General features: G+C 60.4%; 49 protein-coding genes (2 of these 49 cut by a window edge). 23 read left to right on the top strand and 26 right to left on the bottom strand.

Annotation, left to right across the window (positions count from 1 at the left end):
• A protein-coding gene (locus E4021_RS06450; RefSeq protein ID WP_136457568.1) for an ABC transporter ATP-binding protein crosses the window boundary here: on the top strand, positions 1 to 1,810 show its 3' portion. Its footprint begins 23 nt before the window's first position; 1,810 of the gene's 1,833 nt are visible here — the last part of the coding sequence; its start codon lies off the left edge, out of view; the stop codon is at positions 1,808 to 1,810.
• Positions 1,811 to 1,868: 58 nt separating this feature from the next.
• Here E4021_RS06450 and E4021_RS06445 read toward each other — a convergent pair whose 3' ends face one another.
• Positions 1,869 to 3,668, bottom strand: coding sequence for a glycoside hydrolase family 15 protein (locus tag E4021_RS06445; RefSeq protein ID WP_136457566.1), 1,800 nt, complete (start codon positions 3,666 to 3,668; stop codon positions 1,869 to 1,871).
• Positions 3,669 to 4,001: 333 nt separating this feature from the next.
• Here E4021_RS06445 and E4021_RS06440 point away from each other — a divergent pair, with 333 nt between their 5' ends.
• From E4021_RS06440 to E4021_RS06430, 3 genes are all read left to right on the top strand, one after another.
• Entirely contained in the window at positions 4,002 to 7,130 is a 3,129-nt protein-coding gene (locus E4021_RS06440) for a PD40 domain-containing protein (protein ID WP_136457564.1), read from the top strand.
• A 166-nt stretch (positions 7,131 to 7,296) separates the two neighbouring features.
• Complete coding sequence (locus E4021_RS06435) at positions 7,297 to 8,334, top strand: glycoside hydrolase family 43 protein (RefSeq protein WP_211096981.1); 1,038 nt, start codon at positions 7,297 to 7,299, stop codon at positions 8,332 to 8,334.
• Between the two features lie 97 nt (positions 8,335 to 8,431).
• Positions 8,432 to 9,472 (top strand): FAD:protein FMN transferase, encoded by a 1,041-nt coding sequence (locus E4021_RS06430; RefSeq protein WP_136457562.1) that lies wholly within the window; start codon positions 8,432 to 8,434, stop codon positions 9,470 to 9,472.
• A gap of 96 nt (positions 9,473 to 9,568) precedes the next feature.
• Here E4021_RS06430 and E4021_RS06425 read toward each other — a convergent pair whose 3' ends face one another.
• Complete coding sequence (locus E4021_RS06425) at positions 9,569 to 10,636, bottom strand: branched-chain amino acid aminotransferase (protein WP_136457560.1); 1,068 nt, start codon at positions 10,634 to 10,636, stop codon at positions 9,569 to 9,571.
• Positions 10,637 to 10,695: 59 nt separating this feature from the next.
• Here E4021_RS06425 and E4021_RS06420 point away from each other — a divergent pair, with 59 nt between their 5' ends.
• Together E4021_RS06420 and E4021_RS06415 are read left to right on the top strand one after the other, a co-directional pair.
• Positions 10,696 to 11,142, top strand: coding sequence for a hypothetical protein (locus E4021_RS06420; RefSeq protein ID WP_136457558.1), 447 nt, complete (start codon positions 10,696 to 10,698; stop codon positions 11,140 to 11,142).
• A 99-nt stretch (positions 11,143 to 11,241) separates the two neighbouring features.
• Positions 11,242 to 11,646 carry a DoxX family protein gene (locus E4021_RS06415; protein ID WP_136457556.1) on the top strand — a complete coding sequence of 135 codons (405 nt, stop codon included), beginning with the start codon at positions 11,242 to 11,244 and terminating at the stop codon, positions 11,644 to 11,646.
• Between the two features lie 71 nt (positions 11,647 to 11,717).
• Here the strand turns inward: E4021_RS06415 and E4021_RS06410 are convergent, their stop codons facing one another.
• The 3 genes from E4021_RS06410 to E4021_RS06400 all read right to left on the bottom strand — a co-directional run bounded on the left by E4021_RS06410 (position 11,718) and on the right by E4021_RS06400 (position 16,328).
• Positions 11,718 to 12,680 (bottom strand): ATP-grasp domain-containing protein, encoded by a 963-nt coding sequence (locus E4021_RS06410; RefSeq protein ID WP_136457554.1) that lies wholly within the window; start codon positions 12,678 to 12,680, stop codon positions 11,718 to 11,720.
• A gap of 204 nt (positions 12,681 to 12,884) precedes the next feature.
• Complete coding sequence (locus E4021_RS06405; protein WP_136457552.1) at positions 12,885 to 13,874, bottom strand: Gmad2 immunoglobulin-like domain-containing protein; 990 nt, start codon at positions 13,872 to 13,874, stop codon at positions 12,885 to 12,887.
• A 3-nt stretch (positions 13,875 to 13,877) separates the two neighbouring features.
• Complete coding sequence (locus tag E4021_RS06400) at positions 13,878 to 16,328, bottom strand: TonB-dependent receptor domain-containing protein (RefSeq protein WP_136457550.1); 2,451 nt, start codon at positions 16,326 to 16,328, stop codon at positions 13,878 to 13,880.
• Positions 16,329 to 16,550: 222 nt separating this feature from the next.
• Between E4021_RS06400 and E4021_RS06395 the strand changes: the two genes are divergently transcribed.
• The 5 genes from E4021_RS06395 to E4021_RS06375 all read left to right on the top strand — a co-directional run bounded on the left by E4021_RS06395 (position 16,551) and on the right by E4021_RS06375 (position 20,314).
• Positions 16,551 to 17,078: a hypothetical protein gene (locus E4021_RS06395; protein ID WP_136457548.1), complete on the top strand. Its 528-nt coding sequence runs from the start codon at positions 16,551 to 16,553 to the stop codon at positions 17,076 to 17,078.
• Positions 17,079 to 17,082: 4 nt separating this feature from the next.
• Positions 17,083 to 17,388, top strand: coding sequence for a hypothetical protein (locus tag E4021_RS06390; protein WP_136457546.1), 306 nt, complete (start codon positions 17,083 to 17,085; stop codon positions 17,386 to 17,388).
• Between the two features lie 41 nt (positions 17,389 to 17,429).
• On the top strand, positions 17,430 to 17,618 hold the full coding sequence (rpsU, locus tag E4021_RS06385) for a 30S ribosomal protein S21 (protein WP_099105555.1): 189 nt from the start codon (positions 17,430 to 17,432) through the stop codon (positions 17,616 to 17,618).
• 120 nt (positions 17,619 to 17,738) lie between these two features.
• Positions 17,739 to 19,301, top strand: a complete 1,563-nt coding sequence (locus E4021_RS06380) for an AAA family ATPase (protein WP_136457544.1) — start codon at positions 17,739 to 17,741, stop codon at positions 19,299 to 19,301.
• Positions 19,302 to 19,567: 266 nt separating this feature from the next.
• On the top strand, positions 19,568 to 20,314 hold the full coding sequence (locus tag E4021_RS06375; protein WP_136457542.1) for a (Fe-S)-binding protein: 747 nt from the start codon (positions 19,568 to 19,570) through the stop codon (positions 20,312 to 20,314).
• Positions 20,315 to 20,363: 49 nt separating this feature from the next.
• Here E4021_RS06375 and E4021_RS06370 read toward each other — a convergent pair whose 3' ends face one another.
• Positions 20,364 to 21,104 (bottom strand): transporter, encoded by a 741-nt coding sequence (locus E4021_RS06370; RefSeq protein WP_136457540.1) that lies wholly within the window; start codon positions 21,102 to 21,104, stop codon positions 20,364 to 20,366.
• 188 nt (positions 21,105 to 21,292) lie between these two features.
• Between E4021_RS06370 and E4021_RS06365 the strand changes: the two genes are divergently transcribed.
• Positions 21,293 to 22,006, top strand: coding sequence for a polyprenol monophosphomannose synthase (locus tag E4021_RS06365; RefSeq protein ID WP_136457538.1), 714 nt, complete (start codon positions 21,293 to 21,295; stop codon positions 22,004 to 22,006).
• Here the strand turns inward: E4021_RS06365 and E4021_RS06360 are convergent.
• The 6 genes from E4021_RS06360 to E4021_RS06335 all read right to left on the bottom strand — a co-directional run bounded on the left by E4021_RS06360 (position 22,003) and on the right by E4021_RS06335 (position 29,186).
• Entirely contained in the window at positions 22,003 to 23,799 is a 1,797-nt protein-coding gene (locus tag E4021_RS06360) for a DUF5060 domain-containing protein (RefSeq protein WP_136457536.1), read from the bottom strand. The genes E4021_RS06365 and E4021_RS06360 overlap by 4 nt on opposite strands.
• Before the next feature lie 52 nt (positions 23,800 to 23,851).
• Positions 23,852 to 26,245 (bottom strand): S9 family peptidase, encoded by a 2,394-nt coding sequence (locus E4021_RS06355; RefSeq protein ID WP_136457534.1) that lies wholly within the window; start codon positions 26,243 to 26,245, stop codon positions 23,852 to 23,854.
• Positions 26,246 to 26,403: 158 nt separating this feature from the next.
• Positions 26,404 to 26,754, bottom strand: coding sequence for a hypothetical protein (locus E4021_RS06350; protein WP_136457532.1), 351 nt, complete (start codon positions 26,752 to 26,754; stop codon positions 26,404 to 26,406).
• 122 nt (positions 26,755 to 26,876) lie between these two features.
• The gene (locus E4021_RS06345) at positions 26,877 to 27,701 is read right to left on the bottom strand and encodes a M15 family metallopeptidase (protein WP_136457530.1); all 825 of its coding nucleotides are present in this window, start codon (positions 27,699 to 27,701) and stop codon (positions 26,877 to 26,879) included.
• Positions 27,702 to 28,195: 494 nt separating this feature from the next.
• Positions 28,196 to 28,582, bottom strand: coding sequence for a hypothetical protein (locus E4021_RS06340; protein ID WP_136457528.1), 387 nt, complete (start codon positions 28,580 to 28,582; stop codon positions 28,196 to 28,198).
• Between the two features lie 25 nt (positions 28,583 to 28,607).
• The gene (locus tag E4021_RS06335; RefSeq protein ID WP_136457526.1) at positions 28,608 to 29,186 is read right to left on the bottom strand and encodes a DUF3575 domain-containing protein; all 579 of its coding nucleotides are present in this window, start codon (positions 29,184 to 29,186) and stop codon (positions 28,608 to 28,610) included.
• A 191-nt stretch (positions 29,187 to 29,377) separates the two neighbouring features.
• Between E4021_RS06335 and E4021_RS06330 the strand changes: the two genes are divergently transcribed.
• Positions 29,378 to 30,670 (top strand): ATP-dependent DNA helicase, encoded by a 1,293-nt coding sequence (locus E4021_RS06330; protein ID WP_136457524.1) that lies wholly within the window; start codon positions 29,378 to 29,380, stop codon positions 30,668 to 30,670.
• 8 nt (positions 30,671 to 30,678) lie between these two features.
• Here E4021_RS06330 and E4021_RS06325 read toward each other — a convergent pair whose 3' ends face one another.
• Positions 30,679 to 31,452 carry a class I SAM-dependent methyltransferase gene (locus E4021_RS06325; protein WP_136457522.1) on the bottom strand — a complete coding sequence of 258 codons (774 nt, stop codon included), beginning with the start codon at positions 31,450 to 31,452 and terminating at the stop codon, positions 30,679 to 30,681.
• Positions 31,453 to 31,528: 76 nt separating this feature from the next.
• Positions 31,529 to 32,053, bottom strand: coding sequence for a cupin domain-containing protein (locus tag E4021_RS06320; RefSeq protein WP_168797487.1), 525 nt, complete (start codon positions 32,051 to 32,053; stop codon positions 31,529 to 31,531).
• 148 nt (positions 32,054 to 32,201) lie between these two features.
• Between E4021_RS06320 and E4021_RS06315 the strand changes: the two genes are divergently transcribed.
• Positions 32,202 to 32,867 carry a hypothetical protein gene (locus E4021_RS06315; protein ID WP_168797486.1) on the top strand — a complete coding sequence of 222 codons (666 nt, stop codon included), beginning with the start codon at positions 32,202 to 32,204 and terminating at the stop codon, positions 32,865 to 32,867.
• Positions 32,868 to 33,110: 243 nt separating this feature from the next.
• Here E4021_RS06315 and icd read toward each other — a convergent pair whose 3' ends face one another.
• Positions 33,111 to 34,340, bottom strand: a complete 1,230-nt coding sequence (gene icd / locus E4021_RS06310; RefSeq protein ID WP_136457516.1) for an NADP-dependent isocitrate dehydrogenase — start codon at positions 34,338 to 34,340, stop codon at positions 33,111 to 33,113.
• 159 nt (positions 34,341 to 34,499) lie between these two features.
• Between icd and E4021_RS06305 the strand changes: the two genes are divergently transcribed.
• Complete coding sequence (locus E4021_RS06305; RefSeq protein ID WP_168797485.1) at positions 34,500 to 35,606, top strand: AI-2E family transporter; 1,107 nt, start codon at positions 34,500 to 34,502, stop codon at positions 35,604 to 35,606.
• A gap of 1 nt (position 35,607) precedes the next feature.
• On the opposite strand, the gene E4021_RS06300 is transcribed toward E4021_RS06305, so the two are convergent.
• Complete coding sequence (locus tag E4021_RS06300; protein WP_136457512.1) at positions 35,608 to 38,127, bottom strand: AsmA family protein; 2,520 nt, start codon at positions 38,125 to 38,127, stop codon at positions 35,608 to 35,610.
• A gap of 195 nt (positions 38,128 to 38,322) precedes the next feature.
• On the opposite strand from E4021_RS06300, the gene E4021_RS06295 reads away from it, so the two are divergent.
• A complete protein-coding gene (locus E4021_RS06295; protein WP_136457510.1) occupies positions 38,323 to 40,191 on the top strand; it encodes a DNA topoisomerase IV subunit B in 1,869 nt (622 codons plus the stop codon).
• Positions 40,192 to 40,321: 130 nt separating this feature from the next.
• Here E4021_RS06295 and E4021_RS06290 read toward each other — a convergent pair whose 3' ends face one another.
• Positions 40,322 to 41,140, bottom strand: a complete 819-nt coding sequence (locus E4021_RS06290) for a universal stress protein (protein ID WP_136457508.1) — start codon at positions 41,138 to 41,140, stop codon at positions 40,322 to 40,324.
• A 105-nt stretch (positions 41,141 to 41,245) separates the two neighbouring features.
• On the opposite strand from E4021_RS06290, the gene E4021_RS06285 reads away from it, so the two are divergent.
• From E4021_RS06285 to E4021_RS06275, 3 genes are all read left to right on the top strand, one after another.
• Positions 41,246 to 42,454, top strand: a complete 1,209-nt coding sequence (locus E4021_RS06285) for a GNAT family N-acetyltransferase (RefSeq protein ID WP_136457506.1) — start codon at positions 41,246 to 41,248, stop codon at positions 42,452 to 42,454.
• 177 nt (positions 42,455 to 42,631) lie between these two features.
• Entirely contained in the window at positions 42,632 to 42,862 is a 231-nt protein-coding gene (locus E4021_RS06280; RefSeq protein ID WP_136457504.1) for a hypothetical protein, read from the top strand.
• 103 nt (positions 42,863 to 42,965) lie between these two features.
• Positions 42,966 to 43,400, top strand: a complete 435-nt coding sequence (locus tag E4021_RS06275) for a hypothetical protein (protein WP_136457502.1) — start codon at positions 42,966 to 42,968, stop codon at positions 43,398 to 43,400.
• Here the strand turns inward: E4021_RS06275 and E4021_RS06270 are convergent.
• Positions 43,397 to 44,278: a hypothetical protein gene (locus E4021_RS06270; protein ID WP_136457500.1), complete on the bottom strand. Its 882-nt coding sequence runs from the start codon at positions 44,276 to 44,278 to the stop codon at positions 43,397 to 43,399. The two genes, E4021_RS06275 and E4021_RS06270, sit on opposite strands and share 4 nt — an antisense overlap.
• 85 nt (positions 44,279 to 44,363) lie before the next feature.
• Here E4021_RS06270 and trpS point away from each other — a divergent pair, with 85 nt between their 5' ends.
• A complete protein-coding gene (gene trpS / locus E4021_RS06265) occupies positions 44,364 to 45,371 on the top strand; it encodes a tryptophan--tRNA ligase (protein ID WP_136457498.1) in 1,008 nt (335 codons plus the stop codon).
• 248 nt (positions 45,372 to 45,619) lie between these two features.
• Here trpS and E4021_RS06260 read toward each other — a convergent pair whose 3' ends face one another.
• From E4021_RS06260 to E4021_RS06230, 7 genes are all read right to left on the bottom strand, one after another.
• Positions 45,620 to 46,936 (bottom strand): gluconate:H+ symporter, encoded by a 1,317-nt coding sequence (locus tag E4021_RS06260; RefSeq protein ID WP_136457497.1) that lies wholly within the window; start codon positions 46,934 to 46,936, stop codon positions 45,620 to 45,622.
• Between the two features lie 40 nt (positions 46,937 to 46,976).
• On the bottom strand, positions 46,977 to 47,213 hold the full coding sequence (locus E4021_RS06255; RefSeq protein WP_136457495.1) for a dodecin family protein: 237 nt from the start codon (positions 47,211 to 47,213) through the stop codon (positions 46,977 to 46,979).
• A gap of 37 nt (positions 47,214 to 47,250) precedes the next feature.
• Entirely contained in the window at positions 47,251 to 49,296 is a 2,046-nt protein-coding gene (locus tag E4021_RS06250; RefSeq protein ID WP_136457493.1) for a 3-deoxy-D-manno-octulosonic acid transferase, read from the bottom strand.
• Between the two features lies 1 nt (position 49,297).
• On the bottom strand, positions 49,298 to 50,056 hold the full coding sequence (locus E4021_RS06245; RefSeq protein ID WP_136457491.1) for a hypothetical protein: 759 nt from the start codon (positions 50,054 to 50,056) through the stop codon (positions 49,298 to 49,300).
• Positions 50,056 to 50,868, bottom strand: coding sequence for a tetratricopeptide repeat protein (locus tag E4021_RS06240; RefSeq protein ID WP_136457489.1), 813 nt, complete (start codon positions 50,866 to 50,868; stop codon positions 50,056 to 50,058). The genes E4021_RS06245 and E4021_RS06240 overlap by 1 nt, the downstream gene beginning before the upstream one ends.
• Positions 50,869 to 50,983: 115 nt before the next feature.
• Positions 50,984 to 51,565, bottom strand: a complete 582-nt coding sequence (locus E4021_RS06235) for a hypothetical protein (protein ID WP_136457487.1) — start codon at positions 51,563 to 51,565, stop codon at positions 50,984 to 50,986.
• Between the two features lie 73 nt (positions 51,566 to 51,638).
• Positions 51,639 to 52,157 carry a TlpA family protein disulfide reductase gene (locus E4021_RS06230; RefSeq protein ID WP_168797484.1) on the bottom strand — a complete coding sequence of 173 codons (519 nt, stop codon included), beginning with the start codon at positions 52,155 to 52,157 and terminating at the stop codon, positions 51,639 to 51,641.
• A gap of 265 nt (positions 52,158 to 52,422) precedes the next feature.
• Here E4021_RS06230 and E4021_RS06225 point away from each other — a divergent pair, with 265 nt between their 5' ends.
• Entirely contained in the window at positions 52,423 to 53,076 is a 654-nt protein-coding gene (locus E4021_RS06225; protein WP_136457483.1) for a DedA family protein, read from the top strand.
• 61 nt (positions 53,077 to 53,137) lie between these two features.
• Here the strand turns inward: E4021_RS06225 and E4021_RS06220 are convergent, their stop codons facing one another.
• Positions 53,138 to 53,812 (bottom strand): RluA family pseudouridine synthase, encoded by a 675-nt coding sequence (locus tag E4021_RS06220; RefSeq protein WP_136457481.1) that lies wholly within the window; start codon positions 53,810 to 53,812, stop codon positions 53,138 to 53,140.
• Between the two features lie 188 nt (positions 53,813 to 54,000).
• Here E4021_RS06220 and E4021_RS06215 point away from each other — a divergent pair, with 188 nt between their 5' ends.
• Both E4021_RS06215 and E4021_RS06210 read left to right on the top strand, forming a co-directional pair.
• Positions 54,001 to 56,997 carry a SusC/RagA family TonB-linked outer membrane protein gene (locus E4021_RS06215; protein WP_211096980.1) on the top strand — a complete coding sequence of 999 codons (2,997 nt, stop codon included), beginning with the start codon at positions 54,001 to 54,003 and terminating at the stop codon, positions 56,995 to 56,997.
• Positions 56,998 to 57,008: 11 nt separating this feature from the next.
• Positions 57,009 to 57,671 carry the 5' portion of a RagB/SusD family nutrient uptake outer membrane protein gene (locus E4021_RS06210; RefSeq protein ID WP_211096979.1) on the top strand. 1,026 nt of this gene lie beyond the right edge of the window, so the window shows 663 of its 1,689 coding nt (coding positions 1-663); its start codon is at positions 57,009 to 57,011; its stop codon lies off the right edge, out of view.

Raw genomic sequence — 57,671 nt, 5'->3', positions numbered from 1 at the left:
CAGAACCCCTGAAGAAAGAACCTGGCGCGACCAACTCACCGCACTACGGAACATTCCCCCGTTCTTCCGGCTGATCTGGAAAACGAGCCCCTCCCTTACGGTAACCAACATCGTGCTGCGGGTGCTGCAGGCCGCCCTGCCCACCGCCATCCTCTACGTCGGTAAGCTGATCATCGACGAAGTGCTGTTCATCATCGAAGGCACCGGCGATACCACCTTTCTCTGGAAGATGATCGCCCTGGAATTGGTGCTGGCACTGGCCTCTGACCTGCTTAGTCGCGGCATCAACCTGGTCGACAGCCTGCTCGGCGACCTCTATACCAACCAGGCCAGCGTCGACCTCATGCGGCACGCCGCGATCCTCGATCTCTACCATTTCGAGGATTCCGAATTTTACGACAAAATGGAACGCGCCCGCCGGCAGACTACCGGACGCTCGACCCTGATCTCACAACTTCTGGCGCAGTTTCAGAGCACGGTAACCCTGGTGGTGCTGGGCGTCAGCGTAGCCGCCTTCAATCCCTGGCTCATCTTGCTGCTGGTGGTGGCCGTGATCCCCAGTTTCGTGCAGGAGAATTACTTCAATCAGCAAGCCTACAGCCTGACCCGCAGCTGGACGCCCGAGCGTCGGGAGCTGGATTACCTGCGCTACATCGGGGCCAGCGACATTACCGCCAAGGAGGTGAAGATCTTCGGACTGGCCGACTTCATCACGGAGCGCTTCCGGGAACTGTCCATGAAGTACTACCACGTCAACCGCAAGCTGGCCATCCGGCGAGCGGGGTGGGGGGCTTTCTTCAGCGCGATCAGTTCGATCACCTACTACGGCGCCTACGTGCTCATCATCTTTCAGACCATCAACGGAGTGATCACGGTGGGTTCGCTTACCTTCCTTGCGGGGGCTTTTCGGCGTATGCAGACCGGCCTGCAAACCATCCTCTCGCGCTTTTCCACGATCGGGGAGAACGCCCTTTATCTCCAGGACCTCTTCGATTTCTTCGCCATCCGCCCCAACATCGCCGACCGGGAAGGTGCCATTCCCTTCCCCGAGGTAGTCAAGGAGGGGTGGGAATTTCAGAATGTTAGCTTCAAATACCCCAACAGCGAGAAATACGCCATCCGCAACCTGTCGTTCCGCTTACCGGCGGGGGAGAAGGTGGCCCTGGTGGGGGAGAACGGCGCCGGCAAAACCACCCTGGTGAAGCTGCTGGCCCGTCTCTACGAGCCGTCCGAAGGGCGCATCCTGCTCGACGGTCGCGACCTGCGGGAGTATGAGATCACTTCCCTGCGCGACAACGTGGGCGTGATTTTTCAGGACTTCTTCCGTTACCAGATGACGGCCCGCGAGAACATCGTAGTAGGTCGGGTGGAGGAAAGCGAAAACGAGGCCCGCATAACCGACAGTGCCCGCAAATCCCTCGCCGAGGAGGTAGTGGATTCGCTGCCCGACGGCTACGACCAGTTGCTCGGCCGGCGCTTCGCCAACTCCGTCGACCTAAGCGGCGGACAGTGGCAAAAGATCGCCCTCGCCCGGGCCTACATGCGCGACGCCCAGCTGCTTATCCTAGACGAGCCCACCAGTGCCCTGGATGCCCGTGCGGAATACGAGGTCTTCCAGCGTTTCACCGCCCTGATCGAAGGCAAAACCGCCGTCCTGATCAGCCACCGCTTCAGCACCGTCCGCATGGCCGATCACATCCTTTTCCTCGAGTATGGCGGACTGGTCGAAGAAGGCAGCCACGAAGAACTTATCGCCCTCGGAGGCCGCTACGCCGAACTTTTCGACCTGCAGGCCGCCGGCTACCGATGATGCGCCCCCCCTAAAGAACTAATAGCCTAATAGCCTAAAGAACTAATAGCCTAAACAACTACTTCCTCTTCTTGTCAATCTGAAAAGCCGCGGAGATCAGGCTCAGGTGTGAGAATGCTTGCGGGAAATTGCCGAGTTGCTCCCCGTGCAGTCCGATCTCTTCGCTGAGCAGCCCGAGGTGATTGGCGTAGCCCAGCATTTTTTCGAAAACCACCGTAGCCTTGTCCAGCTGTCCGATCCGAGCCAGGCATTCCACGTACCAGAAGGAGCAGATGGCGAATGCCCCCTCGTCCCCTTCCAGGCCGTCCGAAGCCCCGTGCTCGAGCTTGTAGCGGAAGATGAGCACGTCGGCCGACAGGTTCTTCTCGATCGCGTCGAAGGTCTTCAGCCACCTGGGTTCCTGACTGCTCACGAACCGCAGCAGGGGCATCAGCAACGCGCTGGCGTCGAGTACGTCGCTGCCTTTGTATTGCACGTACGACTGCAGCTCCTCGTTCCAGAAATCGTTGAATATCTCTGCGTAGATCTCGTTCCTCACCTTGCGCCATTCGTCCATGGGGCAGGGCAGGCTGCGGTCGTCGGCGATCTTCATGGCCCGGTCGATGGCTACCCAGCAGCAGACCGCGGAGTGCAGGAAGCGTTGTTTGCCGCTGCGTACCTCCCAAATGCCGTGGTCGGCGTCGCGCCAGTGCTCCACAACGTACTCCACCAGTACGACGATCGACTGCCAGAACTGGTGCGTGATGCTGCCCCCGGCCTTATTGTAGAGGTAGATGGTGTCGATGAGCTCGCCGTAGATGTCGAGTTGCTTCTGGTCAAAGGCGCCGTTCCCGATGCGCACCGGCGTGCTGCCGCGGTAGCCTTCGAGATGTTCCAGCGCTTCCTCCGTCAGGTTGGTTTCTCCATCGACGGCGTACATGAGCTGAAGGTGGTTCATGCATTTCTCGCGGATCCAGTCCATAAATTGCTCAGCTTCGCGGGTGTAACCCAACCGAAGGAATGCATACATGGTAAAGGCCGCGTCGCGTATCCAGGTGTAGCGGTAGTCCCAGTTGCGCGACCCGCCCATCTTTTCCGGCAATCCGAAAGTAGCGGCGGCTATGGTGCTGCCGTATCGGGCGGAGGTGAGCAATTTCAGGGCCAGGGCCGACCGCAGCACGGCCTCCCTCCAGAAGCCATCATATTGGCATTTTGCTGACCACTCCGTCCAGAATTTACGGCATCCCGTAAAGCAGTGCATCCAGTCGAGATCGAAGTCAACACCTTCGTTGAGGGTGAGGATGAAGTCGATGTTGTCGCCCTGGTGCAGGTCAATCACGGCGGTAAGGCCCTCCTCCGTAATTTCCATCTCTACGTCGCACAAGAGCAGCATGGTGGGTTGCACGCCTTCCGGGTCGCGGAGGAGGTAGCCGCGGCCGTCGGGGTTTTTCTCCGCCAGTACGCCCGACCTACCGTAGTTGTAGCGGGGTGCCACCTTCACCCGTACGCTGTGGTGGCCATAGACGCCCTTGAGGCGGCGGAAAACGGCAAAGTCCCGCTCCTCGTCCACGATGGGCATGAAGTCAGTCAGTTCCGCGATCCCGTCCTCACTCAAGAAGCGCGTGAGGAGGATATTGGTGCCCGGCAGGTAGAGTTGCTTGTTTTTGGTATCGGAAGCCACGCACTCGAACGCGAAGAAGCCCCCCAGGTCGGCATCGAGCAAGCGCCCGAAAACGGTGGGGGAGTCGAAGCGCGGCAGGCACATGAAATCGATGCTTCCGGTCACACTCACCAAGGCCGTCGTGTGTAGGTTGCCGATAATGCCGTGCTCGGCGATAGGGAGGTAGCGGTCCGGGTAATCGAAAGAGGTCTGGCTCATTGCATGGTTCAACCGCGGATTGTCTGCCTGGTTTAGAAAAGGTGGCGCGCGGGCGGGGGCGGCGGAGCGCGGGTGCCCGCCAACCGGACAAGCCGCCGGGTCGGTGGATCCGTCGGCTAAATCCGCGAAATGGGGTAAACCGAAGCGGCCTCGGGTAAACTGCCGGAAAACCACAGCCGCCGGCATCAGCTACCAGCTCCGGCACCCGCGCGCCGCCGCCGAACCCCTGAAAATAACGTTTTGTTAAGTCTATACGACAAGCGTGGCTTGGGGGGAGATGCGTCTAGCGGGTGTCATTACAGTGAAAGTATTCCCATAAGACCAGTGCATCCGATGAAATCCATATACCTCAGCCTGATGGCCGCGCTCATGGCGCTGCCGCTCGCCCTGCCCGGCCAGGGATTCAATTCCTTTGGGCAAAATAAACCGAATTACGAGAACTTCGAATTCGACGTTTATCAGTCGCCCCACTTCGAATTGTACACCTACATCGACAACGAAGAGTGGCTGAAGAACTTCCTCAACGACAGTGAGGAATGGTACCGCATACACCAGCTGGTCCTGCGGGATACCATCGACTTCAAAAACCCGATGATTATCTACGCGAACCACGCGGACTTCCAGCAGACCAACGCCATCAGCGGCCCCATTGGCTCCGGCACCGGCGGGGTCACCGAAGCCTTCAAGAACCGCGTGGTGCTGCCCGTAGCCCACACCAATGCCCAGACCCACCACGTACTGGGCCACGAACTCGTGCACGCCTTCCAGTACGACATGGTGATCCGCGGCGACAGCACCAGTCTGCGCGACCTGCAAAAACTGCCCCTGTGGATGGTCGAGGGACTGGCGGAGTACCTCAGCATCGGCTCCGTGGATCCCTTTACTGCCATGTGGATGCGCGACGCGGTGCTCAACGACGACGTGCCCAGTCTGAAGGATCTGAGCCGCGGACGATACTTTCCCTACCGCTACGGACAGGCCTTCTGGTCGTTCGTGACCGGCCTGCAGGGCGACGAGGTAATCAACCCCTACTTCCGGGCCACCGCCAAGTGGGGACTGGAGCGCGCCACGGAAATGGTACTTGGTTACAAGTTTGAAGAGTTCAGTGACCTTTGGGAAGACGCCCTGCGCAAGACCTACGGCGAGCAGATCGGCGACGCCAAGACCGACCGCTTCGTGGGCAAGGAACTGGTAGGCCCCGACAACAACGGCGGCCGCATCAACGTATCGCCCGAGATCAGCCCGAACGGCAAGTACATGATCTACCTCTCGGAGCAGGACCTCTTCAGCATCGACCTCTTCCTGGCCGACGCCCGCACCGGGGAAAAGATCCGCAAGATCCGCACCGCCTCGCTGAAGTCGCACGTCGACGAGATCAGCTACATCGAGAACAGTGGTACGTGGAGCCCCGACAGCAAGCAATTTGCCTACGTAGGGGTGAGCAAGGGCCAGAATATCCTCATCATTGCCGATGTGGAGAGCGGTAAGGCCAAGCGGGAGATTCGCGTCGAAGGCCTGCCCGCCTTTACCTTCCCGAGCTGGTCGCCCGACGGGCAGTCCATCGTGGTGTCCGGACTGGTGCAGGGGCAGCCCGACCTGTACTCCATCGACGTGCGCAGCGGCCGGGCCACTCAGCTGACGAACGACATCTACAGCGAGATCCACCCCAGCTGGTCGGCCGACGGCCAAACGATCTACTTCAGCACCGACGCCCGGGGCATGCAACTGCAGGAGCGCCCCCACGGGGCCCTGCGCTTCAACCTGGCCGCCCTGGACGTGGCCACCCGCGAGAGCCGGGAGATCAAGGTGTTCCCCGGTGCCGATAACCTCAACCCCATTGAGGGTGCCGACGGCAAGCTGTACTTCCTGAGCAACCGCGACGGCTTCCGCAACATCTACCGCTACGATCCGGCCACCGACGTCGTGGAGCAGATGACCGACCTCCTCACCGGCGTATCCGGCATCACCCACTACGCCCCGGCGATGAGCATCGACCGGAGCAATAACCGGCTGATCTACACCTACTTCAACCAGAACGGCTACAAGCTGTACGGCACCCTGGTCAAGAACATGGAGGCCCTGCCCGTGGACAAGGATTCCGTGGACCTGACGCCGGCCACCCTGCCGCGCCTCAACCGCCGGGCCACGCTGGTGGTCGACCAACTGCTCACGAACATGGATAAGCAGGACGTGATCACTTCCGACGAGATTACGCGTCAGGAGTACCGTCCGAAGTTCAAGCTCGACTACGCCAGCGGCGGAGCCGGGGCCGGTGTCGGGACCAACCAGGTATTCGGTACCACTACCGGACTGGCCGGCGGCGTACAGCTGCTGTTCAGCGACATCCTGGGCAACAACCAGCTGTTCACCGCGCTGAGCATGAACGGCGAGATCACGGACTTCGGCGGCAGCGTCGCCTGGGTCAACCGCAAGACACGCCTGAACTACGGCTTTAGTCTCAGCCGGATCCCTTACCGCAACTTCGGCACCATCGCGCCCTTCATGGATTCAATCCAGGTAGGCGAAGACCAGTACGTCAACCTGATCAATGCGCCCTACATCATCAGCCGGCTGTACCAGAACCAGGTGGGTGCCTTTGCCTCCCTGCCGTTCAACACCAACCTGCGCCTTGAGGGCAGCGTGAGCGCCAGCCACTACAACAACCGGGTTGACGAGTACGCCCGCTTCTTCAATCCGGTCACCGGATTCCCCATCCAGACGAGCGTACAGCCCGAGCGGCGCAAGGACCTGGAGCGCGAAAGCTTCAGTTTGCTGAACGGTGGCGTAGCCCTGGTGGGCGACAACGCCGACTTCGGGCTCACCGCGCCGATCCGTGGTCATCGGTTCCGCCTGGGGGCCGACCAGTACGTCGGTGAGTTCAACTTCACCGCCGTGAATGCCGACTACCGACGCTACCTCTGGTTCGGCAAGGGGGCCCTGGCCTTCCGCGCCCTCCACTACGGAAGGTACGGCAGTGAGGGCAACGACCTGTTCCCGCTCTACGTGGGCAGCCCCTGGTACATGCGTGGACTGAACGCCAACGATGCCGTCAATGCCCTGGACGGTGCCGGCCGCAACATCAACGAGTTGATCGGCAGCAAACTGCTGATCTCGAACCTCGAACTTCGGATTCCCTTCACCGGCCCCGAGCAGCTGGCGCTGATCAAGTCCAAATTCCTGTTCAGCGATCTTAACCTGTTCATCGATGGGGGTATGGCCTTCACCGACTTCAACCAGTTCAGCGGACCGCAGTACACCCTCGACAAGGACGGGGAGATCATCATCAACCCCGCTACCGGCGAGCCCTTCGTGGTGCGACCCGGGGTGCAGCCGATCTTTACGGCCGGCGTGAGCGCCCGCGTGAACGTCTTCGGACAGATCGTGGTGGAGCCCTACCTGGCCCGTCCCCTCATCCAGGGCGGTTCCTGGAACTTCGGGGTGAACTTGTTGCCGGGCTGGTAAGCAACCGGGACTACGGACAAGGGTATTACCCCTGATCAACAATGCCCCATAAGCCGCCGGCTCCTTCGGGAGACCGGCGGCTTGTTGTTTCCGGAGCGCGGCGGTGATGGCCGGAATGCCGAGTAGTGTATCTTGGTGTCGACACCAAATTCGTTTCACCTTGGTCGTGCGTATCTCGCTGTTCTCCCTCAGCTTACTGTTTATCCTTTTCGGCTGTCAGACGGCCGCCCCCACCACCAATGGTGACGAGCCGGCCACCTCCGGTAATCCCATCTTTCCCGGGTGGTACGCCGACCCGGAGGCGGTAGTCTTTGACGATGAGTACTGGATCTTTCCGACCTACTCGGCGGACTACACCGACCAGTTGCACCTCGATGCCTTTTCTTCCCCCGATCTGGTGACCTGGACGAAGCACGAACGCATTCTGGACACCACTATCGTACCCTGGGTACGGCAGGCCCTGTGGGCGCCGGCGGCCATTGAGAAGGACGGTCAATACTACCTCTTCTTCGCGGGCAACGACGTACAGCGGCCCAGTAGGCCCGGCTGGGATCCGGACAACGACATCAATCACCACGGCGGCATCGGGGTGGCGGTAGCGGATCACCCCGCCGGTCCCTACCGCGACCACGTCGGGGGTCCGCTGCTCGACACCTTTTACCACGACGCGCAGCCCATCGACCAGTTCGTCTACCGCGACGAAGACGGCACGCACTACTTCTACTACGGCGGCTGGGGGCACTGCAACATTGGTCGGCTTAATGCGGACTTCACCGGCTTCCTACCCTGGGACGACGGACAGCTCTTCCACGAGATCACGCCGGAGAACTACGTGGAGGGCCCCTTCCTTTTTCGCCGCAAGGGCATCTACTACCTGATGTGGTCGGAAGGCGGCTGGACCAACGCCACCTACAAGGTTGCCTACGGGATGGCGGATTCGCCGCTGGGCCCCTTTCCCCGCCAGGGCACCATTCTGGAGGCGGACTCCACCATCGCCACCGGAGCAGGTCACAACAGCGCCATCCGGGTGCCGGACACCGACGACTGGTACATGGTTTACCACCGTCGGCCGATCCCGAACGAAGACCGCGACCACCGTGTCACCTGTATCGATCGCATATACTTTAATGAGGACGGCACCATCCGGCCGGTGAAAATGACCTTCACGGGGGTGGAGGCCCGCCCGCTGGCGAACGACCGCTAGTTCTGCGATTCCAACGCAGCGCAAAAACGGGTGGCGGAGTCGGGAACTAAGCTCCGGCGGCACTGGTTGCATATGCCTAATTAGCCTGCTGGATTATATGAGACATTGCACCTGCGTCCCCGCCCTGATCCTGTTCCTCCTGACCCTGGTCACCACCGCCTGTGACAACACCGACCCGAACGACTACCTCCCGGCCAACCGGATCAGCGGCGAAGCGATGGGCAGCTATTACCGCATCATCTACCTCGGTGAACGGGTGGACGGCCTGCAAGAAAGCGTCGACAGCCTGTTGGAAGCCTATAACCAGGAATTGTCGCCCTGGGTGGAGGGGAGTACCATCTCACGCTTCAACCGCAGCGACACCGGTATCAGTCTGGCGGGTACCCTGCACTTCCTGCCCAATTTGGAACTGGCCGCGGAAGTGGTGCGTGCCACCAATGGCGCTTACGACCCAACCGTGGCTCCCTTGGTGGAATTCTGGGGCTTCGGTACCGGGGAAAAGCGCAGCACTTCGGCCATCGACACCGCTGCCCTTAACGCCGTGCGGGAACTCGTTGGCTTTGAAAGGATCTCGTACGACAGCGGCTTTCTGCGCAAGGATTTGCCCGGCGTGGCCCTGGACCTCAACGCCAGCGCCAAGGGGTATGGCGTGGATCTGATCAGTCGGCTGCTCGTGGATCGCGGTAGGCCCAATCACCTGGTCGATATCGGCGGAGAGATGCGCGGCGGGGGCACCAAGAACGGCCGCCCCTGGACCGTAGCCATCCGGCTGCCGGAAGAGGGCGCGCAGGAAGTTGCGGCCGCCGGCACCCTCCCGCTGTCAGACGGTCGGGCCATCGCTACCAGCGGCAACTATTTGAATTTCTACGAGGTAGACGGCGAAACCTACAGCCATACCATCAACCCGCGTACCGGCTACGTCGAGCGCAACCGGCTGCTCAGCGCCAGTATTCTGGCGGACGATTGCGCCACGGCCGACGCCTACGCCACGGCCTGTATGGTCCTGGGGCCGGATGAGGCGGTGCGGCTGATCGAGGGGCACTCGGAACTGGACGGGTATTTTCTCGTGCGGGGCGCGAATGATTCGCTGGAAGTACGGGCCACCGCAGGGCTGCGAAAAAAGCTGGAAGAGGGGTAGGAGAGCGACGGCCCTGCCGCATGGCTGGTAAGAGAGAAAAGGCACGCCTCCGAAACCGGAGGCGTGCCTTTATTTGAGCGGTGCCCGGAGGCGGCTCTATACTCTGACGGACCAGCCGTGGGGGTCTTCCACCTTGCCGGCGCGCAGGCCGTCGATGTGGCGCTTGAGCATGGGCCCGATCTTGCGGCCCTCAACGGGGGGCAGGGTCATGAGCTTGTCCTTGTACTGCAGTTCCGACACGTGGCTGACCACGGCGGCCGTGCCGGCGCCGAAGATCTCTTGCAGTGTGCCGGCCTCGGAGGCGGCGACGACCTCATCGATCTCGATCACGCGCTCGGTAACGGGGATGCCCCGGTCTTTCAGGATCTGGATAAACATCTTGCGGGTGATGCCTTTTAGGATCGCGCCGTCGGTGGCGGGCGTGATGACCTCGCCGTCGATCACGAAGAAAATGTTCATGGTGCCTACCTCCTGGATCTGGGTGCGGTCGGGGCCGCCCATCCACACTACCTGGTCGAAACCGCGCTCCTGGGCCAGGTGGGCGGGCAGCAGGGAGCCGGCGTAGTTGCCGGCCGCCTTGGCTTCCCCGGTACCGCCGGGAACGGCGCGGACGTACTGCTGCTCCACCACGAGGCGCACCGGCTTGGCGTAGTACGGGCCCACGGGGGCGGTGAAGATGCAGAAGCGGTAGGATTCGCTGGGGCGCACGCCGATGAACTCATCGGTGGCGTACATGTAGGGCCGCAGGTAAAGGGCGCTGCCCTCGGTGGGTGGGATCCAGTCTTTGTCCAGGGCGACCAGTTGACTGATGGCCTCCACGAAGCGGTCTTCGGGGAACTCGGCCATCATCATCCGGCGGGCGCTGGCGTTGAGGCGCCGCGCGTGCTCGTCGGGGCGCAGCAGCAGGGGGGTGCCGTCTTCGTGCAGGCTCGCTTTCATGCCCTCAAAGACCGCCTGACCGTAGTGCAGGACCATGCTCGCCGGGTGCATCGTGAAGTGACCGAAGGGGATGATGCGGTCGTCGGTCCACTCGCCGTCGCGGTAGTCGCTGACGAACATGTGGTCGCTGAAGATCTTGCCAAAGGGCAGGTTATTAAAATCGACGGTATCGAGGCGCGACTGTTGTACGCGCTCTACCCGGATGGTACTGGTTGTGGTGGTCATTGGGGCAAAATTTGCTGTAAAGGTAAGACAAGCAGAAATGTACGCCCTACTTTTGGCCCATGCTACCCTTCACCCTGGTTTCGCAGCCCGACCACGCCGAAGCGCTCGCCAAATTGGGCCCCGGGCGCGACCTTTCCCTCCTCGTACTCTACTTCGGTGAACTTTCCCTGCGGGCCTTTCTGCAGCGTATCCTGGCTGCGGCCGGCTACGAAAATCCCGGCACCGAACTGCACCTGCTGGAATGGCCCGCCGACCGCCCCCTCGACCTGGCCGGATTGTGCCGCAACCTGGGCGTCTCGAAGGTGCTGCTCTTTGGTTACGACCCGGCGCGGCTGGGATTGCACTTTGAGGTGGCTAATTACTATTCCGTTACCGTGGGCGGCGTGACTTACCTGCAGGCCGACAGCCTGGAATTTATCGAGCAGACGAAAGCGGCGGGCGACAACCGGGCGGCGGCGGCACTCTGGACGGCGGTCAAGGATGGCTTCGCCCGCACGAACGATTAGATCAGTCCGCCGAGCCGTAGATCAAACGGGGGGAACGGTAGAAAGGTCCGGGAAAAACAATCGCCGGCCAGTATTTTCCCCGGCAAATCCACGGTAGTTATGACAAAAGGAAATATCGACGTCGCTTTACTTATCCTCCGCCTCTGGTTCGGACTCGAGATGGCTTTCGGCCACGGACTCGGCAAGATGATGAAGATCATCAACGGTGACTTTCAGTTCCTCGACCCACTTGGACTGGGACCGAGCCTCAGTCTGGTGCTGGCCGGCAGCGCGGAATTTATCGGCGGCATCCTCATTGCCATCGGCTTCTTTACCCGACTGGCCACCATTCCCTACATCATTACCATGCTCGTAGCGGCCTTCCTGGTACACTACGCCGGCGGAGACCCCTGGGGGCGGGTCGCCAACCCCCTCAATTACGCTGTTGCCGCCACCGCGATCCTGATTGCGGGGCCGGGCCGGTATTCGCTGGACCATAAATTGTTCGTCGACAAGATCCGGTAAGCGCCGCTTACCGGAATAATCAGTCATGAGCCGGACGACGCGAGATAGCTTTGTCCGGCTCAAGGCTGTACCTACCGTCCGAAGGCGTAGGTTCCGTCCACGGCGGTGCGGATGTACTTCCCCCAGGTCAGGTTGTCGCGCCCTTCCTGCTGCTGCTGGGCGCGCTCGATGGCGTAGCTCGCCGCGGTCTCGATGACCCATTCGAAGTTCTCCTCGCCCACGCTGAACTTGTCGGCGTCGGGGGCCGGATTGCAGAAGTCGATGGCGTAGGGGATGCCGTCGCGCACGGCGAACTCGACCGTGTTGAAGTCGTAGCCCAGCCAGTCGTTGAGTTTGAGGACGTAGTCGTGAATCGTGTTCAGCAGTTCCTGGCTAACGTCGTGCTTGACCTTGTAGCGGTCGAGAAATTCGTTGCGGGGCTCGTAGTGCATGATCTTCACGTGCTTGCGACCAATGCAGTAGCAGCGGAAATAGCTGGTGAAGTCGATGGCCTCCTGCAGCATCATCACGAGTTGACCGGTTTCTTTGTGGGCCTTCCAAAGTTGCTCGGCGTTGTCCAGTTTGTAGACGCTCTTCCAGCCACCTCCGGCGTGGGGTTTCATGAAGGCTGGCCAGCCGATGTAATTGAAGATGCTTTGCCAGTCCAGGGGGTAAGCCATGTTGGTGAAGCTTTCGTCGGTGGTATCGTCCGGGTGATCGTTGCTGGGCAGCAGTACGGTCTTCGGTACGGGTACGCCGGCGGGTCCCACGGCCACGACGTTGTTGAAAAACTTCTCATCGGCACTCCACCAAAAGGGGTTGTTGATCACGGCGGTGCCGGTGGCGGCGGCATTCTTGAGCATGGCGCGGTAGAAGGGGACGTCCTGGCTGATGCGGTCGATGATCACGGCGTAGCCGGGGTTAAGGCCCTGTCCTACCTTGTCGATCTTCACCGGCTCGGCGGTGATGCCGTCCACGTTCTTGTCGTTGATCCGCTGGATGACCGCGGGGGGAAAGGAGCGTTCGCGCCCGTAAAGAATACCGATCTTTTTCATAGAGTGTTTTGATTGTGTTAAGCCATAAACCGGCGCTACCGCAAATGTTTACCAGGTCGGGGCCGCGGGTGCCAGGCTTTTGCCCGGGGCCGGGCGGTGTGGCAGGCGATCACGCGGAACCTTCGTGCCGGGTGTGTACACCATACAATTTCGAGAGCAAGGAAGTCCGATCGCCCGGCAACGGATCGTCGTTCAGCGGAGCAATTAACGCGGTCGGAAAATTACCGGGAAGCGGTAACTGTGGGCGTGTTCTTCCAGGCCGGAGGGATTGGCCCGCTCGAAGACCAGGTAGCCCCGCTCATCGTCGGGAGCTTCGAATTCGAGGCTCCCGGTAAAGGGCACCCAGTCGGTCGTCATCCAGTCGCTTTGGGCGGTGGCGAGGCCAGTCGCCAGGAGCCTCCCATCCGCCCCTTCCAGGTGTACCGGAAAATCGGCCTCAAAGTAGTACGATCCGCGGGCCTCGCCGCTGAATTGCAAGGGAGAACGCACCTCAATATTCGGATCGGGGGCCGTTACCCGGATCATAGCCTCAACGGGTTCCCGGGCAGCCTCGGTGAGCGAGAGCGAGGCCAGCAGGGCGTTGATTGTATTGCGGGAAGCGGCGTTGACGGTACCCGTGCGGCTCACTACGTCGCCGCCCAGCGGGTCACAACCGCGCGTGGATTTGGTGGCACCGTCGGCACCCCGGCAGTTCACGGTAAGGCCGTCGGTCCGGTACTGGGCAAACACGAAGCCGCCTTCACCCCAGCCGGCGGGCCGGGCAGCCGGGAAAAGCAAGTACCCCCAAGGAGAGCCGTCGGCCAGTTGGAATACCGTGGACCGCTCTTCGTTGACCGCAAATCCGGTTTCCGGCAGCGCCCCTTCGGCCTCGCCCCAAGTGATTGATCGCCCCGCCGGCGGTTCCGTTCCGAGGCCACCGGGCCAGACGGTGAGGTAGGGCAGGTCGCCCGCACCGTGAATGTCCAGGGGGAGATTGAGTCCGCCGGAGCGGTCCAGGGGAAATACGCTCACGACCACCCCCGAGGGGGCCCGGGTATTTTCGACGGCGGTCCAGTCTTCGGGAAGTTGAAGTGAAAGTCCGTAATCCGGGTTAGCGTACCCCTTGCGGGCGGTTTCGGAATCGGGGTTCGCGTTATCAGTGCAGCCGGCGGCCAGGAATACCGCGGACCAGAAAAACAGGAGTCGTAGCGTCATGGATTAAAAATCATCGTCCCCGCCGCCGCCACCGCCACCGCGGCGTCCGCCTTCCCGCTGCTGTCCGAGCTGGTTGAGGCTGTACTGGAAGCCGATGTAAACGATCCGGCTTTCGCGCTGGAACTCACTTTCGGTAATCAGCCCCCCGGTTTCCGTGATGAAGCGGTAGCGGCGGGTATTGAACACGTCGGTCGCCCGCAGCGTGACGGCCCCTTTGCCGTCGAGGATGTCCTTGCGAAAGCCGACGTCAAGGCTTTGGATGGCCTGGATGCGGCCCTGCGGACGGACGCCCGGGCTGCGGTAAAAATAGGTAAACTGCCCCTTCACGTCCCAGGGAAGCTCGTAACTGCCCTGTACGTTGCCACTGAAGAGGTAGCCGTTCTGGTCGATGCTCTCGTCCTGGTTGTTGCCGATGATCTCCGAGCGGTATCCGGTGGCGCTGAACGTGAGATCCAGTTTCTCGGTCGGGCGGTAGGTGGTGATCACCTCCACGCCGTAATCGCGGCCCCGGTCAAGGTTGTCGCGGGTACTCAGGCTCACACCACCCGGCAGTACACGGGTGATGCGGCTGATGATGTCGCTGCGCTGCCGGAAGTACACGCCGCCGGTGAAGGTGCCCTTGCCGTACTGCTGCTGCAGGTTCAACTCAAAGCTGTTGATGCGCTCCGGCAGGAGAAAAGGATTACCCGCGCGGAGGTTGAAGGGATCGCCCCGGTCCACGAAGGGGTTGAGGGCCCAGGCCCGCGGCCGTTCCACCCGCCGGCTGTAGCTGGCCTGCAGGGTGGTGGATTCCGTAAAGGCGTAGCCGGCGAAAATGCTGGGGTAGACGCTGAAGTAGTCGTTCTCGAAGGTCTCGGCATTCGGCTCCAGCAGGCGGCTGGTCGTGTAGGCCTGTTCGGCGCGCAGTCCGAGGTTGAAGGTGATGTTGTCCACCTTGCCTCCAAAACTGGCATAGAGCGCGTGAATGTCCTCTTCGTAGCGGAAAAGGTTGCTGAGGCTGTCCACCTTCTCAAAGTCACCCAAGCCGAAGGTCTGGAACTCAGCATCCTCCTCCAGCCGCTCCAGGGTAGAGCGCCACCCGATGGTGAACTTGAAGTCGCCCATGGTCTGCTCGTAGTCGAGCTGTCCCAGCCAGCGGCTGCGGCCCTCCAGGGTGGGGGAGCGTTGCCGGTTGGTGCCCAGGGGGGCTTCGAAGGCATCGACGATAATCTCGTCGTAGTTCTCGATCTCGCTTTCGTCGTTGTTGCTGTACTGCAACTGGCCGGTCAGCTGGCGGCCTTCCTGCTTGAAGGTCTGGCTGTAGGAGGCCTGGATCTCGTAATCGCTCTCGTCGTTCGGCTCCGTTTCGGTGCGGATGCTGGTGCGTTCGAGTTCGCCTTCGCTGTTGAAGAACTGCGTGGTGCGCAGGTTACTATTGTCGCCCTGCTCCAGCTGGTAGTTGCCCTGGATGCCGAGGAGTCCGCGCTGACCGACACTGTACTCGGTGCCGAGCTTGAACATCTGGGACTCCCGCAGGCGGTCGCCCTCGAAGGTGAAGTAGCGGCTGAAGAGGCTGTCGCCCAGGGTGCCCGACTGGTCGCGGTACCCCCGGAAGAAGCGTTCGTCGTAGCGGCCGCTGATGCCGGCGAAGGAGTTGAACTTGCCCTTGCGCCAGTTGAGGTCGAGGTTGCCGTCGAATTTGTTGCCGGTGCCGGCGTTGAGGTTGACCGTGGCGTTGAAGCCGTCGTCCTGCTTTTTCTTCAGCACGATGTTGATGATGCCGGCCGTTCCCTCGGGATCGAAGGCGGCGCCCGGATTGGTGATCACCTCCACCCGCTCGATGCTGGAGGAGCTGAGCGACTTGAGGTAGGTGGCCGGGTCGGTGCCGACCAGTCCGCTCGGCTTGCCGTTTATCAGGAAGCGCACGCCGCCACTGCCGCGCAGGCTCACGTTGCCCTCGAGGTCGACCGTGATGCCGGGGATCTGCCGCAGCAGGTCTTCGGCCGAGCCGCCGCTGGAGGCCACGCTCTTTTCTACATTAAAGGACTTGCGGTCGAGGCCCAGCTCCATAATGGCGCGTTCGGCGGTCACGACCACCTCGTCGAGGTCGGTGGCCCCGCCGACGCTCAGGTCGATCTGACCTACCTCGATGAAGCGCTCGGAATTGTTGAGCTCAAGCATCATCTCTTCTTCCTCGTAGCCGATGAAGGTTACCTCAAGGCGATAGTCGCCGTAGGGCAGGTTTTTCAGGGTGAACTTTCCGTCGATGTCGCTCGTGGTTCCGGAAACCATCTCTCCGCTTTCGACGCGGTATACGGCAATGTTGGCGAAGCCCACGGGTTCATCGCTTTCCGCGTCGTAGAGCATGCCCCCCACGCCGCCCGTATTAGGGGCCAGGGGCGGGGCGGCACCGTCGGTTTGGGCGCGGACGCAGGTGCAAAGTAAAAGCAGTAAAAAGGTATAAAGCGGTTTCATGGGGTTGGGGTCAGGGGGGATTCGTTTGTTCTAACGGGATCCCGGAAATACCGTTCAGGAAAAGGGTAGAGGCAGCCGCCTGGATCGTCGAGTAAAGCACCCGGATTATAGATTGTGGCCGATTATATCCTTGAATTGACGGGGATTGGTCCCATTTTCCCCGGGAAATGGTCTATCCCCGCCCCGCCGCGAACCCGGCAGATGGGCGGCGGTTATGCCACTATGCCATCTCCCGCCTCACCCGTTATTACCTCACTGCTAAGGGAGCCATCGGCCGCCCTGGCCGGAACGGACGTGCGCCTCACGCTGCCGCTCACCCGCTCCCTGCTGAACGAAATCCTGGCCGCTCGGCCTCCCGACACGCCGGTCAAGCAACTGCTCATCGACCCCGAGAGCGGCAACCGATTCCGGGTCCACCTCACGGCCCACGCGCCACTGGTGGGGTCGGTGACCCGGCGCATCACCTTTGCCACCTGTGGCCCGGTAGCCTTTCCGGACCAACCCTGGTTGCGGTTTGACATCGTGGACGGACTCGGATTTCTGGACCGCTCGCTCATCAGCCTGCTGCAGGGTCAAATTGAATCGCGGCTACCGCGCGGCGTCGAACTGACCAGCCACTATCTCCGACTGCACGTCCCGGCCCTACTGAACCACCTGGGCTACCAACAACTGGCGCCGCTGCTGCATAACCTCGAGGTGCACAGCGAAGCGAACCGACTGATCCTGCACCTCCACCTCAAAACCGACTAACCCAATGCACCCCGTACTTCAACACCTCATCGACAACGACTTCAGCGACCTCACCGGAACCCGGGTAGAGGGGCAAATCGCCCTTTCGGATGACCTCATCAATCTCGGCCTGCACGAATTGCTGTCACAGTTTATAGCACCCGCGCCCGCGCCCCAGGAAGCCACATCGGTGCCCACGACCGGCACCGGGGCTACGCCTTCCACGCCCGATCCCAGGGCGTTGCTGCGCAAGCTGGACGTCGAAAAACTGCATTATCGCACGGAAGCCGGGCGAACCATAGTGGAAATAGCTTGCGCGGTCCAGAAGTAGTCCTTACCTTTGCGCTCCAATTCAAAAAATAGTAACGCTTAATGCTAATTATCAATGTACGTGAGGGCGAAAACATCGACCGCGCCCTGAAGCGCTACAAGCGCAAATCTATCAACACCCGCGTGATCCGTGAGCTGCGCAACCGTCGTGAGTTCACCAAGCCTAGCGTTAAGCGCCGGAAGGAAAAACTGAAGGCGGAGTACCGCCTCGAGAAGTACGGCGACCAGTAAGGTCCCGCGCCAGTAGGAAGCCCGTCTTCCTGACCTGCGAACGGCTTTCGGAGAACCTGCTCCGGAAGCCGTTTGTCTGTTTGTACCCAAACCATCTTTCTCCGCCGCCGTTACCCCCGCATGACCGCCAACCGCCAACAAGACCTGCGCCTGCGCACCGAAAGCCTGCTGGATGCCCTCACGGCCGGCCTCTACGAACGGGACCGCGCCATGGGCCTTTCCCTGCTGACCGCCGTGGCCGGCGAAAGCATCTTTCTGCTCGGCCCTCCGGGGGTCGGGAAGAGCCTCATCGCCCGGCGCCTAAAGTACGCCTTCCGCGACGGGGTGAGTTTCGAGTACCTGATGTCGAAGTTTTCTACGCCGGATGAGGTGTTCGGACCGATTTCCATCAAGAAGCTGCGCGACGAGGACAAGTACGAACGGCTCACCGATCGCTACTTGCCGGGGGCGAATATTGTCTTCCTCGACGAGATATGGAAGGCGGGGCCGGCCATCCAGAACGCCCTGCTGACCATCCTGAACGAGAAGATCTACCGCAACGGCGACGAGGACATGAAGGTCAATATCCGCGGGATCATCACGGCCAGCAATGAACTGCCGCCGCGGAACGCCAACCTGGCGCCGATCTGGGACCGCTTCCTGGTCCGGTTGGAGCTGGGCAAGATCAGCGAGTACCGCAACTTCGTCAAGATGGTGGTGGATACCCAGGACGTGTACGAGGACAACGTGCCCGCCGAAACCAAGCTCTCCGAAGAGGAACTCGACGACTGGTCGGTGCGCATCGACGCCGTGGAGGTACCCGCCGAAGTGCTCAATACCCTCCAACTCCTCCTATACAAGATCGAGCAATACAATGCCCGGCCCAACCACGCCGCCAACCCGATCATGATCTACGACCGGCGCTGGAAGAAGGCCGTGCGGCTGTTGCGCACCTCCGCATTCCTGCACGGCCGCACGCGGGTGAACCTGATGGACTGCTTCCTGCTGGAGCACTGCCTGTGGAACGGCCCCGAGCAGCGAGAGACGATCCGGGAGATGATCGTCGACGCCGTGCGCAAGCACGGTTACTCTGTGGCCGTCAACCTGGGTAACCTGAAAAAGGAGATCCGCGAATTCGAAACGGACGTCCGCGAAGAAACTCGCATCACCCTCACAAAGGAGGAGGAGCAGCTGCTGCCGGTGCAGGAGAGCTACTACGAGCTGGAGAAGGACTTGAGTCAGTTCCGCGGCGTGCTGGTGGCTATCGACCAGTTCCGCGGACTCAGCGATACGGAATTCCGCAGCGTCAACTTCTACGACGAGGACCTCAACCTGGTCAACCGCATCCGCGGCCGCAAGGGGCCCCGGGAGAACACGGTGGAGGTCAACTTCAACGGGACGGACACCGTGTTCCGCCTCAAAACGCGTCTGGCGGAGCGGCAGGAGGTGATCCGAAAAAAGCCCCACCGCATCCTGCGCGAATTCTGGGACGAGCGTGCTGATCGGCTGCGCACCTATATGGAACAACAGCAGGTGGCAGTCGCGGAGCAGGGGCCAGAGGAATTGGAGGGCATTGCGGACCACCTTTTTGTGGACTCTGCCTTCGCAGAAGTGGTGACCGCCAACCTGGAAGAAGTGCGCGAGGCCTTGTCCGGACTCCAGTTACGGCTGGAGAAGTTGCAGTTTGAGTACGGGGGGGAGTAGATTTATGGGGTGGCAGACGTCGGACGTATGACAGGATGTCATACGTCCGACGTCTGCCAGTTAGGCGTAGAATTTGCCCATTTTGGTCCGTTTTCCTTAGCCGCCCTTACTCGCCAACTCAGGAATTTTTCCGACTTACATGCAAATGCTGCGTGATTGCTGGCTTTGTCGTTTTGGCAGACGTCCGACGTCTGCCAAAATGACAAAGCCCAAAACAGGACATCACCGGACACCACAAAGGCTGATCCGCCTTACCTTCCCCACCCATGACCGTCGGCCTCTTCATTCCCTGCTATATCGACCAATTTTATCCCCGGGCGGGCGTGGCCACCCTGCAACTGCTGGAAAAGGTTGGGTGCACGGTGATCTATCCCAGACAACAAACCTGCTGCGGACAACCCCTGGCCAACAGCGGGATGGAGCAGGAAGCCCGGCCCATTTACGAGCACTTCATAGATACTTTTCAGTCGTTCGATTACATCGTCTGTCCTTCCGGCAGCTGTGTATACCATGTCAATCACCACTACGACGTGCTGGCGGATTCCGAGGCCGTAACCTCCGTGCGCGAACGTACCTTCGAATTAGCGGACTTCCTGGTGAACGTGATCGGATTGCAGGAACTACCCGGCGCCCGGTTTGCTGCGCGGGTGGGCATCCACAACAGCTGCCACGGCCTGAGGGGTCTACGACTGGGGGAGAGCTCCGAGCGCGTGGGACCGGCCTTCAGCTACTACCGCTACTTGCTGAATATGGTCCAGGGGGTAGAACTTATTCCCCTGGACCGGATCGATGAATGCTGCGGCTTCGGCGGCACCTTCAGCGTCAACCAACCCGAACTGTCCGCCAAAATGGGCAAGGACCGAATTGCCGACCACCTCCGACACGGGGCGGAGGTCATCACAAGCGGCGACATGTCCTGTCTCATGCATTTGGAAGGGCTCATGCGGCGCGAAAAGGTACCCATGCGCGTCATGCACGTTGCGGAGATCCTGAACAGCACGCAGCCGGCTTAAGATTCGGACAGGCTGCTCGGGAAGCACCGCCGTGGCCAAAAGGACCTGGTTAAGTTTCCGTCCGCGCGGGTGGTACCATCTTTATGACGACCCCCAGATTGTACCGGGTGCTCTGCCCGATGAATTCTCCCCCCGTCACGTATGCGCCACCGGCCACCAGGCCCGCCCAACTGACCACTGGCACGTATACGGTACCGCCCAGGCGACGCCAGCTGCTGCCGGAACCGGCCGTAGCGGTCTGCACCGCCGTCCCGGGTTCGAGCGCCGTGACAAACTCCATCCACCCCTCCAGATAGAAGTAACGGGCCCCGTAGCCGGTCCGCAACAACACCGGCCAGGTCGACCGGCTCTCAGGAGCGAATTGAAAATCTACTCCCGACTGGGCGTGCAGGAAAAAGCCACTGTCGAATTGATACTGATACACCAGCCGACCGTGAAAAACACTCGCCCGCTGCCCCAGGGCGGCCACGCCCGTCGTCTCGTAATTGCCCACCGGAAAACTGAGGCCTACGGCCGTAAAGAAACGGTGCGCGCCCTTCGTACTTCGCTGGTCAAGGTTCATGTACTTGATGTACACGGAGGCGTCTTGCAGACTGCCCGCCCGATCGTTGGTCTTCAGGTAGGGTAGGGTAGCTACCAGGGCCGTCTGCTCGTTCAGGCCGGCCTCCAGGAACAGACTGTACCCGGTAGTGGTTACCTGCCGGGCCTCGGGTGTGCCGCCCGCTCCGAAGTAGGTATCGTATCGCTCGACGCTGTAGGCGGGGGCAATCGCCACTTCGCCGCGCGCCACGGGAAATCCACCAATCGGGCCCTGGGCCCTCAGGTCACTACCCAGTAGTAAAAGGAGTAATATTGCAGCCGCGCAGGCCCATTTTCCTGGGGTACGCGGGAAACCGACCGGGTCCGGGCCACCACTTAACACCCGTATCCCTTCTATCATATGGCTGTCCTATCTTTGGCCGCTTAATTATTTCTTCCTTGAGCGACAGTCTGGTAATTATCCCCACCTATAACGAACGCGAAAACATAACGCGCATGGTGGAGACGGTATTGGGGCTGTCACAACCCTTTCACCTGCTCATCGTGGACGACGGTTCTCCCGACGGTACCGCGGCGGTGGTCAAGGAGCTGCAGGAGCGTTACCCCACCCAGTTGCACCTACTCGAACGGGCCGGCAAGCTTGGACTGGGTACCGCTTACCTTGACGGCTTCCGCTGGGGACTGGCGCGGCCGGAAAACTACCGCTACTTTTTTGAGATGGACGCGGATTTCAGCCATACGCCCGCCGACCTCATTCGCCTGCGCGCCGCCTGTCATGAGGGCCCGGCGGACGTAGCCGTAGGCAGCCGCTACACCCGCGGCGGGAAGGTGAAGAACTGGCCCCTCGACCGCATCGTGTTGTCCTACGGCGCCAGCCTGTTTACCCGCGTGGTGACCGGGATGCCCGTGAAAGACCCTACCGCCGGTTTCATGTGCTACTCACGCCCCGTGCTGGAAAAGATGAACCTAGACGAGATCCGCTTCATCGGCTACGCCTTCCAGATCGAAATGAAGTACACGGCCCGGGAACTGGGCTTTCGCATTGTTGAAGTACCGATCGTTTTCACCGACCGTATCGCCGGCAACAGCAAAATGCACAAGTCCATCATCAAAGAAGCCGTCTTCGGCGTCCTTAGCCTGCGCTGGCGCTAGAGCGTCCGTCGTTTCAGCAGACATACCCAGTGTCCTTCTCCGGGGGGGACTAATTCGACCTCACCGTCACTGGCCTGCACCAGTTCACCGTAGTCTTCCAGGTCTCCTCCCTCGCGGGGGTTGTACCACTGCACGGTGTATTCCCCTTCCGTGTCGCTCAGATCCAGAGTGGCGGGCTCGCCAAAGGGTAGGTTCACCACGTAGACGCTCCCGGCCTGCGCGAAGCAAAACTCGTTGTCTTCGCGGGTCAGTTCATTGCGCGCTTCCATGTCCCAGAAGGGGAGGTGCCTTTCAAAAAATTGCCGGGCGTCGGCCGACCAGCGGTAGGCGCGGTCCCGACTGCGCCAGTCTTCCAGGTTGAGGTCGTTGTGCGGACTGCGCGCACCGAAGTACCATTCTACCCCGCCGCCGCCGGCCAGGAGGTTGCCCCAGAGCGTCAGGGCGCGCAGGCTGTCCTGGTTGTTCGGTACGGTATCGTCGGGGTCCAGTCCCCGCCACCACGGCCCCACCTCGTCCAAAGTCATGATCCAGGGTGCCCCGGCTTCGGCCGAAAGGCGCAGCCACTTACGGGTTACTTCGTTTGCGGAGTATGGGTCGCCGAGCTGCAGGGAAAGGCCGTCGAGGTGGTCGTTGCCCAGCAGGGGCTGGTAGATCTTTGCGAATGCTTCCTCACCCGGGTGGGTATGGAGCACTACGTAATGACGGAAGGGATCGTTCTCGGCGAACCAGGCCAGTACGTCGCGCTGCTGACGGGTATCCTGCCAGCTTTCCGACCAGTCGTTGGGGCCGTTTTCCTCGCCCAGGTTCCAGGTGACGGCCCGGTGGTGGCCGAAGCGGGCTACCAGCTCCCGGAAGTACAGCTGCCGCTCCGGACCCGTATCGCCACCGTCAAGCAGGGTTTCATTCTCGGTCTCGTTCAGCACGAAGTGGAGCATCATTCCCAGGCTGTCGGCGTGGTCAAACACGATTTCCCACTGGTCCAATTTGCTCACGTCAAAGCGGTAGCGCGCCTCGTGGTCGGTATAGGGCCACACGTCCTTGCCGTCCCCGTTTAAGTTGAGCGTGAGAAAGTACAGGCTGTTCACGCCCGCTGAGGCCAGGTAACTGATGCCGCCGATGATCCCTTTCCCCATTCCATTTTTCCAGGCGGGGTCGCGGGTGCCGTGGTCGTCAAGGTGGGCCGAGAAGCGGTGGAGCCCCTCCGTTTTGCTTTCCCCCTCGCGAAAGGTATTGCTGTGGCGGTAGGTGCCGTCGAAGTCCTCGTACCCAAGGAGGTTTTCCGGACTGTCGACGCCGGTTTTGATGAAGTAGTCGCCCGTCTCAGCCCACCGCAGGTAGCGGGGGTGGTCGCGGATCAGGCGACCGGTTTCTCCGGGTGGTGCCTCTCCCACGAAGAAGGCCCCCTCGTAACGCTCGACAATTTTTCCCTCCCCGACCGGCTGCAGGTAGATGCTGTCGCCGCTCACCAGTTGGCCTTCGTACGTCCATTCGCCGCTCCGGTCGGGCCGGAACCGCACCTGCCAGATGTTGCCGCGCTCGGCACTGGTTTCGGCGGCCTTGCCGTCGGCCGCGTAAAAGCCCGGTACCGTGATGCTGTAGTCGTCGTTGGTGAAGGTGACGTCGAGCCGGTAATGGACGAAGGGATTGACCGCAGCCGATTCTTCGCTTTCCGGTCCCGGAAATGACAGCGTAAGCTTTTCCCACTTGTCCAGGTCGGGATGGGTGTAGGTGAGGGCACTGCGACAGCCGGCAAACAAGACGGGCAGCAGCAAGAGCAAATAGGGTCGTGGCACGGCGGCGGTTTACGGTAAACTTACTTATTCGCGCCCATTCGTCGCGTCAAAATTACCGGCGCCCGTGGTTACGCCGGTCGGCGGACTCCGCCACGGGAGAAAGCTCGGGCCGCTGGTGGATATCCATCCAGCGGTGCATCTCCCACAGCATATGCAGGATGCTTTCCTCGGCTGCGTAGCCGTGGTCTTCGTAGGGCAGCAGACAGAGACGGGCGGTTTTGCCCAGGTTGTCCAGGGCGGTGAACATACGCTTGGATTGGACGGGGTAGGTGCCGCTGTTGCTGTCCTCCTCGCCGTGGATAAGCAGCAGCGGACTGTCGATCTTATCGGCGTGTACAAAGGGTGAAAGGCGGACGTAGGTCTCGGGCACCTGCCAGAACGTGCGCTCCTCCGCCTGGAATCCGAAGGGCGTGAGGGTACGGTTGAATGCGCCACTGCGGGCGATTCCTCCGGCGAAGAGATCGGTATGCGCGAGTAAGTGGGCGGTCATAAAGGCCCCGTAGCTGTGTCCGCCCACGTAGATGCGCCGGGGATCGGCCACCCCCGATTCAACTAACCTGCGCACCGCCGCCTCGGCATTCATCCTGACCTGCTCGATGAAGGTTTCGTTGGGCTCTTCTTCGCCCTCCCCGACGATGGGCATGGCGAAGTCGTCGAACACGGCGTAGCCCGCGGCCAGAAAGGGTAGGGGGGAGAGCGGACTGATACGCCGGAACTGGTGGGCACTGGTAAGCACCTGCCCGGCCTTGTCGGCGTCCTTATACTCCTGGGGGTAGGCCCACATCAGCACGGGCAGCGGAGCATCCCGGCCCGCCACGAAACCCTCTGGCGTGTGGAGCTCCCCACTCAATTGCACGCCATCGGCTCGCTCGTAGGTGAGCAGCTCGTAGTTGGTGTGCCGCAACTGGGGATAGGGGTGAGGAAAATCGGTGATGCGGACCTCCTCGTTACTTACCAGGTGGTGCAGGAAGAAGTTGGGTCGTTCGTTGGCCTGCTCCCGCGCCAGGAGGAAGAACTCCGGATCCTGGTCCAGGAAGAACAGGGGGCGCTCGAAATTGGGCGGGGTAGACTCCCAGAGGCGGGTCTTTTCGTGAGTGGTGAGGTTGAAAGCATCGATGAACGGCTGCGGCCCTTCGGGGCGGTGGCCGTTGCCGACCATTACCAGGGTATCACCGTTGTCGCGGGTCAACAGCACGCTGTGGTCACTGGGCAGCGAGATGGTCACTACGCTACCCGGGTCGTTGTAGTTGTCCTCCCAATTGTGGTCGAAGAGCACGTCCGGCGTGCGCGAGGGGTCGTCCGGGTACCAACGCCGCGTCACCTGCCGGCGGGATGCCCATTCCCAGTCGACCACGATGGCGAGGTCGCCGCGACACCACCGCAGGGCCCCAAAACGGAGGGGAAGTTTGATGCTTTTTTGCGGCGTCCCCGTGAACGGAGCCTCCAGAAAGTACAACTGCTCGCGGAACGGGGCCGCGCGCCGGGGATCACCGCCGTCGATGGCCTCCGTCCAGTACAATTGGGCGGGGTGGTCGCTGCGCCAGTTGAAGCGGCGCGGCTGGGTGATCACGGCACCGAAGGCCGGGGGGAGGTGCTCCACTACCGGGCGGCGGGTAAGCTCGCGTATGACGTTGCCTTCCCGGTCGAGCAACAGCACCCGGTCGGCAAACTTGTCGTAGGGAACGTTGAAACTGAAAGGCTCCACCACGTAGGTGATCAGGAAGTACTTGCCGTTGGGCGAATCGCCCAGGCCGGCGATGATCCCCGGCTCGGCCCAGGGGGTCTCGTGGCCGGTGTCGAGGCGGTGCAGGTACAGTTGGCTGCTGGCGTAGTAGCGGAACAGGGCCACGTCGTAGTCACTCTGCAGCAGATTGGTGTAGGTGCGGTTCGATCCTTCCTTGCCGGAGGAATCCTGGACGATAGGGCCAGTGACGTTTTCGGACATCGACGGCTTCTTCGCGCCCGGGATCCGCCGCTTGATGAGGAAGCGTTCGTTGCCGATGAAGTCGTAGGGTACCCCGCCCAGACTATTATTGATGTTGTTTTCCCCCACCGGATGACAGTGCAGTGATTGCCGGTCGCAGGTCCAGAGTTGCAGGCCGTCCTCGGTAGCCAGGCAAAACGCGATGCGGTTGCCGTCGGGCGACCAGGAAAAGTAGCGGAACATCCCTCCCTTGGGCAGGCCCTGGAAGGAACGTTCCTCGCCCGTGGATATGCGATGCAGGCGGGGGTGGTAGAAGCCCCGACTGCCGTGGGGCGAAAAGGTATTCGGATTGATCTGTCGCCCGGCCAGTTTTACCTTTGGCTCTTTCAATTCCTCCACGCTGGGGTACATCGGCCGGTCCGCAATGATGATGTAATCGCGGTCGGGCCCGAACAGCATAAGGGGATCCGGCTTTAGGTTGACCAGATCGGCGATGGCTTCGGGAGGGCGTTGGTAATTCATGGAGAAAAGGCTGAGCGCGTGGTGCAGGGCCACGAAATTCGGACTGGGGCAAGGAATTGAGCCGGTGTACGGGTTGCTTCGCGGAGGCGAAGTGAGGTACACACGCCTCGCCTCCGGTTACCCCGGATCAGCGGCGTCTGCCGGAGGGGGGCAGGACATCAATCTTCCTCATCGTAGCTGGCGTCCTGGGTGTCGATGACCATATTGGTGATCGTATAGTCGCTGAACTTTTCGAAGTGGTTGAGCGCCAGGTTGTCGGGCCAGTTGGAATCGTCCTCTACCCACTCGCTGAGCAGGTTTTCCAGGATGGGCATGAAGTTGTTCTCCAGCCATTCTTCGGCTTCCTCCATTTCGTCGAAATCCGGCAGGAGATAAACGGTGGTAAGGTCGGAGGTATCTTCAAAATCAATTTCCTCTTCGATGGTGGGGTCTTCACGGATGGCCCAGCGCAGAAGGGCCTCACTAGGCGTAACGATGAGGGCGTAGCGATTGATGTCGTAAAGTTCCATAGGCAGTTCTTATGTGTTAGGGTAAACGCGGGGTACCCCGGCATAAGTTTACCCCGATTTCAAGCGAGCCGAGGAAAGGAGGCGGGTACGGAAGCAACTTGTTGGTAGTCAGTAGGTCCGGGCTACTCCTTGCATTCGGGATTCACGCCCAGCACGTAGTTTTTCACCACGCCGATCCGTGGAGCGGCCTCGGCACCCGCGAATCCGCCGATGTCTTCGTCCCGCAATTTGGTGGCCGCGTAGTCCGTCAGTCGGGTCGCCAGGGGCAGATAACTCCAGTGCCAACGCTCCTCCTCATAACCGTTGGGTCGCTCGGCACCCTTGGCCGTGTAGGGCTGACAAAAGCCGAATTCCGCGCCGTGGGCCCTGAGCCAGTCGTAAACCTTTTTGCCCTCACCGGTCTGGAAGTATTCGTTGTTCAGGGCGTTCAGGTCGATATCCGTTCCCCAGTGGTGGCGACTCGTGCCCGGCATGCTGGAGTAGCGCAGGATGGCCTTGGCCCGATCGGCCGGGTCCGGGTACACTTCGTCCGCCTTCTCTTTTCCCTCCAGTAAGCGCTGGCCGTTCCATTTGGCCTCCCAGATTTGTTTCTGGCGTGCAAAATTCCGGGTAGCCGAGACGATCTTCAGGTTGACTCCGTGTTGACGGGCCGCAGCGTGCATGCGTTCGAAGGCGTCGTAGGTATCGCGGTGCAGCAGGTAGGGGTCACCGTCGGTATAGCGGTCGGCGACCTTGACGAAATCCGGGTGCTTTGCTGGATCGAATTGCCCGGTCAGGTAGGTATAGATGGGTATGCCCCCGATGCTGTCACTTTCCATGGGCGCGGTCGCGGGTGCCGGGTCCGGCACGTCGGTTGCCGGCGGGGCCGGTTCCGCGGCGCTGGCCGGTTGGGCCGGACTGCAACTCAGCAGGGAAATGGTAGCGAGGGTCAGCAAGAGATACTTCATCCCGCGAAAATACTCGTACTCACCCCGACCGGACAATATTTCAGACGTCGGACGTGTGCCATTTTGGCACACGTCCGACGTCTGACAGGATGGCGGGAATTCCCCCCCAGCTCCGGATGATAGTCGGCGAATATGGTGATGTAAATGACACTGGTAGGGAGAATGCGCACCTTTAACCCAAAATAATGGCCAAAAACTATGATCTGCAGCATGACACGTCCGACGTCTGTCAAAATGGCGTAGACCTCGCGTCAGTTTGTGTAATATTGTATTTCCCGGAGTATTACTGTCCCTCAGGTCTTGTTTTGGTTCCCCTTTGTCGAACAGTCAATGAGCTACATTGCCTGAGGGCCGGCTAAATAGACGTACTAATCAAGCCGAAAAGTAATTGATGGGAGATAGGCAGCAATCGTATCCGAAAGGCCAGCTCCCTCCACGTCGGACGTCTGTCAAATTGACAGACGTCCGACGTCTGCCAAAAATGCCAGGAAGCCCTACCGCGCCACAATCGCCGACAACTTCATGAGGAAGTAGACCTCAAATCCAGTATAAACCAGATAAAGCCAGAAAAAAGGAACGATGAACAGTTTACTTTCCGGCTCACCAAGCACCACGTAGCCCACCACCAACGCACCGCAGATGAACATTTTCATGACGGTGGAGGCCAGGAACACATTGCTGAACAGGAGCCTGTTCTCGGCACCCGCGCTCCGCCGCCCCAAAAAGAAGATGGCCAGGCAGAGCAGGATGAACACCACCAGGGTCGTGATCGTAAACGGCAGTGCGTACCCGATGGGCAGCAGCAAGTGACTCAACGCCACCCCGGCTACGGCCAATAGGGTGACGCCGGTCAGCAGGGTGAGGAAACGGGAGGTTAGCATGCCACAAAGGTACGACGCGGGCCAACTAGCGCGAAGGCTCCGGGCGAACGTGGCCCCGATCCGCAAATCGCCAACCCAGCAGAATACCGAGGCGCAGATCAAGCGACGAAAGATCGCCGATCACGTCCGTGTACACGGCATCATCAGGGTTGCCGCCGAAGGTGACGGCCCGGCCCAATCCGGCATTGAGTTCGAATAGAAAGCCGGAAGGGGCGATCCATTTGTGTCCGGACAAAATGCCAATGGCCGCCCGCATGGCCGAGATCTTTTGGTCCGACCAGATGTCGGTGCCCGTCACGTGTCCGATCTTGCCGTAGCCCCCCACGAAGAAGCGGTCAAAACCCGCCCGGGGCGCAAAGTAGTAGCGGTATTCCGGTATGAGGCGGTAGTTGCGGTAGCGGTAGTCGTCGTTGTCGGATTCAAAGTACTCCGCGCTGGCGTATGCGGCCCCGATAGAGACCGCCGACTGCGCGGCCAGGGGGAATTCCGCGGCAACGTTTACGGCACCCCCCAGGGCGGAGCCGACGTTGAGCTTGGCATCTACCTGCGCGCGCAGGCCTGGGAAAAGCATCAGGCAGCACAAAAGACACGATAGCTTTCTCATGGCTCGTGGTGGCTATTTGGGTGAGGAAATTGATTAAAATTATTCTCCGCACTAATGCGCCGCTGCCGGGGCGTCAACTTTATTTTGCGGGGTTTTGGGGGCTGATTCCCCGTCTATTTAAAGGGTGTCGGAATGCCCGGTTCCCCGATGTACCGATCCCCCGACAACTTCCCCTCCGTTACCTTCGCGCCATGCCCGAAGCCCTGCAACTGTCCGAAGATTTCAACTATGCCCTGGAGCGGATGGAGTCCGGAGCCCACCTGTTCATTACCGGCCGGGCCGGCACCGGGAAATCCACCCTGCTGCAAATCTTCAAGCGCAGCACCCGCAAGAACGTGGTCGTCCTGGCCCCCACGGGCGTAGCGGCACTGAACGTGGGCGGACAGACCATCCACTCCTTTTTCAACTTCCCGCCACGCCTCCTGCAGTCGAAGGACATCAAGCTCAACCGCCGCAACCACCGGCTTTTCATGAACCTCGAAACGCTGGTCATCGACGAGATCAGCATGGTGCGGGCCGACGTGATGGAGGCCATCGACTACGGACTGCGCCTCAACCGCGGCAGCGGAGAGCCCTTCGGTGGGGTGCAACTCATCCTGTTCGGCGATCTCTTCCAGTTGCCGCCCGTGGTCAGCAGCGACACCGAGCGGGAATTTTTCAGCCTGCGCTACGCGAGTCCGTACTTCTTCAGTGCCGACTGCCTCGAATACATCGACCTGGAAATGATCGAGTTGCGGCAGGTGTACCGGCAGGACAGCCGTCACTTTCTCCGTCTGTTGGAAAGCATCCGCAACGCTACCGTCGATCGCGACGAGCTCGAAGACCTGAACGCCCGCTACCTCCCCGATTTCTGCCCCGAGGAGGGTAGCAATTACCTTACCCTGGCGGCTCGCAACGCCACCGTCACGCGCATCAACGCCGACGCCCTGGCGGCATTGGATTCACCCGAGCATATCTATACCGCCGAAGTGAAGGGCAACTTTCCCGATCGGCTCTTTCCGGTCCCCCAGGTACTGCGCCTGAAAGCGGGGGCCCAGGTGATGACCCTGCGCAACGACACCGAGCGCCGCTTCGTCAACGGCACCATTGGCACGGTCAAGGAGTGCAAGCCCAAGTCGGTGGTCCTGGAGATAGTAGATAACGGCCGCCCCGCCGAGGTGGAGGTGGAGTACGACGAGTGGGACATCATACGCTACACTGCCGACGGACCCGACCTGCGCAAGATCGCCACCGAAACCCTGGGCACCTACCGGCAGTTGCCCGTGCGCCTGGCCTGGGCAGTCACCATCCACAAGGCGCAGGGCAAGACCTTCGACCGCATCATCGTCGACCTGGGGCGCTCCGGTGCCTTTGAGCACGGGCAGACCTACGTGGCCCTGAGCCGTTGCCGCACCCTCGACGGCATCGTACTGCGGCAGCCCCTCAGTTTGCGCGACGTGCTAGTGGATCCGGAAGTCGTACAGTTCTACGAGGGCATGCGGTAGGTGCCAAACTATCGCCAAATAAAGCTCTGCAGCCTAAGAAAGCGCAACACACGGTTAATTGTCTTGAGCATTTGGTATTGTATGCCATGCCGAACATGGCAATCAGGTTCCTCAGGAAAAATCCTAATGGTGCCGGATTGCACGGGGCGAGGACGGCTCCTTCGCCGTTTTTCTATCACCAGGATACTGTCGTAGAAGTGAAGCCCGTGCATCGTCTCCGTCAGTTCATTTGCACGCAAACTATTTTGTTGGCTGTGATAGGCATTCAGTGCATCTATCAAATTCTTGCTGAATTCAATAAAGGTACCTCGCCGTTGGTGGCCCCCGCCAAAGTGCATCCAGTAGCTGGTATGCAGGTCTTCACACAGATATACGCCATCGTTGGAAACGTGCCCGAAAAGTTCTTCAAAAGTGGTGATCTGCTGCCGCATCATGTGTCCCCCGTCGTCGATCAGGATATCAATGCGTGGAATGGTTTCTCGTACGGTCCGCAGGAAGGCACGGTCCGATTGTGACCCTATCAGAATCCGCACGTTGTCTTCTTCCAGGGCTTTGGTTCGTGGGTCGATGTCAATGCCGTAGATCTTGGCCCGCGGACCTAGATATTCCTGCCACATGCCCAGGCTACCTCCCTGGAAAACCCCTATTTCGACAAGTACCACTTCTTGACCCCTAAATCGTTGAAGGTGGCGATCATAGATCTCAAAATAGTGGTCCCATTTGTTGGTGACGCGTGAAGTGTTATTTGTAAAATACCGTTGTAAGTCGTTAGGACTATCCATGCGTCGCAAGGTACGGCGGCAAAGCGCCGGTGCCATGTCTCACCTCAGCTGCCAAGCCCAGTGGCACATGCCTCCCTTAACCCGAATGTACGGGCCGCTGCCACACCTTGCGCATTACCCCCCGCTCTCCGATGGGATCGTGCTGGGGCATCGGCAGGTCGTCGGGGGGGCGGTGCTCAGCGGCGTCGGTGATGAGGTCCCAGGAGCGGCCGCCGGGATAGGCCCCGAGGACGCGGTAGGAGGACTTGGTGTAGCAGGCGTGGCCGGTCCCGGCTGGGAGGAGCAGCACGTCGCCGGCGTTTACTTCCACCGGGTGGCCTTCCGGACCGCCGAGTTCCACCGTGCAGTGACCTTCGAGAATGACCAGGACCTCATGGGTATTGCTATGATAATGCGGGTAAGGGTAGATGCCGGCAATCCACTGGTTGCCCCAGCCCGCGGTGTGCAGGCGCTTTTTCACCTGATCGGTTAGGCGGCCTGAATCCGGGGCCGTAAACGCTTCGCGGTAGAGCACCACGGGCAGTGTGCTGTTGGGGATCCACTCCCAGGGCTCCAGGGAGATCAGGGTAGCCGGACCGTGTTGGGATATCTGGTGTGACACATGAATGGTTTGCGGGGCTCAGGCCTTACCAACAAAAGACGGGTGGGCCCGGGTTCGAAACTTGTTCCCGTTCGGTACGCGCAGACCAACGCTTGCACCAATTCGACCAACGGTAAACCCGCCGGCCGGGAAGTAGTGTTTCCTGGGTATGATTGTGCTACTCATTCTTTCCGTCCTGCTCGTCGCCATGCTGGTGTACCTTTTCAACCAGTGGACCCGTAACCGCATGCCGTCGCGCAAGCAGCGCGCCCGCGTCCTGCGGGAAGTCAAGCAGGAGATGGATACCTGGAGCGACCCGCTCGTCAAAATTAACCGGGAGGAACTGGACCTCTTCAGCCTTACCCAGGAGAAACAGATCCTGAAGCGCGGCACCGGCACCACGGCCAAGGGAACCTTTACCACAATCTTCCACGAGCCGGTCGTGAGCTACAGCTACCGGCGCTACCTGGGAAAGAAGGTAAACGAACTCCTTTACGCCCGCACGGCCGATCACGACTACGTCTACTGGACCGAAAATGGCAAAACGCGCCTCGAGATCGACGATCAGCCCGTCGGCACCATCACCGGCAGCACGCTGCTGGGCGAGCGCACGGGTAAGGAACTGGCGCGCATTGAAACCACCCCCCGCGAAAACTACCTGCCCGTGAGCGTCGGCAAACGTGAAGTGGCCGCCCTCACCACGCATTCTGGCGGTACCGACGACCCCCTGGGGCAACGCGCCTTTGAGTTCATCCCCGACGACCTCAACGACAAGGAAGAGCAGCTGCTGCTTTCCCTGGCGGTGCGCGAGTTGGTGGGTAGGGTAGTGAAGTAGCGGAGGGGGCCCTCATCATCCGATCTTCAAGGCTGCCCGGCGTGATTGCCCTTACCGCCGCCCACCGGTGCGCCCGGAACATTCACCCGCTGGGTAGGGTAGGTATCTGTAGGTTTGGTCGCAGGAAGATCCAAGCGGCGCGTGGGCGGTCCAGTCCACAAAGCGGCTCGCCGAAAACCAAAAAAGGGCCGTCGCCAATCTGGCGACGACCCCCGTGAATCTAAAATCAGCTCAGATTCTCTTCTACATATTGTTGATGATCTCGTCGCCGAACTCGCTGCACTTGAGCAGGGTGGCGCCGTCCATCTGACGTTCGAAGTCGTAGGTTACGCGCTTCTTGCTGATGGCGCCTTCGATCCCCTTGATGATGAGGTCGGCGGCTTCCGGCCAGCCCATGTAGCGGAACATCATCTCACCGGAAAGGATGACCGAACTGGGGTTGACCTTATCCTGGCCGGCGTACTTCGGAGCGGTACCGTGGGTAGCTTCGAAGATGGAAATGCCGGTGGTGTAGTTGATGTTGGCACCCGGGGCGATGCCGATGCCTCCGACCTGGGCGGCCAGGGCGTCGGAAATGTAGTCGCCGTTCAGGTTCAGGGTGGCGATGACGCTGTACTCCTTTGGGCGCAGGATGATCTGCTGCAGCATGGCGTCGGCGATGACGTCCTTGATGATGATTTCCTTGCCGTTGTCGGTCTTGAGTACGTGCCAGGGGCCACCGTCGAGGGGCTGGGCACCGAAATCCTTGGCGGCGGTTTCGTAACCCCAGTCGCGGAAGCTGCCTTCGGTGTACTTCATGATGTTGCCCTTGTGGACGAGGGTCACGCTGTCCTTGCCGTTGTCGATGGCGTACTGGATGGCGGCCTTGACCAGGCGGCGGGTGCCTTCGCGGCTGACCGGCTTAATGCCAATGCCGGCCGAATCCGGAAAGCGGACCTTGGCGTAGCGATCGGGGTAGGTTTCCTTAAGCCAGGTAAGGAACTTCTTGTTCTCCTCGGTACCCTCGGCAAATTCGATGCCGGCGTAGATATCCTCGGTGTTCTCCCGGAAGATGATCATGTCGACGTCCTGGGGGTTCTTGACGGGGCTGGGCACGCCGGTGAAGTACTGCACGGGGCGCACGCAGGCGTAAAGGTCCAGTTTCTGGCGCAGGGCAACGTTGAGGGAGCGGATGCCGCCGCCAACGGGCGTGGTGAGGGGTCCCTTGATGGAGACGAGGTACTCCTCGATGGCGTCGAGGGTGGCCTGGGGCAGCCACTCGCCGGTCTGGTCCATGGCCTTCTGTCCGGCCAGGACTTCTTTCCAGACGATGCTGCGCTCGCCGTTGTAGGCTTTTTCTACCGCGGCTTCGAGTACGCGGCTGGCGGCGGCCCAAATGTCAGGACCGATGCCGTCGCCTTCGATGAAGGGGAGAATGGGGTCGTTGGGGACGTTCAGTTTGCCGTTGGAGATGGTTATTTTGGATCCGCTCATGTAAGTGTTCTGATTTAGGGTAAAGGCTCTGAGCGAGCCGGCCGGCGAAAATAGGGAATTCTCGATGACTCTGCAGTAACTACCCGAATGGGTATGGGGTTTAACAACACAATAGGGGCCCTTCCGTCGTTACCCACTCACATAAGCCTTTCATTCTACATGTCCGTCTTTCGCGTTGCCGCCTGGCTGCTCAGCATTGGTCTTGTCCTAACCCTGATCGTGGTGGGCAAAAGCTACCTGGTGCCCATCTTCATGGCACTGGTGCTGTGGTACCTGGTCAACGCCCTGAACAATCAGTTCCGGCACCTGCCCTTCATCGGGACCCGGCTGCCCAACGCCGTTACCCTGGCCATGTCGCTGATCTTCATCGGACTGGCCCTGTATGCGATTTCGGACATGATCGTCAATACGGTCAACGGCTTCATTCTCGAGAGTGGCGTCTACCTCCCCAAGATCGAGGCCCAAATTGCCAATGCCTACGAGCGTCTCGGCATCGACCGCCCCCCGCCCTCGGTCAGCGACCTGGAGATCGGCCAGGAAATCCTCGGCAACTTCGCACTGGTCCTTGCCGGCGTAACCAGCGCCGCGAAGGGCGTGGCCTTGGTTCTCCTTTACGTACTCTTCTTCCTCGTCGAACAGAACAGCTTTCCGAAGAAGATGAAGGCCCTCGGACTCGACATGCGGCACAGCACCCGCTTCACCCGCGTCCTGGCCGAGATCAACACCGCCATGCGCACCTACCTGGGCGTAAAGACGCTGACCAGCATCGCCACCGCCCTGCTCAGTTTCGTGGTCTTTTCGGTGATCGGACTCGATTACGGGCTTTTCTGGGCCTTCCTCATCTTTCTGTTCAATTTCGTGCCCACCATCGGATCCATTACGGCCACGGCCCTGCCCGCACTGCTGGCCCTGGTACAGTACGATACCCTGAGCCCCTTCCTGATCGTGGTGCTCGGCGTCACCGCCATCCAGATCCTGGTCGGCAACATCATCGAACCGCGCCTCATGGGCAGCTCGCTCAACATCAGTCCGTTGGTAGTAGTACTGACCCTGATCCTGTGGTCGATGCTCTGGGGAATCGTCGGAATGCTGCTTAGCGTTCCGATCACCGTGGCCATCATCATCATTTGCGCACAGTTCCCGGAGACCCGCCCCATTGCGATCCTGCTCAGCCGCAACGGCGAAATCAGTACCCGCAAGATCACCCGGCGGGAAAGGAAAGCGAAGGCCCAGCCGGAAGAGCTGGTATCCGACGCGGAAGCGTAGGTCAGTCCAGTTCCTCGGGTAAGGCGATGTCCGACATCGCCGAAGATTTCATTCCACTCACCAGTCCCTTCCAGTAGGAGTTGAAGAAGCTTCTATCCGGTGTGTGCACGTGGTAGATGCGCCCTTGGCGGAAATCCTCCCCGAGACTATTGTCGTTCTTGATGACCACTCCGGATAGCAAGTTTTTGATCCAAGCCCCGCTGCCCACCACCTTCAGGTCGAGGTCGCGATACAGCAACATCATGTCGCCCGTAATGGTATCGCCGTCCATTTGGCTGTGGTAGGTAAGTTTTTCGATCACGCCCTTCTCAATGATGGCGTCAGCGGCCACCCGCATGAGGGGGTTCACCTTGCTGAGGTCGTAAGTACCCAGCTCACCCTGGGCCGAGTAGCCCCGGGCCACGGCGTCGCGCGAGAGACGGAATTCGGCGTGCAGGGGAGTACCCCGCTCGAAGGTGGCATCCATGCTTACCTGCACCGAGTCCGTATCGCTCACCTCGGTGTCCAGGTTCTGCAGCAGCACGGTGCCGTCGTTGAAGTGAATCGTTTTGGGATCGAGCAGGGAATCGACGATCCCGTAAGCAATATCCGTGGAGGAAAACCTGGCCCCATTCAGTACGATGCGCGGACCGATCTTGCGTAAGGCTTCGATGGGCATCGGACGATTGGCGTTGCCAGGCAGGTCCAGCGAAAGGTCCTCGACCACCCGCAGGCGAAAATCCTTCGCGTTCAGTGAGTCTACGTAGATCAGCTTTCCCCTCACCAGGGCATCGTGCCGGATGCCCCGCAGCCGGAGCCCGTCAAAGCCGAAGGCCAGCCAGGATTTGGCGATCTTTTGACGGAACATTTCATCGGGTGACAACTGATTGTGCCGCACCAGGCTGTCAAGGGTTAGTTCGCCCGCGCGGCTGTCGTAGGCGGCGTTGACGTAGCGGTATTCAAGGGGCAACTCTCCGCTGTACATGGTTAGTCTGGCGACGCGGACCTTACTTGCGCCAAAGCGATCGGGCTTTATCGGCGAGGAAATATCCCGCTGATCAACGTAAATCCCGGTACCCACCATATCCCGCTGCCCGTCGGAGCCGTAGCGGCGGAAACCGGCGTTCTCCACCCGCACCCGCTCCACGGCGAAACCTCCTTTCAGGGTGATCGCGTCCAGGGTGGCTTGCGGCGCACTCACTTCGTAGCGACCACCGTCGCTGGTGTAGATGGCTACTTCCGCCCCTTCGGCCACCGCTTGCGCAAGCTGTACGGGGCCGGTGCCGAGGAGGGCGTTTCTGTCCACTCCCGTTACCGCAAGGCGTTCGGTAGTGCCCCTGATGCGTCGGCCATTGAACTGTAATTGAGCCGCGGAAAGCTCCCCGTTCTGGCTGCTGTAGTCGAGTTCGTTGCCGCTGACGGTCTGTCCGTCGCGGGTCACCGTGAAATGGGGCACCGACAGGTCGGTGGCGCCCATTCGGTCGGGGGACAGGGGGAAATAGAGGGCCTGCTGTTGTAGGTTCAGGTTCCGGGCGACCACTTCCAGCGCGCCGCTGCCGGTATAGGTCAGGCTGTCGCCGTCGAGCTGAAGGTGGTCCAGGGAAAAGGTGTCCTGGTAAGCCAGCGCTTCTGCTTCCACCGAGCCCCGGAGGGAGGCCCGGCCGAAATCGCCGGCTACCTGGAGGTCGATCGAGGGGAGGCTGAGTTGCCTGATCCGCACGGCGGTGCCGCTCGAGGTGGAGTCGGCCGGCGTCTTGCTCCCGCCCGGCACCCGCGCGCCGCCGCCCAGGCGGGCTATGCGCACGGAGTCGAGGGTGAAGGCGCCATCGATATCGTCGGTATTGAGTCCGGTGAAGGTGAGGTCATCCGCCCAAACGTCGGTACTGTCGCCGCGGCGGAACTGCAGCTGCGCCAAATTGATGGCCTCTCGACCGGTATCGTAACCGATGCCGCTGGCGGTTATCCGGGTCGCGCCTGGCTCGTCAAAGTAGGCCACCGAGTCGGCCGTCATCCGCAGGGAGCGAAGTTGGGTGGGTTGGAAGGGCAGGTGAAAGGCCTGGAGCGAAAGGGCAAAATCGGTGAGTGTAAGCTGCTTCCCGCTGGTTTGGTCGGCCAGGGTGAGGAAGGTGCTGTCGAGCTCAATTTCCAAAACCTCGAGGGCGAAGGAACTGCTGTCGCCGGAGGAGCTGCCCGTGCGTACCAACTCGGCATCGAGGCCCTGCAGCCGGATGCGTTCCAGTTCGATGGGGTCGGATCCGAAGAGGCTGAACAGGTGAAGGCCGCCGAGGTAGAGTTCGCTCAGACTGCCGTGGGCCGAGAAGTTGGCTCGGTCTTGCTGGAAGGAAACCCCTTCGGCCGACAAGTGGATCGGGAAAAACCCGAAGCCGTATTCGCGTACGACCAGGGAATTGCCGTCGGTGTTGGCCCGGTCAATGAGTTGGTCGATGCGGTGGCCGACGTACCAGCGGGCGCCGAGGTACAGAAAAACGGGCAGCAAAAGCAGCAGGTACCACCAGCGAAAACGGGGAAGTTCATTGGCCATGGGGGGTGCCGGAAGATTGTAGGTTGAGCATCTCCGGTATAAGCGGCGGGGGCGTCCGGATGTTTGCGGCAGCCGGTTGGGGCGGGTACGCGGGCGCCGTACCGAGCCGTGAAATCCGAGCAAAATAGGCAAACAAATTGTTTGATAATATTCCCGGAATTTCGTATGTTTGCGCGCTAAGAATCGCAGGTAGAAATGGCAGAAACGACGTACACCGAGGACAACATCCGATCGCTAGACTGGAAGGAGCACATCCGCATGCGGCCGGGTATGTACATCGGTAAACTGGGCGACGGGTCCAGTCCGGACGACGGCATCTACATTCTCCTGAAAGAAGTCATTGACAACTCCATCGACGAGTACGTCATGGGCCACGGTAGGCAGATCGACGTGGTGATCGAAGACGGCATCGTACGTATCCGCGACTTCGGGCGGGGGATCCCACTCGGCAAGGTGGTCGACGTCGTTTCCAAAATCAATACCGGTGGCAAGTACGACAGCAAGGCCTTCAAGAAGGCCGTGGGCCTCAACGGTGTGGGTCTGAAGGCCACCAACGCCCTGTCGGAAGATTTCCGGGTGTACGCCGTACGCGAAGGAAAGCTCAAGCAGGCCGACTTCTCGCGGGGCGAACTCGTGAAGGAGCACAAGCCGGTGAGCACCAAGGAGGAGAACGGAACTTTCGTAAGCTTCATCCCGGACAACGGCATCTTCAAGAAGTACCGCTTCCGCAACGATTTCGTTGAGAACCAGCTCTGGAACTATGCCTACCTCAACGCCGGCCTGAAGATCAACTTCAACGGTAAGACGCTGGTGTCGAAGAACGGGCTGCGCGACCTGCTCGAACGCAAGACGAACGTGGAGCAACTGCGTTACGACATCATTCACCTCAAGGACCACGACATCGAGGTGGCCATCACCCACGGCAATGCTTACGGGGAAAATTACTTCAGCTTCGTCAACGGCCAGCACACCACCCAGGGTGGTACGCACCTGATCGCTTTCCGGCAGGCGCTCGTCGAGACCCTGCAGAAGCACTACAACAAGAACTACGACCGCAAGGACATCCTGGCCAGCGTGATCGCCGCCATCGCCATCAAGGTGGAAGAGCCCGTGTTTGAGTCACAGACCAAGACCAAACTCGGCAGCACGGACATGGGCCCCAAGGGACCGACCGTGCAGACCTTCCTGAAAAACTTCCTGATGGAGAAGTTGGACAACTTCCTCCACAAGAACCCCACCATCGCCCAGGCGCTGGAGAAGCGGATCAAGCAATCCGAACGTGAGCGCAAGGAAATCGCCGGCATCAAGAAACTGGCCAACCAGCGCGCCAAGAAGGCGAACCTCCACAACAAGAAACTGCGCGACTGCCGCGTGCACTTCAGCGACAACGCCAAGAACAAGGACGAGGAAACCCGGCTGGCCACTACCATCTTCATTACCGAGGGCGACTCCGCCAGCGGATCGATCACCGTGGCGCGCGACGTACAGACTCAAGCCGTCTTTTCCCTGCGCGGTAAACCCCTGAACTGCTTCGGACTGACGAAGAAGGTCGTCTACGAGAACGAGGAGTTCAACCTCCTGCAACACGCGCTCAATATCGAGGACGACGTGGACGAGATCCGCTACAATCGGGTAGTGATTGCCACCGACGCCGACGTGGACGGGATGCACATCCGGCTGCTGCTGCTGACTTTCTTTCTGCAGTTCTTCCCCGACATGGTGGAAAAAGGTCACCTCTACATCCTGGAAACGCCGCTCTTTCGGGTGCGCGACAAGCAGAAGACCTATTACTGCTACAGTGAGGAGGAAAAGCAGGACGCCATCAAGAAACTCCGGGGCAAGGCGGAAATCACCCGCTTCAAGGGGCTCGGTGAGATTTCCCCTAATGAATTCAAGGACTTTATCGGGGAAGGCATCCGGTTGGAGCCCGTAGTGATGGCCGACAACACCAATATCGACGACCTCCTGAGTTACTACATGGGCAAGAACACACCGTCGCGGCAGAACTTCATCATCGACAACCTGCGCGTGGAGCGGGATGAAGAAGCCGAGGTAGCACAGTAGTACTTTAAGTGTGGTAGTTCTTTAGTCTTTTGGCTGTTAGAATCGCAGAAGGGTAGTGCCTAACTAAAGACTTAACGCCCTAACAGCCTAAAGAACTAAAAGACTAAAAGACTAAAAGACTAAATCCCTACTACGATACGTGGAAGATCAGGACCGGCACCTGAGGGTGGAGCACCATTTGCTTGGTCGCGCTTTTGTGGAAAAGCTGCTGCCAGAAGCCCCGGTGCTGGGTCACCATGACGGCTAGTTTGACGGGATTGGCCTTGAGGTAATCTACCAGGCCCTGCTGCACGCTTTCGGCGGTGACTTCGACGATCTCGAAGGCGAATTCCGGGTCGGGATTATTGAACAGGGGGGCGAAGAGTTTTTCCCGTTCGCGGCGGTGCTCGCTGTTGTCGTCGTTGACGTGGACGAAGTGGATGCGGGCGCGGAAGAGGTCGTTAAAGTCCATCAGCTTCAGCACGGCCTTGCGGCTCAGGCTGAGGCTGTTGCTGGCATAGAGGATGTGCCGGTAGTTGGAGAAACTGGCTTCCCTGGGCACGAGCAGCACAGGGCATTGGGAATGCTGGGCTACTTCCGTGGCGATGCTGCCGAACACTTCTTCGAATACATCACTGTCGCCGGAGGCGCCCAGAACTACCAGGTCATAATCTTTGCTTTCCTGGACAATCTTGTCTCCCGGGAAACCCAACAACAACTCACTGCGGCGGCGGATGCCTTCGCGGGCGGGGTGTTCGGCCAGGAAGCCGTTCAGGGCCTCCTCACGGGCACCCATCACGTCGCCCATGGGCAGAGATACTACCGGTTCGCTGGCGACCGTCTGGGGGGTGAAGACGTGGATCACCCGTACTTCCCGGACTCCGGTGGCGGCAGCCAGGTCCTCGGCGTACCGCAGGGCGGTGGACGAGCTCTCGCTTAAATCAACGGGGACGAGTATTCTTTGAATCATAACTGGAAGTCGGTGAGTGGGGCGAAAGATAATCGGCCCGGGTGGTTTCCCGGCAATCCATTCCGCGTTTGAACTGTTAGAAGGGTCAATCGCGATGCCTTAACCATGTCCAACGCCCTCGTTCAAACGCTTGCTGCCCCCGCCTGGCGTGACGGTCACTCCATTGCGGTTCCCGGTTTTCCGGACTGGGCAATGCGCCGGTATCGGGGGGCGGATGACTTCGCCGAATGGCCGGCGGCGGGGTGGGGCGTAGACGACTTCTGGCTTTCCCCCGCCACGCTTTCGTTTCTGAGTGCGCACCCGCAGGGCGAGCGGACGGAAGGCATCGAGCTGCGCAACCGCAGCTCGGAGCAGGGGGTACTCCTTACGGTACAGACCTTCAGGTTCGGACTCGCGGCTAACGTGGGCGAAGAAGCAGGATCGCTGCCGTCGCGGTGGAACATCAGGCGCCGTTTGCTGTCGGCCTGTTCCGCGGAGGTGCTGTGTTTCGGACAAATGCTGACCTCGGGCGATCACGGACAGGCGTGGCGGGGAGACTGGTCAGGCACAAGCATTACCGATCTGCTGGTCGCCGCCGCTGCGGTAATCGGTGGGGGCAGTCGGAATTACCGGGCCATCCTCTTCAAGGATTTGACCGCCGGCGAAGCGAAGGCGGAAGCAGAGTTGATAAAGCGCCACTTCCACCGGCTTCCGGCCGACCCCGTGATGCGACTTGACCTGCGCCCGTTCAATGATCTGGACGATTATCTCTCGCGCCTGAGCAGCAAGTACCGGGTACGGTACCGGCGGGCCCGCGGGAAGCTCGGCGACCTGGAGAGACGGCGGCTCTCGGCCCAGGAGGTAGTAGACCAGTCCGGACGGCTGCACGAGTTGTACCGGGAAACGAGTAGGGGGGCGGATTTTAACGTAGTGGACCTCAGCGAAGCCTACTTCCGGTGGCTGGGCACGGCCGGGGAGGTACACGCCTATTTCAATTCCTCCAACCGGCTGGTGGGGTTTACTACCGCCATCGTCAACGGGAACCGCTACCACGCACACTATCTCGGGCTGGAGGAAAGCTACAAGCACAGCCACCACCTCTACCACAATATGCTGTATGACCTGCTGCGGGACGCGCTTTCGGTACAAAGCGAGTGGCTGGATTTTGGACGGACGGCCCTGGAGATCAAAAGTTCCCTGGGCGCGACGACCCACCGATACGACAGTTGGCTAAGGGTACGGCCGGCGGCGGTGAATGCACTCGTGCCCTGGTTCGTGCCCGCCGTGTTTGAAGCCAAACCCTGGCAGGCGCGCAACCCCTTCAGGACGGAATAGGAAGACCGGTATTTGTGAATTTAAAACCTTGTCAAGACAACCAAGGGGGTGTCCGGAGGGTTAATCCATGCAATATACCCCGCCACCTGAAAGGAGGACTTTAATTTGCTTAACATGCAATTTTATCCTATTTTCCACGTCGGTTATTTGGCAATTGGCAATTAAAACGGACACTACATGAGCACCAGAAGAAACCTGAAGTATAAGTATCTGAAAACCAAGATCGCTCTCAGTCAAACCATACAACAGCTTCTGGAAATCAACCGTAAACGTCGATACTTCAAAGAGGACCCGCAGCGGGAGGAGAAACTCAATGAAGAGCTGAAAGTACTCAACGCCACCGCCGAGATTCAGGCGCGGACCCTAAAGAGCTACGAGGAAAGCATTCAGGCCCTTGAACGTGCCTGATTCTCACACCGCTTCCCGCCGTTAAACTTTCCCTAAACCGGTCCCGACAAGCTAGCCTTTCCGCTTAAGCCCCCGAAATTCCTGGAGATCAATCGCTCCAGACGTGCCCCGTATATGCTTCCTGATTTGCCTGTTCCTTACGATGAGCGCCTGCTCCATCGAAGAACGGATTGAGCGGCGTGAGGATCGACTGACCGGCAGCTGGCAGATCGAGCGTGCAACCTTCAAGGGCAATAATGCTCTCTTCCGCGACAACATCACGGAGGAGTTCCTGGGCGACCGCGTGACCTTCTATCCGGACTATACTTTGGTGTACGACAGTGGCGGTGGAGAATTTTACGACGGTTACTGGGCCATCAACGTCCTGCGTGAGCGGGATGAGGGAATTGAATTTACCTTTGACGCCGACTTCTTCGATTTCCGGGGTCGACCGGCCTTTCAGTGGATTGGAACGATCGAGAAACTCAACCGCAATCGCTTCAAGGTGACCGTCTACGAACGCCGGGGGATCCTTCAGCTGCGCTGGGAAAAGCTCTAGTCGCGGCGGCGGTCCTTGCGATCAACGTAGACGATCTGCCCCGCCACGAACACATTCTGGAACAGGATATAGAGCATCGGACCCAGTACGGTGAGGGGGTTGATGTACTCCAGGGCGACCCAGATGGAGAGCATCGTGTTCTTCCGCCCCAGCGCGAGGCTGCCCTCTACCCGGTGGTCGATAGGGGCCAGACGGCTACCGAGTGTAAAATTGGCGAGAAGCAGCAGCCCGATACCGGCGGCGGCGGCCCAGATGAAAGTGAGGGGCGTATGGCTTTCGTAGCGGAGATAGTACGACAGACTGCCGGACGCTACGGCGATATTGCTGAGGAAGAGGACAAAGGCATAGGGGCCTATGCGGCGCAGCACGTTGGTAACCCTACCCCCATAGCGGCGCATGAATTGGCCCAGCACCAGCGGACCCGCCACGGTACTCCCGATGGTATAGACCAGTACACCAAGCGACTCAAGAGAAAGATCGACGCCCAGCAAGCGGGGCAGCAGCACCGGCATGACCAGGGCAAACGAGAGGTGGGTAATGATGATCGCGCCGACCATGTAGGCGGCCCGACGTTGCATGAGTTGTGCCAACACCGGGGTAATGACGGCCGTAGGCGCCAGCCCCATAAGCAACAGGGTAAGGCCCAGGTCTTCGTCGTACCACCTGCCGGCGTAGTAGCAACCCAGTCCGATGGCCGGCAACAAAAGGGCCGCCACCACCTGCTGCCGGGAGAAAATGCTGCGGTCGATGCGGACATTGAGGAAGGAAAAGAAGAGCAGGGCCATCAGGAAGGGCCGCAGGGTAAAGGTGTACGCATCCAGGGAGGGCAGCAGGAGCCCGATGGCCAGGGCCACGAGGATGAGGACGGACTTGAGCATGGGCAAACCTACGGCAATTGGCGGACAGCGAACCGGGCGGGGTGGTCCGGCTACTAGAATCCGGACAAGCTATTACCTTCGCGGCATGTCCCAACGTCAGACCATCCTTTCCGGCATTCAGCCCACCGGTAAACTTCACTTCGGCCGCTACTTCGGTGCCATCGAGAACTGGAAACGCCTGCAGGAATCCTACGACTGCGTCTATATGGTAGCCAACTACCACGCCATGTCGATGCCCTTCGAAGCCAAGAAACTGGCGGAAAATACCTGGGAAATCTGCTTTAACCTACTCGCCTGCGGCATCAAACCGGAAAACCTTTTCATTCAGAGCCTGATCCCGGAGCACGCGGAGCTAACCTGGATCCTGAACTGCTTCAGCAGCTATGGGCAACTCACCCGGATGACGCAGTTCAAGGACAAGGGGGCGCAAAACGAGGATTTTATTTCTTCCGCCCTCTTCACCTACCCCGTGCTGCAGGCCGCGGACATCCTTATCTACAAGGCCGACCGGGTACCCGTCGGGAAAGATCAGGAGCAGCACCTGGAACTGACGCGCGACATCGCCCAGCGCTTCAATCACTTCGCCAAGCGGGAGGTCTTCCCCATTCCGGAGGCCCTCTACACGAAAGTTGCCAAGGTAATGTCGACCGCCGACCCTACCCGCAAGATGAGCGCCAGCCTGGGTGACAAACACAATATTGATGTATTCGCCAATGAGGCGCGCATCCGCAAGCAAATCCGCTCTGCAGTGACCGACACCGGCACCGAAGACGTTAACGGTGGCCTGTCGGTGGATACCATGTCACCGGGAGTAGCTAACCTGTTCAGTCTGCTCGACGCCTCCGGGCGCGCGGAAGCCCACGCCTCCCTCCTCCACGACTACGAAAGCGGTACCCTCCGCTACGCCGACCTGAAAGAAGCGGTAGCCGAAGGGCTGGTGGCCATCTCCCAAGACATCCAGCAAAACCTGCAGGAACTGAAGCGCGACCGGCGAGCCGTAAAGGACCAGATCAAGCAGAGCAGCTGGGAGATCCGCAAACGTGCGCAGGAAACGGTCAAGGAGGTTAAGGGACTTTGTGGATTGGCGCGGTAGTTGGGTTTTAGCGTTGTTGGGTTTCCCGTCTGTCATTTCCCCCCCCGCTTCGCTTGGGTGGGCGCAGCTCAAACCTTCCGCCGTGCGGTGGGCATCCTGGACTGCTGCATTTAAGAATGCCGGGTGACAGTGCCTGGGAGGTGGCTTCAAAAAGCGGCAGTTTTCGGCAATCACCAGAAGCGGCAGTAACGCTCCCTAGCGAAAGACGAAAGCCGGAAGGCAGCTCACCAACCCGCAAACCCATAAACTCACCCCCCCAGCAATCCATCCAAAACAAAGCACCCGATCAATCCGATGATGCTGACCACGGTTTCCATGACGGTCCAGCTGCGGAGGGTCTGCGTGACGGTAAGGCCGAAGTACTCTTTAAAGAGCCAGAATCCGGTATCATTGACGTGGCTGCAGGTGAGGCTGCCGGCGCCGGTGGCAAGGACGAGCAATTCCGGGGCGACCTGACCGGTTCCGGCCAGCGGCAGGGCGATGCCGGCGGCCGTAATGGCGGCAACGGTAGCCGAGCCCAGCGTGATGCGCAGGGCGGCGGCAATCAGCCAAGCGATCAATAAGGGGTGGGCGTTGAAATCGGAGAGTGACGCAACGATGTAATCACTGGTGCCACTGTCTACCAGTACCTGCTTAAAGGCACCCCCACCGGCGATGATCAGCAGGACGGCCGCCATCGGGGCGAGCTGGGGACCGATGCGCGACATTTGCTCGGAGATGGATTGTCCCGTTTGCCGACCGAGGAGCAGCATTGCCGCCACCACACCGATAAGCAGTGCGACCGTGGCATCACCTACAACCAGGAAGAAAGGGGAGGTGGCCAGGGATTCGTCGGCCGATTTGGCCAGGGCCGTAAAGGCAAGCAATAACACCGGCAGGAGGGCACAGAAGAGGCTGGTCCAGAGGCTGGGAAGGCGGGCGGGCAGTTCGGTGGTGTCCAGGTCACCGGCACCCTGAGTGCGGGGCATGCCGCGTAGGGTGCGGGCAAAAAGAGGACCCGCGATCACCACCGCGGGGACCGCGAGGATGAGTCCGTAAAGCAGCGTCAGGCCCAGGTCCGCCCCGAAGGTCCCGGCAATCAGCACGGGAGCGGGGTGGGGGGGCAGGAAACCGTGGGTCACGGATAGGGAGGCCACCGCCGCCACGGCGATCATGGCCAGGGGTAAGCCGGTCTTACGAGCAGTGGCAAAGATGATTGGTGCCATCATTACGAAGGCCACGCTGTAGAAAAGCGGAATGCCGATGAGGAAGCCAACCAGGCAAAGTCCCCACACTACCGAGGTGCCGCGGTTGTCGCCGATGAGCCGGTCGGTTATAACCTGCGCCGCGCCCGTTTCGGCGATCACCCCCCCCAGGGCAGCGCCAAGTCCGAGAATAAGCGCCAGCCCCCCGAGTGTACTCCCTACTCCGGAAGTCACGGAGGCAAGGGCAGCGTCCGCGGGCATGCCCAGGGCAAGGCCGGTAGCTACGGCGACCAGGACGAGGGCCACGAAGGGGTGCCACTTCAGGAATACGATTAACACCAGCAGGCCGACTACGGCCAGGAAAGTCAGGAGGATCGGCATGCGGGCAAGATAGCACGCCGGTCGCTCAGCACGGCAAGGATCAGCCGGCGATCCAGTTGTTGTCCGGAACGCTGGTATCCACCATGAAGGTGATCTTGACGTTTACGCGGTACTTGTCGACTACGCCGTCCTTCACGGTTACGTACTGCTCGCGGACGTAGGCGCTTTCAATGTTGCGTACGCTCTTTGCCGTCTGGGCGACGGCTGCGCTGACGGCATCCTCAAAGCTTTTGGGGCTCTCGCTGAGGACCTCGATTACTTTCAATACTTGAGCCATGGGAACAGGTGTTAGTGACCGCCGAAGCCGGCCCGGATTATTGGGAAAACAGACCGAGAAGCACGAGGGCGTTTCCGCGCGACTTCACGAGTTCTGTACGCAGCTGAAAGGTCGCGGGTTCGCTGGTGTCGTACTCAATCATGGGGTAAGGATCGGGGTCGGCGTCGGAGCGCAGGATCCGGTAATCGTCGGTGGCGAGGTAAAGGTCCAGGTTCTGAACGTTCTCTCCGGCGGCGGCGGCAAAAAAATGCCGGCCCGCGGGTAGGTGAAGGTTCTCCAGCGTAGCCCCGTTTTCGTCGCCGAGTAGGTAGCCGAGAACGGACCACTGATTGAGGGCGGAACCAAAACGGCGGGCCCCTCCGGCGGCGCGTACGGCACCCGCGGCCGCGGCAAATTGACGACTTACGGTACGGTATTCACTATCAGGTAGGGGCGTGCCGCCCGTCTGCAAAAGCCCCAGGCTGACAAAGGCGGAGGTATCGGTAGTGCTGATGAGCTGCAGTTGTAAGGTGTAGACGGCCGTACTGTCGGCGAAAAACTCGACCACCGGCGTCTTGTCCACCTCCGTGTCTTCGTCTACGATGCGGCCCCGGGTGTCGCGCAGCAGGAGATCGATATCGCGCGCGGAATCCTCAGCGGAACCGACGAAGACGTATTTGCGGCCGGCTTGCAAGGGCACATCCAGGGAAACCGTTCCCCCGGGGCCCAGTTCCGCTACCGTAAGACACAGTCCCGATCGCCACTCCGCCCCCGATACGGCCACCATCAGGTTGCACTTGGCAAAGGTGCCATCGAGGGCCGACAGGAGTCGCTCCGCCGCGGTCCAGGTTTGCGCACCCGCCGGCAGGGAGATCAGCAGGAGAAGCAACAGGCGGAGCAGCATAGCAACGGTACGGCGCCCCGCCCCCCGGTTGGCTTCACGGTAGGCCAGCTGTGCGGCCCGACTTTCCGCGTAGGACTGCTCGTCGGTGAAACGCTCGACGACCCCCGTGAAATCTTCCGGTGAAGAAACGCTGAATGCACCCCCGCGTGCCAGGGCGCTACTGGCCTCGGGGAATTTGGCGTAGCGTGGACCGAAGATCACCGGCAAGCCGTAACTAAGGGGTTCCAGGGTATTGTGCAGACCACTGCCGAAAGCACCACCTACGTAGGCCGCCGTGCCGTAGCGGTACGCGCGGCTCAGGATGCCTACCGTATCGAGAATCATGACGGACCTGCCGCGATCGGGACCGGTATATCGGTCGGCGTCGAATGCTTCCTGCCAGGTGGCGATCTCTTCCTCCTTCATTTGGTGGGGGGCCAGGACTAGGCGCCACTGCGATTTCAATTTCGGCCAGGCCGCCTGGATTATGGATACGTCGGCCGGCCAAACGGAACCGGCCAGCAGCACTCGTTGTCCGCTTGAAAAGGCTGCCAGTCGATCGTCAACGAAGGGCGTGGCGGCCAACTCGGCCGTGCGGTCCATGCGGGGGTCGCCGGTAACGCTCACGTTCTGGTAGCCGATACCGGCCAGCATGCCGCGGTCCGCTTCCGTCTGCACGAAGAGGTGCGTGAAGCAGTCCAGCATCCGCCGCGACCAGGTACCGTACCGACGGAAAAACAGTTGCCCGGGCCGGAAGCTGCCGGCCACCAGGAAGGTCGGAACGGCCGCTCGGTGCAGGGCTCGCAGGTGGTAGTACCAGAATTCATACTTCACGAAGATCGCCAGCCGGGGCCGGAGCAAGCTTACCCACTCCCGCGCCGCCCGGGGGGAATCCTTGGGCAGGTACGCTACCAAATCGGCGTGCTCGGTATCCTGCCGACGGGCGTACCCACTGGGACTGAAGAAAGTGACGACGACGGCCCACTCCGGACGTTGCTTCCGCAGTTCGGTGAGCACCGGGAGGCCCTGCTCGAATTCACCCAGGCTGGCGGCGTGTAGCCACAGTATCGGTCGGTTCGCGGCGTGTAGCGCTTCAATATCGGCACGCACGTCCCGGGTGCGACCCTGTACCCACTGTCGGGCTTGATCGTTACCCAACCGGGCGGCAGCCCGAATGGCAAGGTGGTAAGCCCCAACGCCGGTGCGGTACAGCCATTCCATATTAGTAGAAGATGTCTCGGCCCTCGCCCTGGTAGATGGGCAGGATCAGTCCGGCCCGGAGTCCGAATACAAGGTCGGTACGCCCGCCCGCGGGGGGCGGCCCGTAACTTAGGGCGTCGTACGAACGAAGGGGCTGGGTAAAACCGAGGGTGGCGTCGCCCCCGAGGTAAAAATTCAGGCGCCGGTTGCGGCTCAGTTGCTGATAACCGATGAACTGGTAAAGCGCCGGCCCGCCGCTCAGCCGGTCATAGGTCGCCTGGTAAGCGGGGTCGAGCTGGGGGACGTACTGCACCGGGTCGTCCTGGATGCGGATGCGACTGAAAAAGTAACCCGCCGCGGTAGTAAGCTTCACCCCGGCGCGTCGGTTGTCGCCAATCGGCAGGGTATAGCCCAGTCGCGGACCCACAAAGAACTGGCGCTGCCGCAGCTGGACGTTGGCCGGCTGCCTTTGGTTGCCGATCACGTGGCCGGCATCCGTCCGGAGGTTGGCCAGCACATCTTCCTTGACCGTGCTGCCGAAACCGAATTGGGCCATGAACCCGAATTGCCAGTTTCGACCGCGGGGCAGGTAATCCACGCCGGCACCAAGGGCAAAGCCACTGCCGAAACGGTCGCCCAGATCGCCAGCCGTAGTGAAGGGGCCATAGTCCAGACCAATGAGGACCGCCCGGTCCAGGTTACTTTCTCCAGCCAGTCCCTGGGCGAAGAGGGCAGTGGTGGCAATGATCCAAAGCAGCAGCAACAGGGGGCATCGCCGCATCAACTCAGTAGTTTTTCGCGCTGCTTGCGGTATTCCAGCTGGGTGAGGATTCCCGTGTCGTGCAGTTCCTTCAGGCGGGCCATCTGCTCCAGCAGGTCATGGTTCTCCCGCAGGTCGCCCAGATCCTCTTCGTCATCGCTGACCTTGGCCGTCGGTTCGTGGGTGATCTCAATGAGGTTCAGCTGACGGAAATTGTTGCTGCGGAAGGTGGAGTAGGCAGTTGTCTTGCGCAGCGATTCGAGGGCGGGGTGCGATTCGATGCGCTGCGGCTTCGGCAGTTGATAGGTTACGGCAATTTCCAGTGCCGTCAAGGCCTGCGGGTAACGACCGAGCAGGGCGTAGCAGCAGGCGATGTTGAAGTGGGCGACCGGATCCGTGGGGGCCTGTTCGATGGCCTCTTCGAAGGCCTCGGCGGCCAGGTCGTAATCGCCCGATCGGTAATATTTGATGCCTTCGGCTTTGAGGTCCTGCAGCGGCTGGCGCTGCACGGTGGGCGGCCGGTAGGTGGCGTGGCCGTTCTTTTGGGGATAAGTGTAGCCTTGTGCGACCAGGGCTTCGGGATCGTATTTCGCGGCCCACCGCTCGTAGGGCGTGGCCCAGAAGACCACGGCGGTGATTAGGGGCGCAAGGATGAAACCGACAAGAATAAACGGCAGGGGCATTTCCGGGCCTTCCTCGGCCAGTAGGGCGATGACCGTCCAGAAGCCCAGAAACTGCGCCGCCCCGCGCCACCACTGTCCGAGATAGAAGCGGTGCACTCCGAAAACGCCCAGGAAAAAGGCGAAAAATCCGGCGAGGTCTTTCTTAAGCATGGAGCGGGTGACGGGCTTTGCGTCGGCAAGTTAGAGAAGCGGTGCTATGCTAACGCATCATATTCTACCAGGGTTGCCACCGGAAGCGACGAAGACCGGCCCCCGGCGGACCGACCTACAGGCGTCGTCGTTTCCGATTGCTTTGCGCGTTGAATTCGGTAACGATTTCGGCCATGTTCCGGTAGCGGTAACCACGGCTGCCGATCTTGTCGGCGAGTTGCGGACTGGCCTGCCGGAAGAACTGCCGCAGGTTTCTCTTGTAGCCGCTGCGGGGGATGGGCAGGAACTTGCCCTGCCCGTACTCGAAGTAGTATTCCGGCGGTGGACTGCTGAAGACGCGTAGCATCCGGTCGTCGAGCCAGGGCCCACTGCCGCGCGGCAGCCGGAAGAGGGAAACGGCCCGGCCCCGCACTTCCTCCTGCAGGAAATACCACAGGCCCTCGTGGCGGCGGCTGACGAAGCGCAGGGGCTTGCCGCGGTAGTTGAAACCGAAGCCGCTGACCAGAAAGGGGTGGATGGTGTATTCGTCACCAAAATCGTTGGTGAAGGTGATCAGGCTGCCCCCGGGTGCGTACTGCAGGATATTGAGATAGCCCGTCAGCTGGTAGCCGTCCTTGGTGAGCAAAAAGCCCCGAAAGGAATCGGCGGAAACGGTGGCGGTAAGGAGCAGAAAGACAAGTAAGTAGAGCTGCCGCATGGGTGTTGCGTTTACTCTCCAATCTACAAAAGTTAGTCCTGCCCAGCAACCCCCGCCCTACACAAATCGTCGGCTATTTGCCAAGCAGGGGTTCTACGGCCGAGGCCACGTCGGGAAGGGTGCGGAAGGGGCGTCGGTAGATGTAGCGCAGGTCGTTGCGGTACACGAAAGTGGTCGGCAGGGAGCCGTCCCATTTTTCGTCAAGTTCCCGCTTCCAGCTGCTCCGCTCGTCGGTCAGAACCACTGTGGGAAGGTCAATGGCGCGGCTCTCGAGGTAGGTGGGGATGCGTTCGATCGCTCCGGCTTCCGTGTCCAGGCTCACGAGCACCACGCGCAGTGCTTCCCCCGACCGCTCATCGTTCAATTGCTGGAGCAGGGGCAGTTCCTCCAGGCAGGGCTTACACCAGGTGGCCCAGAAATTTATCAGGTAGGTCGTATCGTCGCGCTGCTCAAAGAGCGGTGAAAGCTCCCCGTAATCGGCATAAACTGGCGGCGCGGACGCGGGCCCCAGAAGATCCCCGACGGGAGCCACGGAAGGGGATTCGGAACAGCCACACCAGGCGGCCAGGAAGAATAGAAACAGAATTCGCATCCGCAAGGATAAGCCTTTTTTCAGTCCGCGGAAACCGGCTGGGAATCCGTGGCGCGCGTGGGGCATTAGAAGGTGTGACGATCGCGCTGTTGCGCCACCCTCCTCGTGTATTCGCCGCGCAGCGGAACAAGGTGACGTCCTGATTGCCGGCGGCTGGGCTGTCCGGCAGACAAATAATGCGCCGCCGACCATTGCGCGTATGGCCCCGAACCGCCGATCTTAAGGAAGGCAAACAGCGGCTGACCGCCGGTGGCCCTACCGCGCCGTGGATTATCTGACGACCCTACTTTTCGGACTGAACGACTGGCTCAGGTACGCCGCCGAGCAGTACCCCCTTGCGGTCTACGGCATCCTGTTCGTCATCGTTTTTCTCGAGTCGGCTTTCTTCCCCCTTGGCCCCTTTCTGCCGGGCGACGGCCTGCTGCTCACCCTGGGCCTGATGATTGCCGCGGGCCACTTGCAGGCGGTCCCTACGGTTATCCTGCTTTGCATGGGGGGAGTAGCGGGTAATTGGGTAGCGTATGCCATGGGTGTCCGACTGGGGCCGAAAATTTTCGACCGTTTTTCGTGGATCAAGCGTACGCATTATGAGCGCAGCCGACAGTTTTACCGGCGCTACGGCGACTGGGCTATGGTCATTTCCCGCTTCATTCCCATAGTGCGGGCCCTGGTGCCTTTCGTGGCCGGCTTGTCGGGCATGGAGTTCCGCCGTTTTCACCGCTACAGCGTGCTGGGGGTGCTGGTTTGGGTTTTTAGTCTGGTGATCCTGGGATACTACCTGTACCGCATCCCGCTGCTGAGTCGTCACCTTGCTCTCGTTGTTCTCGTGGCTACCCTCATCTTCCTCTTGCTCGGTCTCAGTACGGCCTTGCGATCGTTCATCCGCTCGCGGGGACGGGAAAAGCCAACCGTGGAGTAGGGCGAACGGGCGCGGGTGCCGTGCGGTGAGCGGGTGCCGGGCCGGGCCGGTTTCAATAATGCTACTCCTCTTCTACCGCCGCCGTGCCGAGGGGCCAGTGTTGGGGGAGGGGGGCGGTGACGCTGACGGCCTCGCCTGTTTTGGGGTCAGGAAATCCCAGGATACGGGCGTGCAGGGCGATGCAGTGTTCGCGAAACGGGCGCACGGAGCCGTAGGCGTGATCTCCCACGATCGGGGCACCGGCCGCGGCTAGCTGGCAACGGATCTGGTGGAAGCGGCCCGTCTGGGGGCGCACCTCATATAGATAAAGGCCTTTCTCTTCCCGAAGGAGACGATACTCCAGTGTGGCTTCCTTGCCGCCGGGCACGGGTCGGGTGCTGGCCACCGCCAGTTTGTTATTCGGGTTGCGGATCAGGTAGTGGCGCAGGCGGCCTTTCGATTCCGGTAGCGGACGATCGGTAACGGCCCAGTACACCTTGGTGGCCTGCCGGGCGGCAAAGGCCTCATTGAGCCGAACGAGGGTAGACTTGTTGCGGGCCAACACCAGGGCCCCGCTGGTGGCCCGGTCGAGCCGGTGGACAATCCCCACGAAACCGGGTTTCTTGGCATTCGGGCGCGACCACAGCTCCTGCGCCCGCGCCTCCACGGTGTCGTACTGGAAATGCCGCTCGGTCGCAATGCCGGCGGGTTTGTCGATCACGGACCACCCCGGGCCCTCCATCAGGATGTTCAGCATGACCGCAAGGTAAGGGCCGGGAAAGGTCCAAAAATTGCAATCGAAATAAAAGTGTGTGAATGTGATGCCATTTAAGTTGGCGGTCAACGTATTTAGTTGTAGTATTAGGCGGTATTATGAAACATAAGCTTGCGATGCAGCCGCATCAGCAAATATTGACCTTTGTACTCACAACAAAATTTGGGATCATGCGATTTTCTTTATTCCTGTTGCTTTGGTGCAGCCTCACGGTTGTGTCGGCAGCCAATCTCCCGCCCGGCGGACTCGCCGCAGCCGAGGTTTCCGGCGTAATTACCGACGAAAGCGGAATGCCCCTGATCGGGGCCACCGTCCTGGAGGAGGGCACTACGAACGGTACGGTAACGGACCTGGACGGTCGGTTTACCATTAATACCACCACTGAGGATCCTCACCTCGTCGTCACCTACACCGGCTACCAGAGCCAGATCATTCAGGTAGGTACACAGACCAACTTCGAGATCGTCATGCTAGAGGATTCGGAGACCCTGGACGAAGTTGTCGTTGTCGGCTACGGTATTCAAAAGAAGCGGGACGTAACCGCCTCCATTTCCAGTCTCAACGACGAACAGATCAAGAAGATAGCTACCTCCAGTGGCGTGGAAGCCATGCAGGGGCAGGTTAGCGGCGTAGACATCGTCAGCGGCGGCGGTCGGCCAGGTGCCAACCCCAGCATCCGCATCCGCGGGCGGCGCTCGCTTTCGGCCTCCAACGACCCGCTGTTCGTGATCGACGGTATCCCGCAGACGAGCGGTACCAGTGCAATCGCGGACATCAACCCTCAGGACATCGAATCGATGGAGATCCTCAAGGACGCGGCCGGCACGGCCATCTACGGCAGCCGGGGCTCCAACGGGGTGGTCATCATCACCACCAAGCGTGGCTCCGCTGGTCGGACGATCGTCAGCTACGACGGCTACTACGGGGGCACCAGCGCCACCAATACCGTTGATATGATGAACGGCGAGGAGTTCGCCGCCATGAAGCGCGAAAGTCAGCGCGACGGCTGGAATGGAGCCATCCCCCCGGACGAGGAGGTCTTCCAGGACCCCACCGAATTGGAAAGCATCGCCATGGGACGCAGCACCGACTTTCAGGACCTGGTCCTGAACGACGGCTGGCAGATGAACCACCAGCTGGGCGTGCGCGGCGGAACGGAAGCCACCCAGTTCAACATCTCCCTGGGCTACTTCGACGAGCAGGGGATCATATCAAATATGGACTTCCGGCGCTACACCGCACGCGTGAACCTGGACCAGAACATCGGCTCCATTTTCCAGGCCGGCATTTCCTTCACCCTCTCGAACTCGCTGCAGAACTACGGTTCCAACGCCACCCTCGGTGAGGCCCTGGCCAACAACCCCCTCGGTGTACCCTATAATGAGGACGGCTCGGTACGCTTCCTGCCCACCAACGACGGCATTCGCACCAACCCGCTTTCCGAACTGGTGGAGAACGCTTACATCGACGACCGGCGCGTAACCCGACTCTTCGCACCGCTCTACCTGAAGGCAAACCTGATGCCCGGTCTGGTCTTTACGACCAACTTTGGCCCCGACATTCGCTACTACCGCCGCGGGGAATTCCGGGGCAGCCTCACCAACGACAACCGGGGTGGCCCGGCCGACGCCGGCGTGACCAACAGCCAGGACTTTGGTTACACCTGGGAAAACATCCTAAACTACAACCGGACGCTCGGAGAAAGCAACGACCTGGGCCTGACTTTCCTACAGTCGATCCAGGCCCTGCGCTACGAGCAGAACAGTGTCGACGTGGTCAACCTGCCCTACGAGGAACAGTTGTTCTACAACATCGGTACCGCCGAAGTAAAGGGTGACCTCAATTCTACCCTGAGCGAATGGCAGCTCGCCTCCTTTATGGCACGGGCTACCTACTCGATCCAAGACAAGTACCTGCTCCAGGCAAGCCTGCGGGCCGACGGTTCCAGCCGTCTGGCCAAGGGTAACCAGTGGAACTACTTTCCTGGCGTTTCGCTGGGCTGGCGGGTCGGTGAGGAAGCTTTCCTCGACGGTGCCGGATGGCTCAACGACCTGAAGCTCCGCGTCAGCTACGGTGAAGTAGGCAACACCGCCGTTTCGCCCTACAGCACGCAGGGTGCCCTGCAGCGGACCGTTTACGCCTGGGACGAAAGCCCGGCCTTCGGCTTTGCGCTTCGCGACATCCCCAATGCCGAACTGAGCTGGGAGGTCTCCAAGACCCTGAACGCCGGAATCGATTTCGACATCCTCAACGGCCGGGTCAACGGTTCCTTCGAAGTCTACCGTACCAATACCGAAGACATCCTGCTGGCGCGCAACCTGCCTCCGACCTCCGGCTACTCCAATGTATTGCAGAACATCGGCTCTACGCAAACCAAGGGGGCCGAGATGGTCCTGGGTGCCGGCATCCTCCGCAACCCTACGGGACTGAGCTGGGATGTAGACTTCAACATTTCCGGCTACCGCGAGTCGATCACCGAACTGGCGCTTACCGACGACGAGGGTAACCCCATTGACGACGTGGGTAATGGATGGTTCATCGGACAGCCCCTGAACGTATTCTACGACTACAATAAGATTGGAATCTACCAGGCCAACGAAGTGGAACTGGCCGACAGCCGGGAAAACAAGGTACCCGGCGAGATCAAGCTTGAGGACCTGGACGGCGACGGCGTTATCACACCCGCGGACCGTATGATCCTCGGCTCCGACGTGCCCGACTTCTTTGGTGGACTCACCAATCGCTTCGAATACCGTGGCGTTGACTTTTCCTTCTTCCTCTTCTTCCGCCAGGGACAGATGATCTCCAGCAACTTCCACCGCGGCAACAACAGCCTGTTCGCCCGCTACAACAACCTGGACGTTGATTACTGGACGATCGACAACCCTACGAATGCCAACCCGCGGCCCAACGAGAACCAGGAAAGCCCCCGCAACGGGTCTACCCTAAGCTACTTCGACGGAAGCTTCGTGAAACTGCGCAACGTCCAACTGGGCTATAACCTGCCGGACAACGTTGTCTCCCGCATCGGATTGTCGCGTCTACGGTTCTACGTATCTGGACAGAACCTCTGGTTCGCCTCCGACTACGATACCTACGATCCGGAAACGCAGGACATCATCCCCACCACCAAGATCATTCTGGGAGGTCTCCGGGCCACCTTCTAAATACTACAACCGTGAAAATCAAACACTGCATATACGCCCTTCTCCTGACGGGAGCGGGCACCCTCGCAACGTCTTGCGATAGCTACCTTGAGGAGGAACTGATCTCCGGAGTATCGGCGGCCACCTATTACCCGACCGTCTCCGGTTTTGAGGATGCTGTCAAGGCCACCTACTCCTTCATGAAGCCATTCTACGGCGTCGAGCGCGGGTTTACCATGACCATCTTCGGCACCGATACCTATACGAACGGAGCCGACGGCAGCTACAAGGGCATCAACGCCTACGACGGCCGGCTCAACGGAGCGGATAATTTCATCCAAGATACCTGGAGCGACCTGTACCGCGGCATCAACCAGGCCAACGCCGTCATCAACCGGTCGGCCGACCTGGAAGGGATGACCGAGGAGGAAAAGACCGCCCGACTGGCGGAAGTACGCTTCCTTCGGGGCCTGTACTACTTTGATTTGGTCCGCTTTTACGGCGACGTGCACCTCAGCCTGGAAGAAACCCAGGGCGTGGAGATCGAAGCCAACCGCACTCCGCAGTCGGAAATCTACAAGCAGGCGATCATCCCGGATCTGGAGTTCGCCATCAATAACCTGCCTGCCGTGCAGGACGATTACGGACGGGCCACCAAGCCGGCAGCCGAATTCCTGCTGGCAAAGGTGCTGATG

Source organism: Neolewinella litorea, from assembly GCF_004803465.1.
GTDB lineage: Bacteria > Bacteroidota > Bacteroidia > Chitinophagales > Saprospiraceae > Neolewinella > Neolewinella litorea.
This window is presented reverse-complemented; position numbering and strand designations above follow the sequence as displayed.

Excerpts from the sequence above, each read along its gene's own strand:
- E4021_RS06245 (WP_136457491.1), bottom strand. The coding sequence starts at position 50,056 with ATGCGGCGATGCCCCCTGTTGCTGCTGCTTTGGATCATTGCCACCACT.
- E4021_RS06340 (WP_136457528.1), bottom strand. The coding sequence starts at position 28,582 with ATGCTAACCTCCCGTTTCCTCACCCTGCTGACCGGCGTCACCCTATTG.
- E4021_RS06410 (WP_136457554.1), bottom strand. The coding sequence starts at position 12,680 with ATGAAAAAGATCGGTATTCTTTACGGGCGCGAACGCTCCTTTCCCCCC.
- E4021_RS06390 (WP_136457546.1), top strand. The coding sequence starts at position 17,083 with ATGCACCCCGTACTTCAACACCTCATCGACAACGACTTCAGCGACCTC.
- E4021_RS06220 (WP_136457481.1), bottom strand. The coding sequence starts at position 53,812 with ATGCTGAACATCCTGATGGAGGGCCCGGGGTGGTCCGTGATCGACAAA.
- E4021_RS06345 (WP_136457530.1), bottom strand. The coding sequence starts at position 27,701 with ATGAAGTATCTCTTGCTGACCCTCGCTACCATTTCCCTGCTGAGTTGC.
- E4021_RS06445 (WP_136457566.1), bottom strand. The coding sequence starts at position 3,668 with ATGAGCCAGACCTCTTTCGATTACCCGGACCGCTACCTCCCTATCGCC.
- E4021_RS06415 (WP_136457556.1), top strand. The coding sequence starts at position 11,242 with ATGACAAAAGGAAATATCGACGTCGCTTTACTTATCCTCCGCCTCTGG.
- rpsU (WP_099105555.1), top strand. The coding sequence starts at position 17,430 with ATGCTAATTATCAATGTACGTGAGGGCGAAAACATCGACCGCGCCCTG.
- E4021_RS06425 (WP_136457560.1), bottom strand. The coding sequence starts at position 10,636 with ATGACCACCACAACCAGTACCATCCGGGTAGAGCGCGTACAACAGTCG.
- E4021_RS06350 (WP_136457532.1), bottom strand. The coding sequence starts at position 26,754 with ATGGAACTTTACGACATCAATCGCTACGCCCTCATCGTTACGCCTAGT.
- E4021_RS06280 (WP_136457504.1), top strand. The coding sequence starts at position 42,632 with ATGAGCACCAGAAGAAACCTGAAGTATAAGTATCTGAAAACCAAGATC.
- E4021_RS06330 (WP_136457524.1), top strand. The coding sequence starts at position 29,378 with ATGCCCGAAGCCCTGCAACTGTCCGAAGATTTCAACTATGCCCTGGAG.
- E4021_RS06285 (WP_136457506.1), top strand. The coding sequence starts at position 41,246 with ATGTCCAACGCCCTCGTTCAAACGCTTGCTGCCCCCGCCTGGCGTGAC.
- E4021_RS06380 (WP_136457544.1), top strand. The coding sequence starts at position 17,739 with ATGACCGCCAACCGCCAACAAGACCTGCGCCTGCGCACCGAAAGCCTG.
- E4021_RS06405 (WP_136457552.1), bottom strand. The coding sequence starts at position 13,874 with ATGACGCTACGACTCCTGTTTTTCTGGTCCGCGGTATTCCTGGCCGCC.
- icd (WP_136457516.1), bottom strand. The coding sequence starts at position 34,340 with ATGAGCGGATCCAAAATAACCATCTCCAACGGCAAACTGAACGTCCCC.
- E4021_RS06230 (WP_168797484.1), bottom strand. The coding sequence starts at position 52,157 with ATGCGAATTCTGTTTCTATTCTTCCTGGCCGCCTGGTGTGGCTGTTCC.
- E4021_RS06375 (WP_136457542.1), top strand. The coding sequence starts at position 19,568 with ATGACCGTCGGCCTCTTCATTCCCTGCTATATCGACCAATTTTATCCC.
- E4021_RS06440 (WP_136457564.1), top strand. The coding sequence starts at position 4,002 with ATGAAATCCATATACCTCAGCCTGATGGCCGCGCTCATGGCGCTGCCG.
- E4021_RS06395 (WP_136457548.1), top strand. The coding sequence starts at position 16,551 with ATGCCATCTCCCGCCTCACCCGTTATTACCTCACTGCTAAGGGAGCCA.
- E4021_RS06355 (WP_136457534.1), bottom strand. The coding sequence starts at position 26,245 with ATGAATTACCAACGCCCTCCCGAAGCCATCGCCGATCTGGTCAACCTA.
- E4021_RS06315 (WP_168797486.1), top strand. The coding sequence starts at position 32,202 with ATGATTGTGCTACTCATTCTTTCCGTCCTGCTCGTCGCCATGCTGGTG.
- E4021_RS06270 (WP_136457500.1), bottom strand. The coding sequence starts at position 44,278 with ATGCTCAAGTCCGTCCTCATCCTCGTGGCCCTGGCCATCGGGCTCCTG.
- E4021_RS06240 (WP_136457489.1), bottom strand. The coding sequence starts at position 50,868 with ATGCTTAAGAAAGACCTCGCCGGATTTTTCGCCTTTTTCCTGGGCGTT.
- E4021_RS06260 (WP_136457497.1), bottom strand. The coding sequence starts at position 46,936 with ATGCCGATCCTCCTGACTTTCCTGGCCGTAGTCGGCCTGCTGGTGTTA.
- E4021_RS06215 (WP_211096980.1), top strand. The coding sequence starts at position 54,001 with ATGCGATTTTCTTTATTCCTGTTGCTTTGGTGCAGCCTCACGGTTGTG.
- trpS (WP_136457498.1), top strand. The coding sequence starts at position 44,364 with ATGTCCCAACGTCAGACCATCCTTTCCGGCATTCAGCCCACCGGTAAA.
- E4021_RS06235 (WP_136457487.1), bottom strand. The coding sequence starts at position 51,565 with ATGCGGCAGCTCTACTTACTTGTCTTTCTGCTCCTTACCGCCACCGTT.
- E4021_RS06295 (WP_136457510.1), top strand. The coding sequence starts at position 38,323 with ATGGCAGAAACGACGTACACCGAGGACAACATCCGATCGCTAGACTGG.
- E4021_RS06430 (WP_136457562.1), top strand. The coding sequence starts at position 8,432 with ATGAGACATTGCACCTGCGTCCCCGCCCTGATCCTGTTCCTCCTGACC.
- E4021_RS06255 (WP_136457495.1), bottom strand. The coding sequence starts at position 47,213 with ATGGCTCAAGTATTGAAAGTAATCGAGGTCCTCAGCGAGAGCCCCAAA.
- E4021_RS06325 (WP_136457522.1), bottom strand. The coding sequence starts at position 31,452 with ATGGATAGTCCTAACGACTTACAACGGTATTTTACAAATAACACTTCA.
- E4021_RS06400 (WP_136457550.1), bottom strand. The coding sequence starts at position 16,328 with ATGAAACCGCTTTATACCTTTTTACTGCTTTTACTTTGCACCTGCGTC.
- E4021_RS06290 (WP_136457508.1), bottom strand. The coding sequence starts at position 41,140 with ATGATTCAAAGAATACTCGTCCCCGTTGATTTAAGCGAGAGCTCGTCC.
- E4021_RS06420 (WP_136457558.1), top strand. The coding sequence starts at position 10,696 with ATGCTACCCTTCACCCTGGTTTCGCAGCCCGACCACGCCGAAGCGCTC.
- E4021_RS06300 (WP_136457512.1), bottom strand. The coding sequence starts at position 38,127 with ATGGCCAATGAACTTCCCCGTTTTCGCTGGTGGTACCTGCTGCTTTTG.
- E4021_RS06250 (WP_136457493.1), bottom strand. The coding sequence starts at position 49,296 with ATGGAATGGCTGTACCGCACCGGCGTTGGGGCTTACCACCTTGCCATT.
- E4021_RS06335 (WP_136457526.1), bottom strand. The coding sequence starts at position 29,186 with ATGAGAAAGCTATCGTGTCTTTTGTGCTGCCTGATGCTTTTCCCAGGC.
- E4021_RS06305 (WP_168797485.1), top strand. The coding sequence starts at position 34,500 with ATGTCCGTCTTTCGCGTTGCCGCCTGGCTGCTCAGCATTGGTCTTGTC.